Here is a 54,505-nt window from a genome sequence, read left to right as displayed (position 1 = left end):
GTGGTTGGCGTGGACGGTTTCCTGGAGGACTTGGAAGCTTTCCGCGCCCTTTTCCCGCAGCGAATCGCGGCGAAACTGGTCAAGGAGCCCCGACGCGGCCTGGGTGAAGTCGGGCATCACGTCGACGTGGATGACGGCGACGACGGCCTGCGGGGCAGGCGCGGCGGGGGCCGCGGCGTAAAAGGCGGCGAAGAGCGCCGTGGCGAGGAGGAGTGCTTTCATAAAAAGGATTAGTCTTCCGCGCGGCGCGGGTTCTTCCGCAGCTCGGCCCAATAGTCGAGGCGTTCCTGGACGAGCTTTTCGTAGCCCCGGCCCGTCGGCGTGTAGAAGGTGCCGGGCGGCACGCCGAATTCCTGGCCGGAGACGCCCCCCTCGTAGTCATGGCTGTATTGGTAGCCCTGGCCGTGGCCCAGGGCCTCGGCGCCCTTGTAGTGGGCGTCGCGCAGGGCGCGGGGGACCAGAACGGTGGCGTCGCTCTCCACGGCGGCCATCGCCTTGTTGATGCCCATGTAGGAGGCGTTGCTCTTCGGCGCGGTGGCCAGGTAGACGGTGGCTTCCGCCAGGGGGATGCGCCCCTCCGGCAGGCCCAGGAACTCGAAGGCCTGCTGTGCGGCGATGGCCACGGAGAGGCCGCGCGGATCGGCCATGCCGATGTCCTCCGCGGCCAGGATGACGAGCCGCCGGGCGATGAAGCGCGGGTCTTCGCCCGCCTTCAGCATCTTGGCCAGCCAGTAGAGGGCGCTGTCCGGATCGCTGCCGCGGACCGATTTGATGAAGGCGGAGATGGTGTCGTAGTGCTGGTCCTCGTCTTTGTCGTAGACGGGGGCTTTCTTTTGCAGGCAGGCCTCGATGGCGGCGCGGTCGAGGGCGACGGCGCCGTCCGGCCCGGGCGCGGTGGAGAGGACGGCCAGTTCCAGGCCGTTGAGGAGCCGCCGCGCGTCCCCGTCGGCGACGCGCAGGAGGTGGGCGCGCGCGTCGGCGTCGAGGCGGACGGCGTGTTTGCCCAGGCCCCGATCCTTGTCGGCCAGGGCGCGGTCGACGAGGCGGGAAAGGGCCTCTTCCGGGAGCGGTTCCAGCTGGAAGACCTGGGAGCGGGAGACGAGGGGGCCGTTGACGTAGAAGGAGGGGTTGTGGGTGGTGGCGCCGATGAGGCAGACGGCGCCGCTCTCCACGTCGGGCAGGAGGACGTCCTGCTGGGCTTTGTTGAAGCGGTGGATCTCGTCGATGAAGAGGAGGGTGCGCGGGCCGCCGTTTTTAAAGCGCTGCTCGGCGGCGGCCAGGACTTTCCGCAGGGAGGCGACGGTGGCCTCCACCGCGTTGAGCCGCTCGAAGCGGCTGCGCGTGGCGGCGGCGATGACTTCCGCCAGGGAGGTTTTCCCCACGCCCGGCGGGCCGAAGAGGAGGATGGAGGTGAGGCGGTCGGCCTCGATCAGGCGGCGCAGCGGCTTGCCCGGGGCCAGGAGGTGTTCCTGTCCGGCGATCTCGTCCAGCGCGCGGGGGCGCAGCCGCGCGGCCAGCGGGGAGCGGTCGGTCACCGGCGGGGCGGATGCGGCGGGGCTGCCCGGGTCAGGGGAGCCGAAGAGGTCGGGCGCGGAGTCCACGCCGTAGAATACGGGAGGGCGGCGGCTGGGGCAACTCGAGCGTGAGGCTACGCGCGCACGAACGTCTCCACCATGGCGGGGACGTTTTTGAGCTTCTTTTCCCAGAGGTCCAGGAGGAGGTCGGGCCACTTCGGCAGGGCGCCGCGGGCCTGCTTTTTGAAGAAGGCCCACTCCGGCGACTCCTCCGGGTTCCATTCCGTGAGGAAGAAGCTGCCGGACTGGCCGATGCGGAAGAGGTGGGCGATTTGGTCGGCCAGGTTGATCATGGCCGCCTCCTCCACGGAGCCGGGGCTGTAGGCCCAGGAGTGGTGGATGCGGATGGCCTCGTAGAGGGAAGGGGGGAGGCCCTGCTGCTGGAGGTACCAGGCGCCGATGCTGGCGTGGTTGAGGCCGACGAGCTCGATTTCGACCGGGGAGATGTCGCACCGGCGGCGGGCGGTCTCGCGCAGGACGTCCTCGAAGAGTTTCGGGGAGAGGATGGCCAGGGCCAGCTTGCCGATGTCGTGCAGGAGGCCCATGAGGTAGTAGGCCTCCTCCGGCATGCGCAGGGGGCGCATGTATTGGGCCAGGTGCTGGAGGATGACGGCCACGGCGATCTCGTGCAGCCAGAACTGGTGCCAGTCCAGGAGGTCGTCGGGCAGGTCGGAGCTTTTCTCGATCAGCTTGGCCGTCAGGATGGCGCGGCGGATCTGGGTCAGGCCCAGGAAGAGGACGGCCTCGTCGATGTTGAGGATCGGCTCCGCCGGGGCGTAGAAGGCGGAGTTGGCCAGGCGCAGGATCTTGACGGTGAGGCCCTGGTCGGTGCGGATCAGCTCCGTGATCTGGGGGATCGGCGTGTCGGCGGAATTGGTGAGGTGCTCCAGCTGGGTGATGATGGCGCCCAGGGAAGGCAGGACTTGGCTGGCCTTCGGGTCGGAGATCAGCTCGTAAATGGGGGCGTTGGGCGCTACGGTCCCGGCGGGTTCCAGGGGAAAGCCAAAGAAATCGGACGGCATGCGCTACGCCTCTCTTCGGCTTTCGGGCCGATTTCTTAAGTATAAAGTTAAGTAGAATTTCACCTAGCTCCCCTATCGCCGCTTGTAGTAGTACCAAGGAAAGACTTCCCGTGAAAATGGATCAAGCCAAAGGGCGCTTCGTTAAGAAAGATTAACAGTGTGCATCTGATATCGAACTACGGGACGGCGGCGGCGCAGGAGGTCTTCACCAAGATGCTCAACCTGCCGCTGGAGCTGGTCCGCGAATCGGAGGAGCTTTCGGCCCCGATCGAGTTCAACGGCGTGATCGGCACCGTGGGCTTTACGGGGAAGATGACCGGCCTTCTCTACCTGTGCATGAGCGAGCGGCTGGCCAACGAGGCCGCCGCCCGCATCCTGGGCGGCCCGGCCAGCCCGGAGGACGTCAACGACGTCATCGGCGAATTGACCAACATGGTCACCGGCAACCTTAAGTCAAAGATGGTCGACCAAGGCTACAATTCCGTCCTGAGCATCCCCACCGTCCTGCGGGGGGAAAAGATCGCCGTCGCCAGCCTGCAGGCGGCGTTGACCCTCATGATAGAATTGGCGGTACCCTCCGTTTCCGAGAAACTCAACCTCTACGTGTTCGCCCGGCTGGAAGAATAACCCCCCATCATGCCCAACCCCAAAATCCTCAGCGTGGACGACAGCAAGATGATCCACATGGTCATCGGCCGCGCGTTCAAGAACTTCAACGTCGACCTGATCTTCGCCAGCAACGGCGTAGAGGCTCTGGCCGTGGCGACCCGCGAGGATCCCGACATCATCCTCCTGGACGTGACGATGCCCGTGATGGACGGGGTGGAAACCCTCACCAAGCTCAAGTCCGACCCGATCATGAAGGACATCCCCGTCCTCATGCTCACCGCGGAGGCGGGGAAGGAGAACGTGGTGAAGATCGCCCGCATGGGCATCCGCGACTACATCATCAAGCCCTTCACGGAGCAGACCCTCGTCGACCGCGTCAGCCGCATCATTGACCTGCAGACGAAGGGCACCAGCGACACCCAGAACAAGACCCTGGACGACCTGGCCAACATCCTGGTCATCGACGACAAGCCGGCCATCGTGGAGCAGATCCGCAGCGCCTTCTCCCACACGGCGTGGAAGATCCACAGCGCCGCCTCCTCTTCCGAGGCGGTCGACGCCACCTCCAAGGACGTGCCGGACGTCATCCTCATCAACCTGGCCCTGCCGGACAGCGGCGCCTTCAGCTTCTTCCAGATGATGCGCGCCAGCGTGCGGACGAAGGCCATCCCCATCTTCGGCATGAGCGTGAAAACGGCGGCGGAAGAGCAGGGCAAGGCGCAGAGCATCGGCTTCACCGGCATCATGACCAAGCCGCTGGACCTGCCGGAACTCTTCCACCGCGTCTGCCGCGCGATGAACGTCGACACCTCCAACCAATACTTCTCCGTGGAGAACAACATCCAGATCTGCAAGGTGCCGAACAACCCCTCCCAGATCGTCCTCTCCGAGCTGCACGACTACATCACGTCGAAGACGCGGGAGATGGTCGACGCGGGCATCAACCGCCTGCTCCTGGACGTGAGCGAGATCCAGCGGATCGAGATGGGCCTCATCAAGCTGCTGCTGCACGCCGTCCAGTCGTGCCGCGGCCTTTCCATCCGCTTCCGCATCGTCGGCTCCAGCGATTTCACCACCCAGGCCCGCTCCTTCGAGGAGACCAAGGACATGGAGGTGTTTTCCGACCGGGAATCGGCTTTGGCCGAATTCTAGTCGGAATCTGTTATAACCTAAGGAAAGAGTACTAAAGCTCTTTCCCATTATTGCCGATAACGTACCTAGCGCGGAGGAACCGTGCTCCTATGAAAGGTCGGACAGGATGTTTGTCTCGTTGGCGGATGGGGGGGACGGTGGCCATATTGCTGGCAGGCGCTCTCCTGTCGAGTTCTCCCGGGGCCTCCGACATCCCTTACAATCGTGGCAGGTACTTCGCGCAGAACCCTTTAATGGCGGAGGTGACCCTCCCGCCCCTTCCGGATTCCCTGCATCCCATGGGGCCGCCTAAGCCCCTGCCCACCTCCATCGTTTCCCCCCTTCCGCCCGCCGTGGGCCCGAAGAACGGTCCGGACACCACCACCGGCCTTCCCGCCGCCTCCGGCGGGCAGACGAGCGTCAACGGCCAGTCCTCCCCCAATCCGCCTGGGAACAATAGCGATACGACCATCACCACCGCCACCCCCCCGCCCGGAGCGGCCACTTCTCCCTTCATGAACTGGGTGCAGCAGAATCCCGCCGCCGCGGCCGCCGCCGCGCAGGCGGAGCGGAACAGCTATCAGAACGGCTCTTCCCCCGCCGCCGCCCAGGACAACACGATGCTGAACATTCAGTATCCCTATCTCTGGAACCAGGAGCAGCCGCCCGGAGGGGGCTCGGTCATCTACACCATCAAGAAGTAGGAGAGGCGCGCCATGACTTTGCGGCGTCTTTCCCTCGTCCTTTTCGTATTGGCCGCCGCCGGCCTTCCCGCGCGGGCCGACGCGCCCAGCGCCGGCCAAAGCGTCACGCCGAATGAGCTGCTCGTCCAGGCTCACAAGCTCTACGACCGGAGCGATTACGACCTGGCCAAGGCCGTCCTGGACAAGCTCATCACCCGCCCGGGGGTGGAGCGGCCCGTCCTGGCGGAGGCCATTTTCTGGCGCGCCCGCATCGCCCAGCAGACCGACCAGCTGACCGACGCCGTCGTCTGGTACCAGAGGTATCTGACCGAGTTCAGCGACCAGATTGACGCCGCTCCGGCCGCCTTCCAGCTGGGGGAAACCTACAAGCAGCTGGGGGCGTACGACCGGGCGCGCGACGCTTTCTACAAGACCCTCACCTTCGCCATCAACCGGGCTTCCAGCCTGACCCTGGACGATTTCTCCATCTCCGTCCGCATCTCCCAGGCCGCCACGTGGGAACTGGCGGAGACCGAATACCTGGCCTCCAACTGGCAGCGCGCGGACGAGCTTTACGAGCGGTTCAAAAAACAGAATCCCTCCCTGGAAAAGCTGGTCGCCACCGCCTCCTACCGCCAGGGGGACATCTCCTTCCAGCTTCGCCAGCCGAAGGAGGCGATCGCCCGCTACGAGTCGGCGTTGGCCCTGGCTCCCTTCCACCCCTTCGCCACGGAAGCGTGGCTCCGCTTGGTCTCCCTCTACGGCATGACCAATCAGCCTCAGAAGCAAAAGGAGGCTCTTCAGTCCTTCATCTGGCTGGTCGACACCCTGGACAAGGACAACCAGCTTTATTGGCAACGGCGCTGCGCCGACCAGCTCCTCTCCGAGTATAAGGGGCACTTGAAGGACCAGATCCCTCTCTTGGAGACCATTTACAAGAGCCAGAACAATCCCGGCTGGGCCCGGATGCTCGACTTCTACCTCTCCCTCCTGGCCCGCCAGACGAACGATCCCAACGCCGACCAGCCCCAGCCGAGCGCCGAGGCGGCCGACAGCTGGAACGACTGGCTGCGCGGCTTCCGGGAACGTTTGGCCGGTCTGGTGGCAAAAATGGAAGCGATGCGGGACAAAGACAGCGCCGTGCCGGTCACCGCCGTGATCGTTCCGGTCACGCCTGCCGCTCCGGCGGCGAAAACAGCCTCCAATTAGGGCAAAAATTCCGGCTTCGGCCGGCGAGTGAGGGTGGAAAATTCCGCCTCCGCCGTGCGCCTCTCCCGGGCGGCACTTTTTTCCGGGACAATTCTTCCCCTTGAGCTATAAAGGGAGCCGATGCAGTTCGAGCGCGTAATCGTCGTCGACGACGATCCTCTGATCCGGCGGCTGATCGTCGGCCACCTGCAGAAGCAAAATATTCCCGTCCTGGGAGTCGTAAACTGCCAGCAGGCCCTGGAGGCCCAGCAGAAGGAACCGGCCGACCTGATGATCGTCGACCTCCTGTTGCCCGACGGCAACGGCCTGGAAGTCATGCAGGCCGTCAAAAAGATGGGCCCGGTCGAGTGCATCATCGTCACCAGCTTCGGCAGCATCGAGTCGGCGGTCGACGCCATGAAGCTCGGCGCCGCCAACTACCTCCTGAAGCCCTTCACCCTGGCTCAGTTCGACATGGCCTTAAGCCAGCTCATGGAGCAGCGCAAGCTCCGGGAGGAGAACGACTACCTCAAGGAACAGCTGGCCAACGAGGTCGGCGTCAGCGAGCTGCTCTACTCCAGCCCGGAGATGGAGGAGGTGCAGAAGCTCCTCAAGCGCGTCGGCCCCACCAACGCCACCGTCCTCATCGAGGGGGAGAGCGGCACGGGCAAGGAACTCGTCGCCCGCTCGATCCACCAGAACAGCCTCCGGGCCAAGGCCCCCTACATCAAGGTGAACTGCGCTGCCGTGCCGGAGAACCTCCTGGAGAGCGAGTTCTTCGGCCACGAAAAGGGCGCCTTCACCGGCGCCAGCAACCGCCGGGAAGGCCGCTTCGAGCTGGCCAACGGCGGCACCCTCCTCCTGGACGAGGTGACGGAAATCTCCATGGGCCTCCAGGCCAAGCTCCTCCGCGTCCTCCAGGAAAAGGAGTTCGAGCGGGTCGGCGGCAACCGGACCATCCGCGTCGACGTCCGCATCCTGGCCACCACCAACCGGGACATCCATCGGAGCATCGAGGCGGGGCAATTCCGCCAGGACCTTTACTTCCGCCTCAACGTCGTCCCCGTGAAGCTTCCCGCCCTGCGCGAGCGGCGCGGGGAGGTCGAGTTCCTCCTCAAGAGCTTCCTGGAACGCCTGGCCAAGAAATACAATAAGCCCGTCCCCATCGTCAGCCCGGAGGCCATGCAGCAGCTGGCCAACTACGACTGGCCCGGCAACGTCCGCGAGCTGCAAAACTACGCCGAGCGCGCCGTCATCCTGGCGGAGGAAAACCGCGCCCTGGAATTCCACGACTTCGTCTCCCGGCCCGCTTCCGCCGCCCGCCTGGGCGGTTCCGGTCCCACGCCTGCTGCCGGGCCGTCGTTCTTCAGCGCCCCGCCGGAGGAAATCCTGACCGTGGAGGAGATGGAAAAACGCCTCATCCACAACGCCTTGAAAAAGACCCAGGGCAACCGGAACGAGGCGGCCAAGCTCCTGGGCATCAACGTCCGCACCCTGCGCAACAAGCTCAACCTCTACGCGCAGATCGCCGGGGATATCCCCCCCGACGACGAAAAAGAGGCTTAAAGCGGCCTCCCCGGCATGGCCGATGCTTCAGGAAGCATTATGGCCAAGATGAAGGCGCTTCTGGAAAAGGTCCCCGTGGCGGGGGACGTGGCAACCCTGTGGAACATCGGCAAGGGATCCTTGCAGACCGTCAACCACCTCGCCCGCGGGGAAGTCCGCCTGGGCATTCAGCGCGCCGCCGTTGTCGGGGCGCGGGTGGCCCTGGAAGCGGCCGATTTGGAAGTTGTCGGCGAAATGATCCGCCCCGCCGCCGCCACCGCCCTTCAGGCCGCCGATGCCCACCTCGACCGTCGGACCAAGGCCCACCGCCTGGAAAAGGCGCAGATGAAGGAAGCCTCCCGCGTCCTTGTCGCCGACGGCCGCTCCGCCTCTCCGGAAGGCCGCGCCCTCGCCTAAAAAGCGCCTCGCGCCGCCGCTGTTTTGCGGGGATGCTGAAGCGCCGATGGCGCCTTCCCTTTTTCCCAGTCCCCACCTTGCCGCCGATCCGGCGCTCGCCGCCTTTATCCGGGCCATTCCCAAGACGGAGACGCACCTTCACCTGGAAGGGGCGCTTCCCCACGCGCTCCTACGGGAGCTCGATCCTTCCCGCTTCGCCGCGCCGCCCGCTTTTTGGGAGCCGGGCTTCCGTTATGACGATTTCCCCCACTTTGACGGGGTGATGCGGGAGCACGCCGCCGCCTGGTTCCGCTCGGCGGAGGCCTATGGCCGGGCCGCCGCCCTTCTCCTGCCGGCGCTGGCCGCGCAGAACGTCCGCTACGTGGAGGCCAGCGTCCATCTGCCCGCCGTCCACGCCGCCGGAGGAGAGGCCGTCCTGGCCGCTCTCCGCGCCGCCGCCGCGGCGACGCCGCAGGTGGAGCTGCGCCTCTTCGCCGGGATGACGCGCGGGCTGTATGCCACCCACGCGGCGGTGATTGAAGCCGCGCTCGGCTGGAAGGAGGTCGACGGCTTCGACGTCTACGGGCCGGAGGCCGTTCCCTTTGAGCCCTGGACCGCCGACGTCTGGCGGCGCGCGCGGCAGGCGGGGAAGTTCACCAAGGCCCACGCCGGGGAATTCGGCGACGCGGCCGCCGTCCGCCATGCCGTCGAGGCGCTGGGCGTCACGCGGGTGGAGCACGGCCTGGCCGCCGCGGCCGATCCGGCGCTTTGCGCCCTCCTGCGGGAGCGGGGCGTGACGCTCGATATTTGCCCCGTGAGCAACTGGCGGCTGCGCGCCGTGCCCTCCCTGGGGGCGCATCCGATTGCCGCCCTCCACCGCGCGGGCGTCCGCTGCACGGTGAGCACCGACGATCCCTTCTTTTTCGGCACCACGCTGGAGAACGAATACGCCGCCCTGGCGCGGGAGGCGGGCCTCACGCGGACGGAGCTGCTCCAGCTCGCCCGCCACGGCTGGGAGGCGGCGCTCGTTTCCCCCGCCGTGCGGGAAGAGGCGCTGGCGGAGATCGCCGCGTTGCAAGCGGGGCTGGGCTAAGCCAAGCTATCCTGGGTCATGATGCCGAAGCTCAAATCGAGGCCTAAGCCCAAGCCGCCCGCGTTTTCCATTCCGGGCCTTTTGCGTCAGGGATGGGGGCTCCTGTGGAAGCGGCCCCTTTTTTTCTTTTTCGGGGTTGTTCTCTATCTTCTGGCGCAGACCGTTTTCTTTTCCGCGGGGATTGAGGTTCTTCTCCGCTACACCCGCAGCCATCATCAGTGGCCCGGCTGGGCTTGGGCGGCGAAGGCGGTTCTGCCGTTTTTTCTATTGGGCCTTCTGGCCGGGCTTTGCATCCTTGTCGGATGGGTGCGCGGGGGTTTGCGCGCGGTCCGGGGGGAAGACCCCTCCTGGGGAGACTTTGTGAGGGGGCTGCGTTTCGTGCCGCATGGGTTGGCCGCGACGGCGTTGACCGCCCTCGTCGTGGGCGGCGGCCTCCTCTTGGCGCTGGTGCCGGGGGTGTTTTGGCTGCCCCGCTTCGGCCTGGCCTTTTTCGCGTCGGTAGACCGGGGCTTGGCACCCGTCGCCGCGCTGAAGCGGAGCGCCGCGTTGACGCAGGGGGAGCGGCGGCGCTTTCTGGCCCTCCTCCTGGCGCTCGTTGCTCTCAATTCTTTGGGGATAGCCTGTTTCTTTGTCGGCACCTTGGTGACCACGCCCTTGAGCCTGGCCACGCTGCTCTTGGCCTACGACGCCCTGGACCGCCGCCGGAAATGAACCCGATGCGCCGCCTTTCCCTGACTCTCCTCACCGGCTTCCTCGGCAGCGGAAAGACCTCCCTCATGCAGCATGTCCTCTCCCAGCCGGAATTTCCCCGGCAGGAAACCGTCGTGCTGGTGAACGACTTCGGCAAGGTCAACGTCGACGCCGCGCTCCTGGCGGCGAAGGTATCCCGCCTGACGGCGCTGACTGCCGGATGTCTCTGCTGCGCCAGCTATCCCGAATTGGGCCGGAATCTGGAGCGGCTGGCCGCCGATCCTTCCGTGAAGCACGTCTGGATCGAGGCCTCCGGCGTGGCGGAGACCGACGACCTGCTGGACCGCCTCACCGAGGCGCCGCTCTGGAACCGGATGGAGCTGGCGCAGGTCATCCACGTCGTCGACGGGTCCAACTATCCCGGCTGGTGGCTCAACCGCTCCCTGGCGCGGGAGCAGCTCCGCTGGGCCGACCTGGTCGTCGTCAACAAGGCCGACCAGGCCAAGCCCGCCTCCCTGGAGAAGATCGCGGAGGACCTCGCCCGCCACAATCCGCGCGCCGTCCGGGCCGACGTGACGCGCGGGCGGGTCGATCCTGAGCTGGTGCTGGGCGCGCGGCGCAGCGCCGTGCCGCGCCACCGCGCGACCTCCGGCGCCGCGCCCCATCCGGAGAAGACCTCCACCGTCTTCCTTTCCCTGGAGCGGCCCGTGCCGCGCCCCGTCCTGGAGCGGGCGCTGCGCGAGGCGCCGGGGGAAATCTACCGGGCCAAGGGCCTGGTCCGCTTCGACGACGCGCCCGATTCCCCCTGCGTCTTTCAAAAGGCGGGCGACCAGACCGACGCGGTTGCCTGGTCCGCGCCCGCCGAGCTGGCGGAACTCCCCTGCGGCCTGGTCCTGCTGGGGCGCGGGCTGGACGAGGCGGCCTTGGCCGCCCACTTCGCCGGACTGGGGGCCGTCTCCGCGTGACCTCCGCCCGCCGCCTGTTGCCCGGCTTCGGGCTGAGCCTGGGCTACTCGGTCTTTTACTTGAGCTGCATCGTCCTCCTGCCGTTCGCCGCGCTCCTGGCGGAAGGGGCGGGCACCACCTTCCGCCACGCCTGGCACACCGTGGCGGACGCGCGGGTGCTCCACGCGTGCGGCCTGAGCCTGGGGGCTTCCCTGGCCGCCGCGCTTTGCAACGGGCTTTTCGGCTTCGTCACCGCCTGGACGCTGGCGCGCTACGATTTTCCCGGCCGCCGGCTGGCCGACGCCCTCGTCGACCTCCCCTTCGCCCTGCCGACGGCGGTGGCGGGCATCGCGTTGACGACCCTCTACGCGCCGCACGGCCCTTTGGGCGCGCCGCTGGCGCGGCTCGGCGTCCACGTCGCCTTCACGCCGCTGGGGGTGGCGCTGGCCCTCGTCTTCGTGGGCCTGCCCTTCGTCGTCCGCGCGCTCCAGCCGGTCATCGCCGCCCTGCCGGAGGACGTGGAGGAGGCCGCGGCCTGCCTGGGCGCGGACCGCGGGCAGACCTTCCGCCGCGTCGTCTTCCCCGCGCTGCGGCCCGCCCTCCTCACCGGCATGACGCTGGCCTTCGGCCGCGCGCTGGGGGAATACGGCTCCATCGTCTTCATCTCGGCCAATCTCCCGTTCCGCACGGAGATCCTGCCCCTGCTCATCGTGGGCAAGCTGGAGCAGTACGATTATTCCGGGGCGGCGGTCTTGGGCCTCCTCATGCTCTTTTTCTCGGCGGCGATTTTGACCGGGGTCCATTTTCTGCAGCGGAGGCGGGCGTGAGCGGCCTCGTCGCGCTGCCCGCCGCCGCGCCCCGCGCCCGCCGGGCGACGGCCGACGCGCCGCCGGTCCGCGCCCTGCTCCTGGCGGTCACGGCGGCCTTCCTCCTCCTCTTCCTGGTCGTCCCGCTGGGGGAGGTCTTCGCGGAGGCCTTCGCGCAGGGGCCGGGCGTGGCCTGGGCCGCCCTGCGCGATCCCGATTGCCGAGCGGCGATCGGCCTCACGCTGCTGACGGCCGCCATCGCCGTGCCGCTGAACACCGCCTTCGGCATCGCCGCCGCCTGGGCGCTCACCCGCTACCGCTTCCCCGGGCGGCGGGTCCTTTCCGTCCTCATCGACCTGCCGCTCTGGGTCTCCCCGGTCATCGGCGGGCTGGTCTACGTCCTCCTCTTCGGGCGGCACGGGTTCCTCTGGCCGTGGCTCGACGCGCACGGGATCCGCATCGTCTTTGCCCTGCCGGGCATCGTGCTGGGGACCACCTTCGTCACGGTCCCTTTCGTGGCGCGCAGTCTCATCCCGCTCATGGAGAGCCAGGGCGTCACGGAGGAGGAGGCGGCCTATTCCCTGGGGGCCGGCGGCTGGCAGATCCTCCGCCGCATCACCCTGCCGAAGGTGAAGTGGGCGCTCCTCTACGGCGTTATCCTCTGCAACGCGCGGGCGATGGGGGAGTTCGGCGCCGTCTCCGTCCTCTCCGGCCACATCCGGGGATTGACGAACACGCTGCCCCTTCACATCGAGGTCCTCTACAACGATTACCAATACGCCGCCGCCTTCGCCGCGGCCTCGCTTCTCTGCCTGCTAGCGCTGGTCACCCTGGCGCTGAAGACGGCGGTGGAGTGGGGCGCGCGGCGGCAGGAGGAGGCGGCCCGCGCACCGGAGTCCCCGTCATGAACATCGCCATCCGCAACGTGAGCAAGACCTACGCTGCCGGAGGGCCGGGCGCCCTGCGCGGCGTTGACCTGGACGTGCGTCCGGGGGAGCTCTTGGCCCTCCTGGGGCCGAGCGGCTCCGGCAAGACGACGCTCCTGCGCATCGTGGCGGGCCTCGAGTTTCCCGACGCGGGCGGGCGGGTCGAGTTCGGCGGGGAGGACGTGACCGATCGCCCCGCCTCCGCGCGGCGGGCGGGATTCGTTTTCCAGCACTACGCGCTTTTCCAGCATATGACGGTTTTCGAGAACATCGCCTTCGGCCTGCGGGTGCGGCCCCGCGCCGCGCGGCCGCCGAAGGCGGAGATCGCCCGCCGGGTGGGGGAGCTGCTGGCGCTGATCCAGCTGGCCGACTTCGGCGGGCGCTATCCGTCCCAGCTCTCCGGCGGGCAGCGGCAGCGCGTCGCCCTGGCGCGGGCGCTGGCGGTGGAGCCTCGGCTCCTCCTCTTGGACGAGCCCTTCGGCGCGCTCGACGCGAAGGTGCGGCGGGAGCTGTGTCTCTGGCTGCGCCAGTTCCACGACGAGACGAAGCTGGCCACCCTCTTCGTCACCCACGACCAGGAGGAGGCCTTCCGCCTGGCCGACCGCGTGGCGGTGCTGGGGGAGGGGCGGGTCCGGCAGATCGGCACGCCGTCCGAGCTGCGGACGCGCCCGGCGGACGATTTCGTCCGGCACTTCCTCGGCCTCTCCGAGGAAATGCACCCGACGATCTAAGCCGCCCTAGGCGGCCAGCTTCAGGACGCGGTTCGTCCGTTCCCGCACGGTCTGGAGCAGGGCGGCGTCCTGCGCCAGCGACTTCCCGTAGGAGGGGATGATCTCCGCCAGGCGCGCCTGGTGGGCGGGGAAGCATTTCTTCACGATGTCGAGCATGACGGAGACGGCCGTGGAGGCGCCGGGGGAGGCGCCCAGGAGGGCGGCCAGCGTGCCGTCTCCGGCGCAGACCAGCTCCGTGCCGAACTGGAGGACGCCGCCCTTTTTGGCGTCCTTCTTGATGACTTGGACGCGCTGTCCGGCCACCTCCAGCTTCCAGTCCTCCTTCCGCGCGCGCGGGACGAAGCCGCGCAGCGCCTCCAGCCGGTCATCCTGGGACTGGAGCACCTGGCCGATGAGGTATTTGGTCAGGTCGAGGTTGTCGAGGCCCGCGCGGATCATCGGCCAGATGTTGTCCGGCTTGAGCGAGGCGAAGAGGTCGAGGAGGGAGCCGCGCTTGAGGAAGCGGGTGGAGAACCCGGCGTAAGGGCCGAAGAGGAGGGCCCGCTTTCCGTCGATGACGCGGGTGTCCAGGTGGGGGACCGACATCGGCGGCGCGCCGACGGAGGCTTTTCCGTAGACCTTCGCCCCGTGGCGGGAGACGAGGTCCGGGTTGGTGCAGACCAGCCACTGGCCGCTCACCGGGAAGCCGCCGAAGCCCTTCCCCTCCGCGATGCCGGACTTTTGCAGGAGCGGCAGCGCGCCGCCGCCCGCGCCCAGGAAGACGAACTTGGCGTGGATCTTATGCACGGTGTGGTAGTCGAGGTCCTGCACGGCCAGCCGCCAGCCGCCGCGCTGCTTGTCGCGCTTGAGGCCCTTCACGTCGTGCCGGATGTACACCGTCACGCCTTGCTTCTGCAGTCCTTTGAGGAGGGTGCGGGTGAGGGCGCCGAAGTTCACGTCGGTCCCGGCGGCCGTCCGGGTGGCGGCGATCTTTTCCCCCGGATCGCGCCCGTCCAGGATCAGGGGCATCCACTCCGCCAGCTTGGCCGGGTCTTCCGAGTATTCCATGCCGTGGAAAAGGGGATGGGCGGAGAGGGCGGCGTGGCGCTTGCGCAGGTAGGCGGCGTTCTCCTCCCCGCGGACGAAGCTGGAGTGCGGCACCGGATTGATGAAGGCTTCCGGCTTGGGCAGGACGCCCTTTTCCACCAGGTAGGCCCAGAACTGCTTGGAAACCTCGAACGACTCGTTGATCTGGAGCGCCTTGGTGACGTCGATGGAGCCGTCGGCCTTTTCCGGAGTGTAGTTCAGCTCGCAGAGGGCGGCGTGGCCCGTGCCCGCGTTGTTCCAGGCGTCGGAGCTTTCGGAAGCCGGCGTGTCGAACCGCTCGAGGACGGCGATGGAGAGGGTGGGGTCTAGTTCCTTTAGGAGGGCGGCCAGGGTGGCGCTCATCACGCCGGCACCGACCAGGACGGCGTCGTAATGAAATTCGGACATGGGGCCCAGACTTTACCCAAAGGGAGGGGGACCTCCCAAGGCTTTACTTTGTAAACCTCTTCCCTAGCACTGGTTGACATGGCCACCCTCTCTGAACTGCAGGCCCTTTACGCGCTGCCCCTCTTTGAGCTGATCACCCGTTCCCGCGCGGTTTACGCCGCCCATTGGCCGGAGCAGGAGGTGCAGCTCTGCAGCCTCCTGAGTATCAAGACCGGCGGCTGCAGCGAGGACTGTTCCTACTGCGCCCAGAGCGCCCACTACTCCACCGGCGTCGAGTCGGAGAAGCTCCTTTCCCGCGAAAAGGTGATGGAAGCCGCCCGGGACGCCCGCGCGCGCGGGGCCAGCCGCTTTTGCATGGGCGCGGCCTGGAAAGGCCTGAAGGAGAACGACCCCAAGCTCGACGCCGTCTGCGAGATCGTCGACGACGTGTCCAAGCTGGGCATGGAAGTCTGCGTCACCCTGGGCCACCTGGACGCCGGGGCCGCCCGCCGCCTGAAAGAGGCCGGGGTCACCGCCTACAACCACAACCTCGACACCAGCCCGGACTATTATCCCGAGATCGTCACCACCCACACCTACGCCGACCGGCTGGAAACCATCTCCGCCGCGCAGCAGGCGGGCATGTCGGTCTGCTGCGGCGGCATCGTCGGCCTGGGAGAGAGCGCCGACGACCGGCTGAAGATGCTGGAGGTCCTTTCCGGCTTCAACCCGCCGCCGGAGAGCGTCCCCATCAACTGCCTGACCCCCATCGCCGGCACGCCGCTGGCGGAGCAGGACCCGGTCGACATCTTCGAGATCGTCCGCCTCATCGCCGTCACCCGCATCACCTTCCCGCAGGCGAAGGTCCGCCTCTCCGCCGGGCGCACCCGCCTGACCCGGGAGGGCCAGGCCCTCTGCTTCTACGCCGGGGCCAACTCGATCTTCTTCGGCTCCAAGCTCCTGACCGCCCCCAATCCGGAGGCCGACCAGGACCTGAAGCTTCTGAAGGAGCTGGGCTTCCGCATGCCCAGCCAGCTTGCTCCGGCTTCCGCTTGCTAAGGGGAGGGTACCCCTCCTACGGTACGCCCCATGTCGCAGCAAAAAGGATTGGGCCGGGGCCTCGGGGCGCTCATCGGCAGCCAGCTGGCCTCGCCGCAGCCCTCCGCGGAGAAGGGGGAAGTCGTCCAGAAAGTCCCCCTGGGGCAGATCGTCCCCAGCCCGTTCCAGCCGCGCAAGGTTTTCCACCCGGAGCAGCTTTCCGAACTGGTCGAGTCGATCCGGGAGCGGGGCGTCATCCAGCCCCTCATCGTCCGGCTGGTCAACGGCAAGCACGAGCTGATCGCGGGCGAGCGCCGCTGGCGCGCCTCCCAGCAGGTCGGCCTGGCGGAGGTCCCCGTCATCGTCCGCTCCGCCAGCGACCGCGAGGTGCTGGAATTGGCCCTCGTCGAAAACCTCCAGCGGGCCGACCTTAACCCGATCGAGGAGGCCGAGGGCTACGCCCTCCTCATCAACCAATTCCGCCTCACGCAGGAGCAGGTCGCCCAGCGGGTGGGGAAGAGCCGCGTCAACGTGGCCAACGCCGTCCGCCTCCTGGGCCTGGCCGACGAGGTGCGCGGCTGGGTCTCCCAGAACCGCCTCTCCGTGGGCCATGCGAAGGTCATCCTGGGCCTGCCCTCGAAGGACGAGCAGATCCTCGTCGCCCACCGGGTGGTGAAGGACGGCCTGACCGTCCGGCAGACCGAGAAGCTCGTCGACTCCCTGCCCGGCCGCACCCGCAAGCCGAAGGGCGCCAAGGGCCCCGGCGTGAGCGAGGCGGCGTGGACCGACCTGGAAAAGCGCATCCAGCGCGCCCTGGGCACCCGCGTCCGCATGCACGGAAACGGGGAAGTCGGGAAGATCGAGATCGAGTACTTCTCCGCCAGCGAGCTGGAGCAGCTCCTGGCCCGCTTCGGCGTCAGCGAATAACCCTCGGCGGGTTTTACCCCACCCGTTTCTTCACGTCGGCCTCGACCTCCGCCCACCAGGCGTTGAGGAAGGCGCGGGCTTCCTTTTCCGTTTCGGCGGGGGAATGGCCCGGCGCCACGGGGCGCTGGGTGAAGAAGTAGAACTTCACCTTCGGCTCCGTGCCGGAGGCGCGGACCGCCATGCGGTGGCCGCCCTCCACGTGGAAGAGGAGCATCGTCTCCTTCGGGATCGGCGTGCCGTCGACGTCGGCGAAGTCCTGCTTGCCGTAGTCGTCGAGCCGCTCGACGGGGAGGCCGCCGAGCTTTTGCGGCGGCTCCGCCCGGTAGGAGGCCAGGAGGGCCTGGATCTGCGCGGAGCCCTTGGCTCCCTCCATGGTGATGGTGCCCAGGCGCTCGGCGAAGAGGCCGTGCTCCCGGTAGAGGTCGGCCAGGGCCTCCAGGAGGGTCTTCCCCCGGGCCTTATGCCACGCGGCGACCTCCGCCAGCATGAGGGCGGCGGCGTTGCCGTCCTTGTCCCGGACGTAGTCGCCGCCGGAGTAGCCGTAGCTCTCTTCCCCGCCGAAGACGAAGAAGGTCCCCTTTTCCAGCTGCGCGGCGCGGCGCGCGGCGGGGGGCTGGAAGTGGTAGTCGGCCAGGCCGGTCGCCTGCTCGTATTCGCGCAGCTTGGCGCCGATGTATTTGAAGCCGGTGAGGCATTCGACGCATTTGACGCCGTAGCGTGCGGCCAGCTTCTTCTGCAGGTCGGTGGTGACGAAGGTCTTGATGAGCGCGGCGCGGCCCGCGTTCTGCGGCGTCAGCACGCCCTGGGCGAAGAGGCGCTCCAGCCGGTAGGCGGCGATGAGGGAGCCGATCATGTTGCCGGTGAGCAGGGCGTAGTTCCCCGCCCCGTCGCGGACGGCGGCGCCCAGGCGGTCGCAGTCGGGATCGGTGGCGATGACCAGGTCGGCCTGCTCCTCCTTGGCCTGGGCGATGGCCAGCTCCAGCGCGGCGCTCTCCTCCGGGTTGGGGGACTTCACGGTGGGGAAGCGGCCGTCCCCCTCCTGCTGCGCGGCGACGACGGAGAAGGGAACGCCGACTTCCTTGTAGAGGTCGGGGATGATCTGGATGCCGGTGCCGTGCAGGGAGCTGTAGACGATCTTCAGGCCCTTGGCCTCGGCGAGGGCCTGGGGCTCCACGATGAGGGTCTTAAGGGCCTGGCGGTAGACGGCGTCGGCGGAGGCGCCGAGGAGGGTGAGGGTGCCTTTCTCCGCCACGTCGGGGAGGGGGGCGCCCTTCTGCAGGGCCTCCACTTCGGCGATGACGCCGGAGGCGTGGGGCTCGACCAGCTGCGCGCCGTCGTCGAAGTAGGCTTTGAAGCCGTTGTCGTGGGGCGGATTGTGGCTGGCGGAGATGACGATGCCCGCCTGGGCGCGCTCCTGGCGGACGGTGAAGGAGAGCTGCGGGGTGGAGCGCTCCTCGGCGAAGAGGAGGACGTCGTGGCCGAGGGACTGGAGCTTTTCCGCGCACAGCTCGGCGAAGGGGCGGGAGTAGTGGCGGGTGTCGTGGGCGATGACGACCTTGCACTTCTTCCCCGGGAAGGCCTTCCGCAGGTGAAGGCCCAGGCCCAGGGCGGCGCGGGCCAGGTTGGCCCGGTTCATCATGTTGGTGCCCACGGCGGGATGCTCCGGCGCGCCGAGCGGCGTGGGCGTCCCCTTTTCGACGGGGGTGACGACCTTGCCGATGGTCCGGCCGCGGATGCCGCCGGTGCCGAAGGCCAGGGTCTTGAAGAAGCGGTCGTTCAGCTCGTTCCACTCCCCGGCGGCCAAAAGCTCCTCGATGCTGGCGCGGTCGCCGGGGGAGGTGGCGGGCTGGCCGTGGACCTTCAGGATGTTCTCCACCGTGGAGGGGAGGAGGTGGCCGGCCTGCTGCGCGGCTTCCAGCTGGTCGCGGACGGGATCGAGGGTGGGGGCGCTCATGGTTAGTTGGGCAAAGCGTTGAGGAGTTTTTCGTGGATGCCGCCGAAGCCGCCGTTGCTGAAGACGGCGACGACGTCCTGCTGCTGAAGGAGGGGGACCAGGCCGCGGACGATCGCCTCGGCGTCCCGCTCGTAGTGGGCGGGGATGCCGCGCGCGGCGATGTCGGAGACGACCTTTTCCGGGTTGAGCCGCTCTTCCGGGCGGAGCTGGTCGAGCGCGGCCACCTGGGCGACGAAGACGCCGTCGGCCTCCCCCAGGGCGGCGGGGAGCGTCTCCTGGAAGACGGCGCGGCGTGTGGTGTTGCTGCGGGGCTCGAAGACGGCCCAGAGGCGGCGGCCGGGATACTTTTGCCGCAGGCCGCGGATCGTCTCCCGGATGGCGGTGGGGTGGTGGCCGAAGTCGTCGATGACGGTGACGCCGCCCTTTTCCCCGCGCACTTCCTGGCGGCGGCGGATGCCCAGGAAGGAGGCCAGGCCCTTTTCCAGGACGGGAAGGGGGATCTGGTAGAACTGCGCGGCGGCCAGGGCCATGGCCGCGTTGCGGACGTTGAACTCCCCGGCCATCGGCAGGGTGAAGCGGTGGCCGAAGAGGGTGAAGCGGCTCTCCGCCGCGCCGTATTCGGCGTCGGTGATGCGGACCTCCGCGTCCGCGGCGAAGCCGACGCGCTTGACCGGCGCGGGGCTCTCCTGGACGACGGCCAGGGCGTTCGGGTCGTCGGCGTTGACCAGGATGAGGCCGTTGCGCGGGACCAGCTTTACCATCCGGCGGAAGGAGAGCTGGATGGCGGCCAGGTTCTCGTAGATGTCGGCGTGGTCGAACTCGATGTTGTTGATGATCGCCAGCTCCGGGAGGTAGTGGAGGAACTTGCTCCGCTTGTCGAAGTAGGCGGTGTCGTACTCGTCCCCTTCCAGGATCCAGTAGGGGCCGGACTGGCGCTTGCACCCCTCGGCGAAGTTGCGCGGCAGGCCGCCGATCAGGTAGGAGGGCTCCTTCCCCGCGTGCTGGAAGAGCCAGGCCAGGAGGGAGGTGGTCGTCGTCTTTCCGTGGGTGCCGGTGACGACCAGGTTGTGCGTGCGGGAGAGGAAGAAGTATTTGAGGACTTCCGGCAGCGCCAGGCAGAGGCGTTTTTGTTCCAGGGCGGTTTCCAGCTCCTCGTTGCCGCGGCTGATGGCGTTGCCGACGACGACGATCGTCTCCGGGTCCTGCGGCAGGTGCGCGGGGGAGAAGCCCTGGCCGGCGGGGATCCCCTTGCCCTCCAGGAAGGTGGACATGGGGGGGTAGACGTTCTGGTCGGAGCCGGTGACGTGGTGGCCCTGGTCCTTCAGCATGGCCGCCACGGCGCCCATGGCGGTGCCGCAGATGCCGATGAAGTGGAAGCGCAGGGGGACGGAGGCGCCGGTGGGGGAGAAAAGGCCGCTCATCCCTCGATCCAAGCCCTTACTTGCGGGAGCGGGAAGCGGTTTTTTTTGCGGCAGGGGCCGCCTTGGCCTTGGGTTTGGCCTTGGCCGGGGCCTTCGGCGCGGGCTGGGGGCGGAGGTAGGCGCCCAGGTCCAGGTCCCGCATTTTCAGGTCCGGCAGGGAGAAGGTGTTCTCCCAGTGCTGGATGACGGTCTTCAGCCCGGAGCTGACCAGGTTGAAGCGCCAGCGGATCGACTGCACCAGGTAGGGGCAGAAGCTGTAGAAGCCGACGAACTTCTTCCCTTCCGGCGAGGCGGCGGAGGAGCCGGCGCCCACCTGCTTGCAGACGAGGACGGCGTGGTCGTTCTGGCTCTCGAAGAGGACGAGCCAGTAGCGCATCATCTTCTCGTTGTCGGAGCGGATGAAGTCGATGCCCGGGCACCCCTTCGGCGCGGTGCCGCTGCCCCAGACGCGCACGGCGTCGAGGTCGCGCGCCAGGCTCTGGTAGCGCTTCTTGTGCGGCAGGAAATTGTCGAAGGTCTGGAAGGTGGCGATCAGCTCCCCCTCGCGCACCTCGGAGGCGAGGTCCTCGATGGCGTGGCTGACGGCCAGCAGCGTGTCGTGGTCGAAGACGTGGATGATGTCCCGCTCCGGGATGAAGACGGCCTCCCCCAGGGTCTTCTGGGTGTCCGGGCATTTCCCGCGGATGCGGAGGAGACGCGGCACCCCGTCGTTCTCCGGCAGGTGGAGATCGAGCTTCTTCTTAAACTTCTTCGCCGTTTTGGCCTCGGCGGGGGTGGGGGCAAACATGGATGGAGCGGGATCGGATGAAATTACGTTGGAACTCCCTAATAAACCCCGTTTTCCAGCGCCCGGCAAATCGATTTTATTCGGCCCGGCGGGCCTGGAAGAACTCCCGCAGGAGGTCCAGGGAGGGCTGGGCTGCCACCCCGGGGGTCAGCAGGCAGGTGTGATTGAGCCCTTTGAGGTCCAGCAGGTTGAAGGCCCCCCCCAGGGCTCCCGCCTTCGGGTCCCCCACGCCGAAGACGACCCGGTAGAGCCGGGTGTGGACGATGGCCCCGGCGCACATGGGGCAGGGCTCCTTGGTGACGTAGAGGGTGCAGTCGGTCAGCCGCCAGTCCCCCACCGCCTCCTGGGCCTGGGTGAGGGCCAGCATCTCCGCGTGGGCGGTGGCGTCCTTCAGCAGCTCCACCTGGTTGTGGGCGCGGCCGATGACCCGCCCCTCCCGGACGATGACGGCCCCGACGGGGACCTCCCCCGCCTGGGCGGCCTTGCGGGCCTGGCGGAGGGCCTCGGCCATGAAGGCTTCGTCACTGGCGCTTTCGTCGGCGAAGGGGTCGGGGCTTTTCATGGGGGGCAAAGAAGCGTATCTCCAAAATCATGTTTGTTGAGGAGATTCTGGGCGGCCTGCCCCTGCCGGACCGCGCCCTGTGGAAAGTCACCGGGGAGGACCGCGTCCGTTACCTAAACGGCCAGGTGACGAACGATCTTTCCCTCCTTACCCCCGGCCGCTCCCTCTACGGGGCGGTGCTGACCGGCAAGGGGCGGATGGAGGGGGAGGGCTTCTTCGCCGCCACGGAGGACGCCGTGTGGATCGACGCGCCGCTCCCCGTCCGGGAAAGCCTCCGCGCCCGGCTGGAAAAGTTCCTCATCGCCGACGACGCCATGATCGAGGACGTCACCGATTCCTACCGCCTCTCCCATTGGTTTGGCGAAGAGGCGCCCCCCGCCGCGCCGGGCCGGGTCGTGAGCCGCTCCGCCCGCTTCGGCCCGCCGGGCTGGGATGTGTGGGAGCCGGGCGCCGCGCCCTGCCTGCCCGCCCGCCTGGCCGCGCCGGAGGCGGTGGATCGGGCGCGCATCGAGCACGCCCTGGGCGCCTGGGGACGGGAGCTGGGGCCGGAGACGCTGCCCCAGGAGGCGCGGCTGGAAGAGGGCGGGCGGGGCCTTTCCTACGAGAAGGGGTGCTACGTCGGCCAGGAGACGGTGGCGCGGGTGCGGAGCATCGGCCACGTCAACCGGCGGCTCGTCCTCCTGCGCCAGGCCTCGGGCCCGGCGGGGGTGCCGGAAACGCCGCAGCCGCTCGCCTTCGGGGAGAAGGAGGTGGGAAAGCTGACCAGCGCGGCGGAGGGCATCGCCTTGGGCTACGTGCCCCGGACGCTGCTGGAGGAGGCGGGGGAATTCCGGGCGGGGGAGCGGGCCTACCGCATCGCCCCGCCTAAGGCCGGCTAGTCGACCTTGCCGGTATAGACGTACTTCTTGCCCGACTTCTTGAGGCCGGAAACCTTGCGGCCCGTCGTATAGAACCAGCTATAGAGATTGTTGCTCGGGGTCTTGAGCTTGTCGGAAAGCTCCTGGATGGTGAGCCCCTCGCTGCCCGCGGCGTGCAGGGTCTTGAGGAGGGTTTCCTTCAGGCGGCCGGGCTTGGAGCCCTTGCGCGGGCCGCGGCGGCCTTTGCTGCCGGGCTTGCGGCCGCGCGTCTTGGGCGCGGGGGAAAAGCCGGCGAGGGCTTCGATCTTCTCCTCGATCTCCTGCAGCTTGGCCGCCGCCTTTTCCTTGAGGGAGATGAGCTTGGCGAGGGACTTGAACTGGGCGCTGGTGAGATCGGAGAGTTTCATGAGCGAGTCACTCTAACCTCGATTCTATAAATAGTAAATATAGAATATATACTTACTCAAACTGGACCTTGCCGCCCCAGGAGATGACTTTGGCCTTGGCTCCGGCGGCTTCCGCCTCCGGGATCTGGTCGTTCTTCATGTAGGCCAGGGAGAGGCCGGTCCAGACCATGCCGTCGTTCGGCTCGATCTGGGCGGCGCGGCGGCCCGCCTCGATGGCGGCGGGGTAGTTCCCCTGCTTGTAGGCGGTCATGGCCAGGGCGTGCCACAGCTCGGCGTCCTGGGGGTCGAGTTCCAGGGCGGCGCGGTTGGCCGCCTCGGCGGCGGCCAGGTCGCCGGTAGCCAGCGCGGCGTGGGCGGCGTCGATCCACTCTTCCTTCGTCTTCATGAAAGGTTTTCCAAAAGGGTGTCCACCAGGCCCGCGAGGGTCTGCTCCTTGGCCTCGAGGACCGGCTCCCCTTCCAGCGCCCGCGTGGTGACGGGGCCGATGCTCAGGGCGCGCGGGGTGGGGCCGGCGGCGGGCGTCAGGCCCAGCCGTTTCCAGTTTTCCACCGTGCTGCCGCTGGTGAAGGCGATCCAATGGGCCCCTTCCTCGACGAAGCGCGTGCGCGCGGCGGCGGAGGCCGGGTCGGTCCCCTCGGCGGGGAGGGTCTGGTAGAGGGAAAGCTCCGTCACTTCCGCTCCGGCGGCGCGGAGGGCGGCGGGCAACTCCGGATTGGCCTGGCCGCCCCGGGCCAGGACGAAGCGCTTCCCCCGCGTCTCCTCCGGGGAGAAGGAGGCGACGAGCGCGTCGACGGTGAAGGCGGAGGGCTGGCGGTCGACGGCCAGGGCGCGGGCCCGGACGCGGGCGGCGGTGGCGGGGCCGACGGCGCCGATCCGCGCCGCGCCCAGCTTGCGCACGTCGCCGTGGCGGGCCAGGAAGGCGTCGAAGAAGAAGTCGGCCCCGTTCGGGCTGGTGAAGAGGAGCCAGTCGCAGGAGAAGTCGAGGGCGCCTTCCGGCAGCGGGGCGGGCTCGACGCGGATGGTCGGGATTTCCAGCACGTCGGCGCCGAGTTCCCGCAGCCGCGCGGTGAGGCCGCCCGCCTGCCGCCGCGTGCGGGGGACGACGACGCGCTGGCCGAAGAGGGGCTTCTTTTGGAACCAGGCCAGTTTGTCCGCCAGGGTGACGACGTCCCCCAGGATGGCGACGGCGGGGGGCTGGAAGGCCTGCGCCTCCGCCAGGTCGGCGATGGTTTCCAGGGTGCCGGTCAGGGTCTGCTGGCGCGTCCAGGTGCCCCAGCGGACGAGGGCGATGGGCAGGTCCGGCCGCGCCCCGGCCAGGACGAGGCGCTCGGCCAGAGCGCGGAGCCGCTCGACGCCCATGAGGAGGACCTTGGTGCCGGGGAGCTTTGCCAGCGTCTCCCAGTCGAGGGAGGAGTCTTTCTTCCCCGGCTCCTCGTGGCCGGTGAGGACGGTGAAGCTGGAGGCGAGGGAGCGGTGGGTGACGGGGATGCCCGCGTAGGCGGCGGCGGCGATGGAGGAGGAGACGCCGGGGACGATCTCGAAGGAAAGGCCCGCGTCGGCCAGGGCTTCCGCCTCTTCCCCGCCGCGGCCGAAGACGAAGGGATCGCCCCCCTTCAGCCGGACGACGACGCGCCCGGCGGCGACCTTGGCGACGAGGAGGGCGTTGATCTCCGCCTGGGTCAGGGTGTGATGGCCCGCGCTCTTTCCGGCGTAGACCAGCTCCGCGCCGTCCGGGGCGTGGCGGAGGAGCTCCGGGTTGCAAAGGTAGTCGTAGACGACGACGTCGGCCCGCTCCAGCAGCTCCCGCCCGCGCAGGGTGAGGAGGCCGGGGTCGCCCGGGCCCGCGCCGACGAGGTAGGCGACGCCCGCCTTCACCCTAGGATCTCCTCCGCCAGCGCCGCGCCCAGCGCGGCGGCGCTTTCCAGGGGGCCGCTCACCGCGCCGGAGCGGGGCGCGGGATCGTCGCCGATCCAGGCGATGCCGCGCAGGGTCAGGCCGTCGCCCTCCGGCGCGGCGTGCGCGCCGACGGGGGTGCGGCAGCCGCCGCCCAGGCCCTGGAGGAAGGCCCGCTCCGCGGTGACGGCGGCGCGGGTCGGCACGTGGTCCAGGGCGGCGGCGCGGAAGCGGTTGTCCCGGTCGTCCTCCCGGAGCTGGAGGGCCAGCGCCCCTTGGCCGGGCGCGGGGAGCATGAGGCTGTAGTCGAGGGGGACGACGGCGAGGCCGGAGACGTCCGGCCGGAGCCGTTCCAGGCCCGCGGCGGCCAGGACGGTGGCGGCCCAGCCGGGATTCTCCCGCAGCTTGCGCAGGCGGGTGTCGATGTTGCCCCGGATGGGGACGGTCCGCAGGTCGGGCCGCAGGGCCCGGAGCTGGGAGGCGCGGCGGCTGCTGCCGGTGGCGACGGTGGCGTCCGGGGGCAGGTCGGCGTGGGAGAGGCCCGCGCGCAGGACCAGGACGTCGCGCGCGTCGGCCCGCCGCGGGATGGCGGCCAGAACCAGGCCGGGCGTTTCCTCCGTGGGGAGGTCCTTGAGGCTGTGGACGGCCAGGTCGATCGTCCCGGCGCGGAGGGCTTCCTCGAACTCGCGGGTGAAGAAGCCCTTGTCCGGCGGCGGGCCGGGATCGCCGGGCCGGGCGGACCAGGCATCCCCCTGCGTCTTGAGGATTTCCAGGACGAAGTCGTGCGCGGGCCATTTGGCCGCCAAGGCGTCGCGCACCATGCCCGCCTGGGCCAGGGCCAGGGCGCTGCCGCGCGTGCCGATGCGGACGGGAGCGGCGCTCATGCCGTTTGGTTCTGGTAGCCGGGCTTTTCCAGCCAGGCCAGGAACTCTTCGACGTGGGGGAGGAGGATCGACTCGCACTGGGTCACTTCCGTCGCGCGGTCGCGCCGGGCGTTGCGGGCCAGGGATTCGAGGTCGTCGATATCGTAGAGGTAGACGTCCTCCAGGTGCTGGACGGAGGGGTCGATGTCGCGCGGCACCGCCAGGTCGATGAGGAACAGGGGGCGGCCCCGGCGGCGGGCCCGTTCCAGGCGGTCGCGGGAGAGGACGTAGGTGGGAGCGGAGGTGGAGCTGATGACGATGTCGACCTCTCCCAGGCGGGCGGGAAAGGCGTTCCAGGGAACGACCTCGCCGCCGAGGGCCTCGGCCAGCGCGCGGGCGTTTTCTTCCGTCCGGTTGGCGACGAGGAGGCGCCGCGCGCCGCGGCTTTGCAGGGAACGGGCGGTGCGCTCGCTCGTCGCGCCCGCGCCCAGCACCATCACGGTGCAATTGCCCAAGTCGCCGAAGAGCTTGCCCGCCAAATCGACCGCCACGGAGCCGACGGAGACCGCCCCGCGGGTGATGGAGGTCTGGGAGCGGACGGCCTTGGCGGCGGCGAAGGAGGCCTGGAAGAGGCGGTGGAGGCGCTTGCCGGTCAGGCCGCGGTCGGTCGCCAGGCGGTAGGCGTCCTTCACCTGGCCCAGGATCTCGGTCTCCCCCAGCACCATCGACTCGAGCCCGGCGGCGAGGCGGAAGAGGTGCTCCACGCAGTCGCGCCCGCGCAGGTGGAAGGAGTGGGCGGCGAAGGCGGCGGCGTCGGCCCCCTCCGTGCCGGGGAGGACGCTTAGGAAAAGAGGCCACTCGTCGGCGAGGGCCTGCGGGTGCGCGGTGAGGCCGAAATACTCGACGCGGTTGCAGGTGGAGATGAGGACCGCCTCCTCTAGCCCCAGGGAGTCGCGGACCTGCTCCAGCGCGGAGGGGAGGGCGGCCAGGCCGATCGCCGCGCGTTCGCGGACTTCCACCGGGGTCTTCTCAAAGGAAAGGCCGCCGCAGACGAGGGTAGGGCGGCGGCTCATACGGCGAAGCGGTGGGCGTGGGAAAGGGAGTTGATCCCCCAGAAGGTGAGGAGGACGAAGAGGTAGCCGCCCAGCGCGCACCAGGCGCCGCGCCGCGCGCTCAGGCCCAGGACGGCGGGGGCCAGGAGGAGAAAGAGGTAGAAGGCCCAGACGGCGGCCGACCAGACCAGCTTCACCCAGTCCATGGAAAGGGCCCGCGCCCAGTCGAAGCCCAGGCCGACGCCCAGCCCCAGGGTGAGGAGGACGAAGCCGACGACGAGGAGGCGCCGCTGGACGTGGGCCAGGTCCCCCATGGCGGGCAGGCGGAAGAACCAGCGGCCCAGGTGGTGCTCCCGCAGCTGGCGCTCCTGCACCAGGTAGAGGAAGGCCGCCACCGCCCCCAGGCCCAGCGCCCCGTAGGCCAGGACGGTGAGGGAGGCGTGCAGTTCCAGCGGCCAGCCCGTCGCGTAATGGGGGACGGGATTGGGCCGGTCGATGGGGGAGACGAGGGCGAAGAAATTGATGAGGGAGACGACCGGGGCGGTGAAGAAGCCCAGCAGGGAAAGCCGGTAGCCGCTGCCGACGACCAGGTGGAAGAACAGCAGCCCCCAGGTGAGGAAGGCGACCGTCTCAAAGAGGTTGGTGAGCGGGCAGTGGCCGATCATCCGGCCCCGCTGTTCCAGAAAGAGGGATTGGCAGGCCCAGGCGGCGGCCAGCAGGACATTGTTCCAGCGGGTGCTCTGCGGGCGGCCCGCGCCTAGGGCGAATGCGCCCCAGCCCGCGCTCAGCAGCGTCAGCCCGGTGGCGATGGCCAGCCAGTTCCGTTCGTCGATCATCCCGTCTACGCCAAAAGCTTCTGCACCAGGCCGCTGAGGGCCTTGCCGTCGGCGCGGCCGGCGGCCTTCGCCTGGGCGATCTTCATCACCGCGCCCATCTGCGCCTTCCCGGTGGCTCCGGCCTCGGCGATCGCCTCGCGGACCAGCTTCTCCAGCTCCGCCTCGGAAAGGGCGGCGGGCAGGTAGCCCTGGAGAACCTGGATCTCCGCCTCCTCCTTGGCGGCCAGCTCGGGGCGGTTGCCCGCCTGGAAGCTGGCGATCGAGTCCTGCCGCTTCTTGACCTCCTTGCGGATGACGGCGACGACGTCGATGTCGGCGGGGACGGAATCGGCGCCGCCCTTCTCGATCGCGGCGTTCTTCACCGCCGCCTTGAGCATGCGCAGGACGCCGAGGCGGTCGGCCTGGCGGGCGAGCATGGCTTCCTTGATATGCTGGTCGATCTGGGCGGAAAGGCTCATAGGGGGGCCGATTATGGCCCCCCCTGGGCCTAAGAGGAAGCGCTTTTGTAGGAGCGCAGGCCGTAGTGGAAAAAGGCGATGGAAACGGCGACGAAGGCCGCGGAAAGGGCGACCAGAGCCGCCGCCTCCCTCCAGGCCAGGGTGCCGAAGAGGGCGCGGGAGGGCAGGTTGGCCACCAGGAGGAGCGGCACGATCCAGGTGAAGACGAAGCGCAGGCCGCCCCGGAAGACCTCCCGGGGCTGGCGCATCAGGCTGCAGCACTGGTAGTAGGCGGTGACCAGGCCCTGGGAGCGGGTCATCCAGAAGGAGAGCGTGGTGAAGAGGAGGAGGAGCCCGTAGTGGATCGCCACGCCCGCCCCGACCAGGAGGAGCGCGGCGAGGAGGGAGAGCGGCGTGAAGGGCACGCCCGCGTGCGCCGCGCCGAAGGCGGTCACCCCGGCGGCCAGGAAGGCGTTGAGGGTCGAGCCGATGTCCCACCGCCGCGTGGTGACCTGGAAGAGGACCGGCGCGGGTTGGGCCAGGAAGAAGTCGAGCTTGCCCGTGCGCACCAGCTCCGGGAAGTCGATGAAGTTGACCAGGAAGAAGAGCTGGCAGACCTGCTGGATCACCTGCCCCATGCCGATGAGGGTGACCATCTGCCACTTCGTCCATCCGGCGACGGCGTCGACCTGGAGGTAGAGCACCTCGATAAAGGCCAGCTGGAGGGCGAACCAGGAGATCTCCACCAATACCCACAGGATGAAGTTGCCCCGGAACATCAGCTCCCGGGTCAGGGAGTAGCGCCCGGCGGCGAGCCAGATTTTAAGGAGGCGCATGGCTTAGCTCCCCACCGCGGTGTAGCGGCGCAGCCCCCGGCCCCAGGCCCAGGCGGCGAAGAGGAGGAGCGCCAGCGTCCAGGCCATCTGCCCCAGGAAGCCGTGCCAGACCGCCGCGCCGTGGATGCGGCCCACGAGGACGCCGGCGGGAAAAAAATACTCGTAGGCGAAGGGGGTGGAGAGGGCCGCCGACCGCCAGGGCTCCGGCAGGAGGTCGAGGGGGAAGGTGTTTCCCCCGGCCAGGAACTCGAGCGCGTAGAGCATGAAGGCGATGCTGCTGATCTCCAAAACCCAGAAGCCGAGGATGCCGACGAGGAAGGCGACGACGAACTGGAGCAGCCCCGATCCGGCGAAGGCCAGCAGCGCGGGCAGCCACGTTTCCGAGAGGGGCACGTTCGCGAAGAAATGGCGGAAGCAGTAGAGAAGGAAGGCCAGCGGCAGGAAGGTGACGGCGATGTAGACCAGCCGCCCGGAGACGAAGAGGATGAAGCGGTAGAGGAAGTAGTTCACCGGGCGGAGGAGGAACTGGTTGAGCTGGCCGTCGCGGATGTCGGCGGCGATTTGGAATTCCTCGTCCGTGGGGGCCACCGTGTTCGTCAGCACCACCAGCGCCAGGTAGTAGGCGATCATCAGCGGGTAGGAATAGCCGTCGATCGGCGCCTGCTTTTTGGCGAAGACCGCCTGCCAGATGAAGTAGGTGGTGAGGAGCGGGATCAGGTTGTAGGCCGCCCGCAGGAGGAAGTTCCAGCGGTAGACGAGGGTGTTCTGGATCCCCAGGGAAAAGACCTGGCCGTAGCGGGAGAACATGAGCCTTACTTCTTCCTCTTCCGCCGGATGCGGACGGCGACGGACTGCGCGTTGGGCAGGACGAATTTTTCCGCCACCAGCTTCACCGCGCGCACGCCCTCGAAGCGGAGCGCCTCGGCGGCGAGGTCCTCCGCCAGCGTTTCCAGGAGCTTGCGCGGGCGGTGGGCGGCCACGCGGGCCAGGGTGCGGGCCACGTCGCCGTAGTTCACAGTCAGGGCGATGTCGTCCCGGGCGGCGGCGGCTGCGGTGCCGCGGACTTCCAGCTCCACCGTCACCTCGACGAATTGCGGGTTGGCCCGCTCCGCGTCAGGGACGCCCAAATGAGTCTCAAGCCGCAAAGCCGAGATGAGGATGCGATCGGACATGCTCCAGGAGGGTGCGGCTGGGGCCGTTCAAAGGCAAGCCGAGGGCCTCGTCCGGCCGGATCCAGCGGAAGCAGTCGGCCTCCTCGTTGAGGCGGACGGAGGGGTCCTCCCCCGCCACGCGGGCCGTGTAGGTGAGGAGGATGAAGTGGGCCGGGTGGTAGAATTCCGGCGGATTGATGCAGTCGTGAATGCGGGCGAAGCGGACTTTCTCCAGTTCCAGGCCGGTTTCCTCCCGCACCTCCCGGATGACGGCGGCCTCCGCCGTCTCCCCGCCCTGGATCTTGCCGCCGGGGATGCCCCAGTGGTGGCTCCATTTGAAGGTCTGGATCATGAGGACCTCCCCGCGCCCGTTATAGAGCAGTGCGCCGACGGCGGGCAGGGGCGGCGGGGGCGTGGGCCGGTGGCCCAGGTGGACGAGGAGCTGGTCCAGGTCGCGGAAGAGGAGGTCGGGCGCGGCTTCCTTGAGTTGTTCCAGGGGCTCGGCGCCGGTGAGAAGGGCGCAGCTGGTGACGCCGCCGTGGCGGGCGGCCTCGATGGCGCGCCGCGTGTCGCCGACGAGGAGGGTTTCCGCCGGGTCCAGCCCCCGCTCGGAAAGGAGGCGCGGGACGGCTTCCCGCGGGTCGGCGCCGTCCAAAAGGGAGAGAATGAGGCCCCGCTCCCGGCAGGCCGCCCCAAAGCCCTGCCCGTCATGGAGCAGGCCGGATCCGGCCAGGATGAGGTGCTTGAAGGGGCCCTGGTTCACCCGACGATTTCGACTTCCGTGCCGACCTCGACCCGCTCGAAGAGGGCGGCGATGTCGGCATTGCGCAGGCGGATGCAGCCGTGGGAGGCGGCCTGGCCGATGCGGTCTTCCCGGTTGGTGCCGTGGAAGTAGACGTAGCGGTCCTTGCTATTGGCGTTGCGCGGTTCCAGCCCTTCCAGCCACAGGATGCGGGTGAGGACCAGGTCGTCCTCCGTCTCCGGGGCCTCGGGAGTCCAGACTTCCCCCGTGGCAACGCGGCCGACGAAGCGGGCGCCCAGGGCGGCCCCGTCGCCGATCTTGGCGGCGATGCGGTGTTTCCCGCGCGGCGTCTTCCAGCTGCCCGGCTCCTCGCCCAGGCCGAAGGAGGAGGTGCTGACCGGCGCCTGCCAGATGGTGACGCCGCCGTTGCGCAGTTCCACGAGCTGCCGCGCCGTGTCGACGCGGAGGTGGAGGCCGGCTCCGTTCGTGCTCATGGAAACGGCTTAGAACTCGTTGAGCCGGTCGATCAGCTGGCGCAGGCGGCCGTAGCCCTTCTGGTTGAAGGGCAGGCGCAGGCGGTGCAGGTGGGCCAGGTCGGGCTCGTTGGCCTCCTGCGGCAGCGGCTTGGAGAGGCGCATGGCGGCGGGGTCGGCCAGGATGTCGGCGAAGTCGTGCCGCAGCCGCTCCAGGGCCCCGTCCGGGATCGGGCGCTGAAGGCGGATGACCAGCTCCTTGTCGACGAAGCGGTAGGAATGGAAGTTGTAGTAGAAGGCCAGGATCTCCTTCTCCGCCAGCCGCAGGTCGTCGGTGAACTTGAAGAGGTGGAAGTCGTAGTCGGAGATGAGGCCGTCACGCAGCAGGTGCTCCCGCAGGTAGCGCTCAAAGGTCAGCCAGAAGTTGCCGCCCGGGGCGTCGATGAAGAGGACGGGCTGCACGGGGGTCTTGCCCGTCTGCATGAGGGTGATCGCCTCGAAGCCCTCGTCCATCGTGCCGAAGCCGCCGGGGAAGCAGACGATGGCGTGGGACTCCTTCACGAAGTTGAGCTTCCGGGTGAAGAAGTAGCGGAAGTGGATCAGCTTCGAGTCGCCGTCGATCGTCGGGTTGGCCCGCTGCTCGAAGGGGAGGTTGATGTTCAGGCCGAAGCTGTTTTCCCGGCCCGCGCCTTCCTGGGCGGCGCCCATGATGCCGTCGCCGCCGCCGGTGATGACCATGTAGCCCGCCTTCACCATCAGCTCGGCGAAGTCGCGCGCGGCCTGGTATTCCCGGTTCTTCGCCGGGGTGCGGGCGGAGCCGAAGATGCAGATCTTTTTCCGGTCGCGGTAGGGGGTGAAGATCTTGTTGGCGTAGCGCAGCTCCTTAAGGGCCTGGTTGTAGAGCTTGCGGTCGGCGCGGGTGGGCTTCTGCCCGGCCAGCTTGAGCACGGAGACCATCATCTCGTAATACTCGCGGCTGCTCGGGTCGATGCCCGCCTCCTTGAGGAGGTCGCGGATCTTCTGGTCTAAAACGGGGTTGTCGGTGGTGTAGGGGGCCGCAGGAACGGCTTTACTTTCTATGGCAGAGGGCATGATGGGGGAGAGACGCGGCCGGGATTCACGATGGCCGGTGTTGACAAGGAAAAGAAAAGCAGAAACGGCCCCAGATGGCAAACCTATTGGACGAACTGGAAGAGCGGGTGCTGATCGGCGACGGCGCCACGGGCACCTACCTCTATTCCCTGGGCATCCCCCAGGGGCGCTGCCTGGAGGAGGCCAACCTGGTCCGGCCGGAGCTGGTCACCCGCGTCTATGAGGAATATATCGCCGCCGGAGCCCGCGTGGTGGAGACGAACAGCTTCGGCGCCAACCGCCTGCGCCTGGCCAATTACGGCCTGGAGGAAAAGGTGGCGGAGATCAACTGGAAGGCCGCCCGTCTCTTAAAAGAGGCGGCCAAGGGGAGGGACGTCTACGTCGGCGGCTCCGTCGGCCCCCTTCAGCGGCGGCTGAGCGACCTCCCCATCTCCAACGCCGACCGCGCCCTCATCTACCGGGAGCAGATCGGCGCGCTGCTGGACGGCGGCTGCGACCTCATCTTCCTGGAGACCTTCACCGACCTGGCCGACCTCCTCATCGCCCTGGACGCCTTCCAGAACCTTTCCAACATCCCCGTCGTCGCCTCCCTGGGCGTCGCGGAGGAGGGGCGGTTGGGGAGCGGGGAGGACTTCCCCACCGCCTTCCGCCGCCTGCGGGAGGCGGGGGCCGACCTGGTCGGCATCAACGGTACCTGCGGCGTGCAGGCCTCCCTCCATCTCCTGCGCCAATTGGAGCTGGGCCCGGACGACCGCCCCGCCGTCTACCCCAACGCGGGCAAGCCGGAGTTCTACGAGGGCCGCTTCAACTACGCCGCCAGCCCGGAATACTTCGCCGCCAGCCTGCCCGCCTTCGTCGCGGAAGGGGCGCGGCTGATCGGCGGCGACTACGGCACGGAGCCCCGGCATACCGCCGCCCTGGCGGAGGCGGCCCGCGCCCTCCAGCCCGTTCCCCGCCGGGGCAAGCCCGGCCTCCGCCGCGCCGCCTCCGCACGCGTGGAGGCCGTTCCGGCGCCCGCCCCGGCGGAGCCCTCCCTCCTGGACCGGCTGAAAGAAAAGCCGCGCGGCCAGGCCACCATCGTCGAGCTCGATTCGCCGAAGAACCTCTCCATGGAAAAGTTCATGGAGGGCGTCCGCGCGCTCGACCGCGCGGGGGCCGACGCCGTCACCCTGGCGGACAACTCCCTGGCCATCCTGCGGGTGAGCAACGTGGCCGCCGCCGTCATGATCCGGCGGGAGCTTTCCATCCTGCCGCTCCTCCACATCGCCTGCCGGGACCGGAACCTCCTGGGCCTCCAGTCCGACCTCATGGGCCTGGGCGCCCTGGGCTTCCGGCACATCCTGGCCCTGACCGGCGACCCGGCCAAGGCGGGGGACCACCCCGGCGCCACCTCCGTCTACGACCTCAACTCCCTGGGTCTTATCAAGCTGCTGGCCGGGATGAACCGGGGCGTCAACGCCGTGGGGCGCGACCTGCGGGGCCGCTCCGACTTCGTCATCGGCTGCGCCTTCAACCCCAACGCGCGCAACTTCGACTCCCAGCTGCGGAAGCTCGAATCGAAGGTCGCCGCCGGGGCCGCCTACGTCATGACCCAGCCGGTCTTCGATCCCGCGCTGGTGGAAAAGACGGCCAAGGCCATCGCCCCCCTGGGCGTGCCGGTCTTCATCGGCGTCATGCCCGTCCTCAACGCCCGCAACGCCGAATTCCTCCACAACGAGGTCCCCGGCATCGTCATCCCGGAGGCGGTGCGGGAGCGCCTCCGCCACGCGGAGGGGGACGCGGCGGCGGAAGTCGGCCTGGCCTTCGCCAAGGAACTGCGGGACGAGGTGCGGGCCCACGCGCCCGGCCTCTACCTCATCACCCCCTTCCTCCGCTACGACCTGAGCGTGCGGCTCATGGAGAAATGAGCGGCGCCGCCCTTTTGGGGCGCGTCCTCCGGCGCGCCGGGCGGGAAGCGGCCTGCTTCCCCCTCCTCCACCTCCGTCCCCGGCTGGAAGCGGCCCGCCGCGCCCGGCATTGGGCGGGGAAGGGCGCCGCCGCCGTGCCGCGCCAGATCCTCGTCGCGCAATTGGCCGACATCGGCGACATGGTCCTGACCGGCCCTTTCCTGCGCCGCTTGCGCGGCCTTTATCCGGGGGCCCGCATCGTCCTGGCCGCCGCGCCCCATGTGGCCGAGTTCGCGCGGGGCTGCCGCCACGTCGACGCCGTCGCCCCGTTCGATTTTCAGGCGCTGGCCGGTCCCGCGTGGCGGCAGGCCACCGCGGGGTGCCCCGCCTGGTGGCGGGAGGCTGCCGCGCTGCGGGAGCGGGAATTCCCCGGCCTGCCGCCCGACCTGGGCCTCTCCGTGCGGACGAACCAGGACGTCGTCCAGGCGGCGGCGCAGGTCGTCCTGGCGGGCAGCCACGGGCGGCGTCTTTTGGGCATGCCGGTGAAGCCCCTGCTGGGCTACTTCCGTTCCGGCCTGGTCCTGGACCGGGTGGTCCCCGTCCCCCGGGCCGGGCACGAGGTGGAGCGGCAGGCCGCCCTCTTCGAGGCCCTGGGCCAGCCCGCCGCCGCGCCCGGCCCGCTGGAGCCGTGGATCACGCCGAACACCGCGCGGGAGGCCGCCGACGTCTGGCGCTCCCTTGGCTGGGCGGAGGACCGTCCGGTCGTCGGCCTCGGCATCGGCGCGGGCCATATGGGAAAGGTTTGGCCCGCCGCGCGCTTCGCCTCCCTGGCGCGCCGGTTCCGCCGCGTCCATATCGCCGTCATCGGTTCCGCCGCCGACCGGGAGGCGGGGGAGGAAATCGCCCGCGCCTGCGGGGCCAACGCGGCGAACCTGGCGGGCCGGATGCCGCTGGAGGTGACGGCGGCTTTCCTGGCCCGCTGCGGCCTTTTCGTCGGGAACGACTCCGGCCCCCTCCACCTGGCCGCCGCCGCGGGCGTGCCGGTCGTCGGCCTCTACAGCCGGGAAGATCCCGCCCGCTGGGCTCCCTGGACGGAGCGGCGGGAGGTGCTGCGGGAGGCGGAGATCGGCCGTCTGGAGCCGGAGGCGGTGCTTGCCGCTGCCCGGCGGCTTCTGCCAGTTTGAGGCCATGCGGCTGCTCCTTCTCTTTCTTCTCCTTGCCCTGCCGCTCCACGCCGCGCCGGTTGAGGGGACCGACGTCGACAACCGGAAGACCGTTCTCAACGCGTCCGGGCGGGTCGGCGTCGTCTTAAGCTCCTCTCCCGCCACCCAGAAGGCGACGCGGGAGGCCGGGCGGGTCCTGGACGCGTATCGCGGGCGGCCGGACTTCCAGCTTTTCATCGTCGTCGACCTGCGCGGCTCGATCGCCGGGGCGCTGCCTCCGATCGTGCGCGGGGAGATGCGGGAAAACCTGAACGGCGAGGCCAAGCGCCTGGCCCCCTTCTACGCGGCCAACGGAAACGCGGAGAATCCGCGCGGGAGCCTGGAAGCCTTCTCCGATTTCGACGGGAAATTGAGCCGCTCCCTGGGCTGGGCGGAGACGCCGGAGAAGCTCCGCTGCGTCGTCTACGGGAAGGACGGGCAGGAGGCCGCCCGCTGGGACGACCTGAGGGACTACGCCGCCTTGCAGGCGGCGGTGAAAAAGGCGCTGGGCCTTTAGCGCTCGAAACGCTGGCGGACCTTTTCCGCAAGCGCGCCGAGGCGCGTTTGCTCCCGTACCGGCGGCCGCTTGAAACCGGCGTCGGCCAGGGCTTTCACGATCTCCTCCGCAGATTCGGTGGAGCGGGTCCGGTATTTCCCCTTCTCGCCGTGGTCGCGCGTCGTCGTGGTCACCACCGTCCGGGCCTGGTCGGGCCCCTTTTCCCGCAAGGTGACGATCTTGGAGACCTCGTTGTGGTAGTTAATGGGGCCGTGGAGCCAGAGTTCCGGCAGCCGGAAGCCTTTGAAGGCGACCGGGGCCGCCTCGCCGTCCGGAGTCTGCACGCTCACGCTTTTGCCGCTGGTGCCGTAGCCGGAGTTATGGAGGGAGTGACGTTGGATTTCAGGCATGGGTTAGCGGTGAAAGTGTTGCTGAAGCTGTTCTACGAAAGCGCCAAGGGGGCCCTGTTGCACAACGGGCGGCCGCTTGAAACCGGCTTCCTGCAGGGCTTGCAGGATCGCCTCCGCCGATTCGGTGGAGCGGATGCGGGATTTTGTCGGCTTGGGATAACCGTTTTCGAGGCGCGTGACCACGGTTTTGGCGTGGTCCGGCCCTTCTTCGCGGAGCTGAAGGATTTTCGAAACCTCGGAATGGGTGTGTCCGTTTCTAATTCCCGCGATCCACATGTCGTGGGCCACCGACTTGGCGTATCCGGCCGGGGTTTCGACGCTGACAAAAGTGCTGTGTCCGGCGCCCACTCTGGAGATGAGGCCCCAGCCTTCGTATGTGCTGCGATCGATGTGGGCCATATGAGTGGGTGGGCTAGCGGCGGAAGGCGTCGACGATCTCGTCCTTTACGGCGCCGAGGAACGATTGGGTTTTCACGGGCGGGCGCCGAAATCCGGCCTCGACCAGCGCCTGCACGATGGACTCCGCCGATTCGGTGGAGCGGATGCGGGACTTTTCCGGTTTGTTGTAGTGGAAGTCGCTGGAGTCGGTGGAGAAGACCACTGTCTTGGCGTGGTCCGGGCCTTCTTCCCGCAGCTTTACCACCTGCGAAACCTCCTGGGAATAGCGCCAACCGGAACGCATCATGAGGCTGTCCGTCACGTAGCGGCTGTCGCGGGCGATCGAGGCCTCCCCGGAAGGGGTGGCTACGGCCACGGACTTGCCCGATTCGCCGCAGTGATAACTGTCGAGATGGTGATGGATAACGTGCGCCATATAGGATGGGGCGGTTTTATTCCCTCACGCCGAAGGTGCGGTCCATCCAGGCGCTGAAGGCGCTCTGGGTCTTTATCTTGGGCCGCTCGAAGCCGACCCGCGACACGGTGCCGGCGATCTCCGCGGCCGACTCGGAGGAGCGGATGCTGGAAAAGCTCCACTGTGAGGAATGATAGACCTGGGGATAGAAATCGGCATGGACTCCTTTCACGATCGTCTTGGCGCCATCGGGAGCTCCCGGCCGCAGCTCGGTGATGCTGGCCACCGGTCCCCATCCCAAGTGCTTGAGGGATTCGCCGGTGTGGTTCTGAATGTCGGTCACGAGCCGTTCGTCGCCGGAGGCGGCTTTGACGTACAACTTCGTGCCCTGAGGGGTGTGAAGGAGGGATGCCATAAGGTTTTGATTTCTGGGATGTGTACCCGTAATTCGGCTATTTCCCTCCCCACGGCCCCTTTTTCTTCCCCAAAAGGGCCCTAGCCCGCCGGGTTATAGGAGCTTTCGACCCGGGCGGCGACGTCCCGGTAGGTCAGGTCGACCTCGTAGATCTGCTTGAAGGTCTCGATGGCGGCCTCCTTCTTCCCCCCCGCCTCCTGGACGGAGCCCAGGTTGTAGAGGATCTCCTTCTTCGTCTCGTTGAGGGTGGAGATCTCGGCGGCGGCGGCGGAAAGCTCCTTTTCCGCCAGGTCGAACATGTTCGACTTCCAGAAGCAGATGCCCAGGAGGTTGGAGGCCTGGGCGCGGACGCTCGGCTGGCGCTTGCCCTCCTGCAGGGCGGGGCGGGCCTCCTTGTACATCCCCAGCTCCACGTAGGCCTTGCCCAGCTCGTAGTGGAACTGCTTGTCGTTGGGATAGCGCTGGACCATGGCCTGCGCGGTTTGGAGGTGGAGCTGGCGGCGGTAGACCTCGAGGTCCTCGACGTATTTGGCCAGGTCGGCGCGGCCGGGCTCCGCCGCCAGGGCGGCGCGGGCGGCGGCCATGTCATGGTCGACTTTCTTAAGCCGCAGGCCGGAGATTTTCTTTTCCAAGGCCGCGTCGGTCTGTCCGCCCTGGTTGTAGGTGTATTCGTACCAGGCGATGGCGCTCTCGTAATCCTCCCGCTGCAGGAGGAGGTCGGCGATTTGGCGGGGGTGGTTGAGGTTGTTCGGCTCGGCGGCGCGCAGCTGGTCGAGGCGGGCGATCTGCTCGGCGATCGCGTCGGCCGACTTGGCGACCTTCGATTCCTGTTCCAGGGCGGCGGCCTGTTCCTTGTCCCGCAGGGACTCGCGGAAGTCGCCCTGCCGCTCCCAGCCGCCGCTGGAGGAGGCCAGACGGGCGGAGGCGTTTTTGAGGCCCGCCTGGGCCTCCCCGTCGCGGGGATCGACGCGGAGGGCCCGCTCGTAGGCGTCGATGGCCAGCTGGAAGTTTCCCTGCTTCATGTGCAGGTCGGCCAGGCGGTGGAGGTTCGCGGTAGCCTGGGGGGTGGCGTCGGCCAGGGTTTCGTAGGCCAGGACGGCGATCTGCGGCAGTTCCAGCGCCAGGGCGGCGGCGGCCAGCGTCTCGTTGGCCTTGGTGTGGAAGGGGTCGTGGACCAGGGCGTCCTCCGCCAGGGACAGGGCCTCGGCGGGGTTTTTCTTCAGCGTGCCGGCGGCTTTCAGGCCGGCGGCGGCGGCCTTCACGGCCTGTAGCTGCTTGGCCAGAGAGGAGGCGCCCCGGTGGCGGGTGATCTCCATGTCCCGCAGGGCGCGGCGGCCGTCCAGGAAGGAGGGCTCCAGCTTGACCAGGCTTTGCAGGAGGGGGATGGCGTATTCGGGGTCGGACGCGGCGCGCGCGCGCGTCCAGAGGTCGGAAGCTCCGCCGGAAAGGTCCCGTTCGGTTTTCACCGTTGCCATCATTGCAAATTAAGATGACGAGGGGGCCGGGTCAACGTTCATAAACGCCGACGATGCCGCCGCCGAGTTTCCGCGTGCGCCGCAGGGTGAAGAGGGCGCGGGGCGCGCCGGGCGGGACCAGGGTGCGGCGCTGGCCCGCCGGAAGCTCCGGCCGCCACCACAGGAGGAGGCGCAGGGGGCCTTCCCGTTCCAGGAGGGCGGCGGCCAGGGCGGGGCTGGGCAGGAGGCGCAGGGGCTCTTGCTGGGCGCGGCGCGCCAGCTCCCGGCGGGAGGCGGCGCGCAGGCCGGGGCGGGGGGAGAGGTCGGTCCAGACGGGGCCTTTGCCCGCCAGGCGGAGGAAGGCGGCCAGCTCGGGCGCGGCGAGCCGGGGGGTGACCCAGCCGCCGTCCAGGGAAAGCGCGGCCAGGAGGGTTGTCTTCACCCGCCCAGGATGGTGCCCAGGGCCAGGTTGAAGCCGCGGGCGAACTCGGCGGCGTGCATCCGCTTCTTGCCCTCCAGCTGCACCTCGCGCAGGAGGAGGCCCCCGCCGCCGCCCGTGGCGACGAGGACGCCGTGGCGGTCGATGGCGACGACCTCGCCCGGCTTCCCCTTGGCGCGGCGGGAGAAGATGGTGGAGAAGACCTTGAGCATTTTGTGGTCGGGGGAGTCTTTCCGGCCGTCCGGCACCCAGGTGTAGGCGGAGGGCCAGGGGGTCATGGCGCGGATGTGGGCGTCGATGTCCCGCTTCGTCTTCGACCAGTCGATCTTGCCGCTTTCCTTGGTGAGCTTCGGCGCGTAGGTCGCCTTTTCGGCGTCCTGCTTCACGCGGGCGGCCTTGCCTCCCTTCACGTCGTCCAGGGCCTTGAGGAGGGCCTTTGCGGCCAGCTGGCCCAGGCGGTCGTGGACGGTCTGGGCGGTGTCGGCGGCGCGGATGGAGGTCTTTTCCGTCCGCATCATGTCGCCGGTGTCGAGGCCCTCGTCCATCCACATGATGGTGACGCCGGTCTCCTTCTCCCGGCCCAGGATGGCGCTCTGGATGGGGGAGGCGCCGCGGTACTTCGGCAGGAGGGAGGCGTGGAGGTTCAGGCAGCCGTATTGCGGCAGGTCGAGGACGGCCTTCGGCAGGATCTGGCCGTAGGCGGCGACGACGATGACGTCCGGCTCCAGGTATTCGATCTGCTTCACCACGCTGGCGGCCTTGATCTTCTCCGGCTGGAAGATCTTCAGGTGCAGGCGGAAGGCGGCCTCCTTGACGGGGGAGGGGGCGGGTTTCTGCTGGCGGCCCGCCGGGCGGTCCGGCTGGGTGATGACGCCGGTGATCGTGTGCTCCTTGCTCCCTGCTAGGGCGGTGAGCGCCGGAACGCCGAATTCCGAGGTGCCGATGAAGACGATTTTCATGCGTGGAGGGAGGGCCTTCTATAAAACTCCATTTCCTTGCGTGCGCAAGTCGATATGTCGATATAATGGGGCCGTGGAAATTGAAAAGGCGGTCGGGCTGTTGCGCGCGGGTGAAGTCGTCGGGATGCCGACGGAGACGGTCTACGGCCTGGCCGGGGACGCGTTTTCCGCGCCCGCCCTGGCCCGCATCTTCGCGGTGAAGAAGCGCCCCTTCTTCGATCCCCTGATCCTGCACGTGGCCGACCGGGCCGCCGCCGACCGCTGCGTGGCGGAGTGGACCCCGCTGGCCGAGCAGCTGGCGGAAAAGTTCTGGCCCGGCCCGCTCACCCTCATTTTGCCAAAGCGGCCGGAGGTCCCCGACCTGGCCACCAGCGGCCTGCCCCTGGTCGGCGTCCGTGCGCCGCGCCATCCGGCGGCGCAGCGGCTCCTGCGCGCCTTCGGCGGCCCGCTGGCCGCGCCGAGCGCCAACCGCTTCGGCCGCATCAGCCCCACCACCGCCGCCGCCGTGCGGGAGGAGCTGGGGGCGGCCGTGCCGCTGGTCCTGGACGGCGGGCCGTGCGAGATCGGCGTGGAGTCGAGCATCGTGGCTTTCATCGACGGGGAGCCGGTCCTCCTGCGCGCGGGCGGCGTCCCCTTGGAGGCGCTGGAGGCGGTGGCGGGAAAGATCGGCCGGGAGGGCGGGCGCCTTTCCGCCGCCGCGCCCGGCCAGCTGCCGCAGCACTACGCGCCGCGCACCCGGGTGCGGATCGTCACGCCGGAGCAGGCGGAGGAGCTGGACTGGGTGGCGCGGGCCCAGGCGGGCCTCATCGGCTGGGGCGCGCTGCCGGAGGGGTACAAGGCCGTGTGCAATCTTTCCCCGGCAAAGAACTTCGCGGAGGCGGCGGCCCGCCTCTTCGGCGCGCTGCGGGAGCTGGACGCGGCCGGGGTGGAGGAGATCTGGGCCCTCCCGCTGCCGGAGGAAGACCTGGGCCGGGCGGTCAACGACCGGCTGCGCCGCGCGGCGGTCTAGGGCCAAACTACATTCAGCTTTAGAACGCCCCGGCGGGGCGGCGCCCCTTGCCCCCGCGTCCCCGGCCGGCGGAGACTTCCCGGCTGGCCACGATCTCGTAACGGGGGCCGCCCAGGAGCGCCTCCACCCCTTCCATGAAGGGGCGGCTGGGGGTGATGGTGAAGAGGTCGCTCGGCTCCAGGGTCCATTTCTTGCCTCCCGCGCCGTGGCAGCGGAAGTAGAGGCGGGCCTCGCCCGGGTGGGCCAGCACCAGCTCGTGCAGGGCTTCCCACTTGGCGGTGTTCCAGGAGGAAAGGTCGATGTCGAGGATGAGCCCCTTGAGGAGCTTCACCTTGGCCTCCAGCAGGGATTCGTACGCCTGGACGCGGAGGCTGCGGCGCTCGCCGCGCAGGTTGAAGGTGCCGGAGACTACCGCGATGTCCCCCGCCGCCGGGGGCTTTTCCATGCTGGTGTACATGTCGCTGTAGAGCATGAACTCCATCGTGCCGGTGCCGTCGTCGAAGGTGACGATGGGCATCGTCCGCTTGTCCCGCTTGCTGATCTTCACCTCGAACTTTTCCACGATGCCGACGAGGCGGACCGGCGTCCCTTCCTCCATCTCGCCGAGCTGGGATACGGTGGCGGTGCGGATGGCCTTGGCGTCGCCGGCGACCTCGTCCAGGGGGTGCCCGGAGAAGTAGAAGCCGAGGAGCTCTTTTTCAAATTGGAGCTTTTCCCGGTCCGGGAACTCGGGCTTGGCCGGACCGGAGCCCTGGGCGGCGGCGGCCCGGGTCAGGGCGGGCGCGTCGTCCAGCATGTCGAGGAGGGAGATCTGGCCGCTGGCCTTTTCCTTGGCCGCGCTGTTGGCGGAGGAGAGGGCGCCGTCGATCTCCTCGCAGAGCTGGGCGCGGGTGGCGCCGAAGCAGTCGCCGCCGCCGGCCTTGACCAGGCTTTCCAGGAGCCGCTTGTTCAGGGCGTGCGGGTCGACGCGGTGGCAGAGGTCGGAAAGGGACTCGAAGGGGCCGTCCTTCTCCCGCGCGGCGACGATGAGGTCGACGGCGGCGGAGCCGACGTTCTTCACGGCGGCCAGGCCGTAGCGGATGGCCGTGCGGCCGTCCTGCTTCTCCATCTCAAACTGGTTGCGGCTCTTGTTCACGTCGGGCTTGAGGACCTCGATGCGGAGCCGCTTGGCCTCGGCGACGAACTCGGCGATCTTGTCGTTCTTCCCCAGTTCGTTGGACATGAGGGAGCAGAGGAAGGCCTCCGGGTAGTGGGCCTTGAGGTAGGCGGTCTGGTAGGCCAGGAGGGCGTAGCAGGCGGCGTGGGCTTTGTTGAAGCCGTAGCCGGCGAACTTTTCCAGGATGTCGAAGAGGTCGTTGGCGGTCTTCTCCGGGATCTTGTTCTTTTCCAGGCAGCCTTGGACGAAGAGGGCGCGCTGCTTGGCCATTTCCTCCGGCTTTTTCTTGCCCATGGCGCGGCGCAGGAGGTCCGCCTGGCCCAGGCTGTAGCCGGCCAGGATGTTGGCCGCCTGCATCACCTGCTCCTGGTAGATGATGATGCCGTAGGTCTCCTTGAGGATCGGCTCGACGAGGGGGTGGGGATACTCGACCGGGGCCTTGCCCAGCTTGCGCTCCCCGTAGGTGGGGATGTTCTCCATCGGCCCCGGGCGGTAGAGGGAGACGAGGGCGATGATGTCCTCCAGGCACTGCGGGCGGATGCGGCGGCAGGCGTCGCCCATGCCCGCCGATTCCAGCTGGAAGACGCCGACGTTCTCCGCGCGGGCGATCATCTCGTAGGTCTTCCGGTCGTCCAGGGGGATGTCGCCGGGGATCAGCGCGGGCCCGCCCGCGGCGGCGACGCGCTTGAGGCAGTCGTCGATGACGGTCAGGGTTTTGAGGCCCAGGAAGTCCATCTTGAGGATGCCGACTTCCGAGAGGTAGTCCATCGACCACTGGGTGACGACGCCGCCGGAATCGTCCCGCGTCAGCGGCACGTTGTCGGTCAATTCCCCGTCGGCGATGACGACGCCCGCGGCGTGGACGCCCGCCTGGCGGGAGAGGCCCTCCAGGGAGCGGGCGGTGTCCAGGACCTGCCGGGCCGTCTCGTCCTGCTCCGTGGCCGCGCGCAGGTCGGCGCTCTGCTTGAGGGCGTCCTCCAGCGTGATGTTGAGGTCGTTGGGGATCATCTTCGCCAGGCGGTCGGCCTCCCCGTAGGAGAGGCCCATCACGCGGGCGACGTCGCGCACGGCCATCTTCGCCCCCAGGGTGCCGAAGGTGATGATCTGGGCCACGGACCGCTCCCCGTATTTCTTGCGGACGTACTCGATGACCTCCGGGCGGCGGTTGTAGCAGAAGTCGACGTCGATGTCGGGCGGGGAGACGCGTTCCGGGTTGAGGAAGCGCTCGAAGAAGAGGCCGTAGCGCAGGGGGTCCAGGTCGGTGATTCCCAGGGCGTAGGCGATGAGGCTGCCCGCCGCGCTGCCGCGGCCCGGGCCCACGGGGATGCCCTGGCGCTTGGCGTAGTCGATGAAGTCCCAGGTGATGAGGAAGTAGCTGACGAAGCCGGTCTTCTCCAGGACCTGCAGCTCGAATTCCAGGCGGTCGGCGATCTCCGGCGTGGCGGCGCGCGCGCCGTAGCGGCGCTCCACGCCCTCCCGGCAGAGGCGGCGCAGGTAGGCCTCCCGCGTCTCCCCCTCCGGCGGCGGGTAGGCGGGGAACTTGTTCTTCCCCAGCTCGATCTTCAGGTCGCACTTGGCGGCGATTTCCAGGGTGTTGGCGCAGGCCTCCGGCACGTCGGCGAAGAGTTCCGCCATCTCCTCCGGCGTCTTGAAGTAGAATTCCTGGACCGGGTAGCGCATCCGCTTCTCGTCGGCCAGCTGCGCGCCGGTGCCGATGCAGAGCAGCGCGTCGTGCGCGGCGGCGTCTTCCTTGGCCAGGTAGTGGACGTCGTTGGCGGCGACGAGGGGCAGCCCCAGCTTCTTGCCGGAGGCGACGAGCTGCTTGAGCACCGTCTCCTGTCCCGGGATGCCGTGGCGGTGGATTTCCAGGTAGAAGTCCCCGGGGGCGAACATGGAGGCGAATTCCTTCATCGAGGCCTCCGCGTGTTCGACCTGCTCCTGCAGGATGTATTGGGCCACCTCCCCCTTCAGGCAGGCGCTGGTGCCGATGAGGCCCGCGCCGTATTTCCGCAGCAGTTCCTTGTCGACGCGCGGCTTGTAGTAGTAGCCCTCCAGGTGGGCGGCGGTGACCAGCTGGATCAGGTTGTGGTAGCCCTCCTGGTTCTTGGCGATCAGGAGGAAATGGGTGGAGGCTTCCCGGGCGGAGTTGGCCTTCCGTTCCAGGCGGCTGCCGGGGGCCAGGTAGACCTCGCAGCCGATGAGGGGTTTTACCCCGGCGTCGGTGCAGGCTTTATAGAACTCAATGGCGCCGAAGAGGTTGCCGTGGTCGGTGAGGGCCACGGCGGGCATGCCCAGTTCCTTGGCCCGCGCGGCCAGGTCGGCAGTGCGGCAGGCCCCGTCCAGGAGGCTGTACTCCGAGTGGACGTGGAGATGGACGAACGAGGAAGAGGCCACCCTCCTAACTTAGAGATTTTTCCAGGGGTGTCGAGCGGGAGGGTGGAAGGGGAAGTTCCCGGGACCGGACGGCGGAGAATCCCTTCAGGGCGGCGGCGTTTTGGGCCTCGGCGGCCAGGGCGCGGAGGTGGGGGACGGTTTCCGGCTCGGCCCGGCGGAGGGCTTTTTCCCACTGCCGGGGGCTCCAGTGGCGGCCGGTGACGTGGTGGGCCTCGAAGAGGAGCTGCCGCGCCATTTCGCGGCCCCGGGGGACGCCCGCTTCCAGGCCGAAGCGGCGCGCCGCCTCCGGCTCCCCGCACCGCTGGAGGAGCCCGGCGGCGAAGGCGGGGACCGCTTCCGCGAAAAAGGCCCGGCGCTGGGCGGGAGAGAGCTTGGCGACGACTTCCCGCTCCAGCTCGTCGCAGGCCTTGGCGGCTTCCGGGGAGAGGGCGGCCTTGTCCAGGGTGAAGGCCGCGGGGGCGGAGGTGGCGCGGGTGCCGTCCAGGAGGGCGGCGAAGCCCTGGGCCTCTTCCCGGTTCTGCGGCAGGCGGGGCCAGGCGCCCCGGCGCACGGCGTCGAAGGCGATCTCGCCGAAGCGGGCCTCGATCTCGGCCGCGTGGAGGTAGTAGAGCGTCGCGTCGCGCAGGTGGGGGATGCGGATGAATTCGCTGAGGGAGTTGTGGGAAACCCGGTCCAGCAGCCGGTGGCGGAGGGCGGTTTCTTCCGGCGTCTCCTCCGCGGCCAGGATCTTTTCCAGCGCCGGGCCGTGGCCGAAGCGGAACGCGGCGCCGATGTTCGGGGCGCGCCGGTGGGGCGCGGCGAGGTTCTCCGCCAGCTCGTCCTCGAACTGGAGGGCGTGGAGCGCCTCGTGCCCCAGGGTGGAGATCTGGCGGGCGGCGGGGCGGCTGCGGAAATCGGGGGGGAAGAGGATGCGGGTCGGCTCCGGCGTGTGGACGACGAAGTGGCGGACGGCCGGATCGGCCTCCGTCCCCAGGAAGAGGGACATGGCTTCCGTCTTGGGAGAGGGGTCGGCGGAGGGGGAGAGGGCGACGGTTTCCTGCCCCCGGAAGGAGAGCCCGGGCACGTCCCCGCCGAAGGCCAGGCGCAGCAGCGCGCCGGGGGTGGCGCGGCCTTGGTCCAGGAGGGTGTTCAGATCGGGCAGCGGGGTCATGGGTCAGCGGGTGCGGCCGGCGGCGGCCGCGGGGGTGGCTGGGGCGGAACGCCGGGCCTCGCGCAGGAGGGAGCGGCTTTCGGCGGAAAGGAGGCGCTCGCCGAAGCGGATCGGCAGGGTGCGGAGGGCGTCGGGGGAGAACTCGGGCCGCTGCCGGTAGGCGTCCAGGACGGGCGCCAGGGCGGTGCGGTGTTCCGTTTCCACGGCCAGGGAAACCAGGCCGGGGAGGGTCTCCGGCTCGGCCAGGGCGGCGGCTTGCCGCCACTGGTCCCCGGTCCAGCGGGGGAAGCGCCGGGGGGCCAGCGTCCCCTCATAGATCATCCGTTCCGCCGCGCGGCGGCCCTGGGGGATGCCGGGGGAGAGGCCCATCTTTTCACGGGCCTGCCCGTCGCCGCACCGTTCCAGGAAGTCGGCGTAGAAGGCGGGCAGGGCTTGGGAAAAGAAGGCTTCCCGCTGGGCGGGGGAAAGGCGGGCGGCCACCTCGTCCCGCAGCTCTTCCGCCGCCTGAAGGGAGATGGGGTCGGCGGGCAGGCGCGCCGCCGCGTTGCCGGGACGGAGGCGGTCGAAGAGAGGGGCGGCTTCCGCCCGGCTTTGGGGCAGCCGCGTCCAACCCTCCTCCTGCGCCAGGGAGAAGACGAGCTGCGCCAGCCGGGCCTCCACCTCAATGCCTTTGAAGTAATAGGGCTGCGCCTGGGCCAGGTGGGGCAGGCGCAGGCGGGCGTTGTCCACCCCGCCGCGGAGCATGCGGCGGCGGCGCCAGGTTTCCAGGGGAGTCTCTTCCGAGGCCAGGATGGGGTCGAGCGGTCCGCAGCCCTGGTGGAGGGAGGCCCCCACGTGCGGCGCCCGGCGGTGGGGGGCGACGAGGTTGGTGATCTCGATATCGTGGGCCTGGAGGATGTGGACGGCTTCGTGGCCGATCAGGCTGGGGTTCTCCTGGCTATAGGTCAGAAGCGGCCCGAGCGGCCCCAGGGCGGAAAGCCGGGTGACGAGGTTCCGCTCCTTGCCGTAGGGCATCACGCGGACATGGGCGGCACCCCCCAGGACTTCGGTCCCATTGGGACGCCTGACGGGGGCGATCTTGTTAATGGCCAGGGGGATGGGGCAGGGGTCGGGATCGGGCGCGATCCCCGGCACCGGCCCGCCGAAGCCGATTCGGAGCAGCTCCTCCCGGGTGGTCCATCCCCGGGAGCGGATGGCGTCGAGAGGGGCTAGCATCTTAATAATTCGGCTATTGACCCCACCCGGGGTACCCGGAATAATGTCCGGCCCGGCTTAAAAACCGGATTACGAAAAGCGAGGTGAACTGTTCATGACCGAAATTCGACTCAAAAAAGGAGAATCCATCGATAAGGCGCTCCGCCGCCTGAAGAAGAAGCTCGACCGCGAGGGTACCCTGCGTGAGGCGCGCAATCGCCGCACCTTCGAGAACCCCGTGGAGAAGAAGCGCCGCAAGCAGCGTGAGGCGCGCCTCAACTTCTGGGGCACCTTCAACTTGAACCGTCCTTCCGTGCCTTAATTTTTTAAGACGCTCTAACGGTTTTCTAAAACCCGGCTTGGGATTCCCAGGCCGGGTTTTTCTTTGCCCGCGTCCCGGCGGAAGGGGAGGTGGGCGGGGAGCTTCGGCGCCGCCGCGGCGTTCAGGAGCGCCCGGTTGCGCGGGGAGAGCAGGGGCGCGGCCTCCGTCAAAAGCGGGTCGCGCAGCGCGGCGGGGTCGAAGGCGGGGTGGCGCCGGCAGGCGTCCAGGAGGATGGGGAAGGCGCGGTCGTTCTGGCTCTCCGCCGCCAGCCGGAGCAGGCCGGGGAGGGCGCCGCCCTCCGCCCGGGCCGCGTTGCGGGCCCACTGGGCCTCGGTCCACCGGCGGTCGTCCGGGGCCACGACCTCGTAGCGGAGCTGGCGGCCCGCCTTCCGCCCGTGGGGCGTGCCGGGGTCCAGGCCCAGCTTTGCGCGGATGCCGTAATCGCCGCACCGCTCGGCGAAGGAGGCGTAGGCCTCCGTCAGCACCGTCTCGAAGAAGGCCCCGCGCGCCGCGCCCGCCGGGAAGGCCCGGCTGGCTTCCTGAAGATCGTGCGCCGCGTTGCGGGCGACGCCCGCGGCGGGGTCCATCCAGTTGTGAAAACGCTTCCGGGAGAAATCGGCGTGCCAGTGGGAAAGGCTCTTCGGATCGCTGGGCAGGCGGACGACCTGGAAGACCTGCTCCAGTTCCTCCCGGCTCTCCGGCAGCCGGGGCCAGGCGCCGCCGTGGGACATGCCGCAGACCAGCTCCCCCACGCGGGCTTCCAGCTCGACGCCCAGGAGGAGGTAGAGGTGGGTATCGGCCAGATAGGGCAGGCGGGGGACGGCGAGGTTCTGCGTTTCCTCCATCTGGAGGCGCTGCAGGATGTGGTGCCGGGCGGCGAGCTGGGCAAAGGTTTCCCGGTCCTGGATGAGCCGCTCCAACGCCGGGCCGTGGCCCCAGAACGGGTTTTCCCCGATCGAGGTCAGGGCGGCGGACCGGGGGGCGATGAGGAGGTCGGTCAGGGCGTCCTCGAACTGGCAGACGTGGATCCCCTCGTGCCCCATGAGGGGGATGACGAAGGAGGCGTCATCCGTCTCGAAATGGGGGTCGTAGGAAATGCGGTGGGCGTCCCGCCCCCAATTCCACACCTGGGCGGCGCGGGCGGCGGCGTCCCACTCCTCTCCGGGCTTCAGGTGGGGGCCGAAGGCTTCCGCCATGGCGCGGAGGCCGTTTTCGGCGGCCTCGAATTTCGTGCGCGCGAAGAAAAGGCGCAGGGGCGGCTCCTCCGGGTCGGGGGCGATGCCGGGGATGGGCCCGCCAAAGGCGGCTTCCAAAAGAGAGCGCCGGTCGACCCACATCGGCCCGCGGGCGGCCAGGCCGTCCCAATCGGGCGGGGAGAGGGAGGGGGTGCTCGGGAACGTGGGCATGGCGCGGTACCCATAATTCGGCTATTACAACGGCAGCGCATGGCCCTTGCCCTCTCCACTTCCTGGAACTCGACCCGCCACCGGGATGGGGAGGCGATGCTGGCGGAGATCCGGGAACTCGGCTTCGAGCGGGCGGAGCTAAGCCACATGATCGGCTATGAGCTGGGGCCCGGCATCCTCAAGGCGGTGGCGGGGGGCGTGGTCCGCGTCGCCTCCGTCCATAATTTCTGCCCCGTGCCGGTCGGCGCGCCCTACGCGGGGCCCAATTGCTTCGAGTTTTCCGACGAGAGGGCCTCCGTCCGGGAGCGGGCGGTGCGGGCCACCCTCGACACCCTCGACTTCGCCGCCCGGGTCGGCGCGCCGGTCGTCGTCCTCCACCTGGGGACGGCGGGGCCGCGCGGCGTGGGCCGGGCCCTGGAGGACCTGTGGCGGAAGGGCCGGGTCCTGACGAAGGACGCGGGCCGCCTGAAGGTGGAGGCGGTGCGGGAGCGCCGCGGCCTTTTTGAAACCATTTACGGACGCGTCCGTCCCTGCCTGGAGAAGATCGCCCCCGCGGCGCAGGAGCGGAAGCTGCGCCTGGGCTTCGAGATCCGGGAGGATTACGCCGAGTTCCCGGACGAGGTGGAGATGGAGCGGTTCCTGGCCGACTTCCCGGCGGAGGTGGCGGGCTACTGGCACGACTTCGGCCACGGGGCGCGGAAGGAGTTCCTGGGCTGGCACGACCACGCCGCCACCCTGCGCGCCCGGCGGGAGCGCCTCATCGGCTGCCACATCCACGACGCCGCCCCGCCCGACCGGGACCACCTGCCCCTGGGCAAGGGCCTGATCCCCTTCGGCGCGCTGGCGCCGCTCCTCCCGGCGGAGGCCGTCCGGGTGCTCGAATTAAGTCCTCGCGTCCCCCGGGAGGAAGTGATTAACAGTAGGGAATCATGGACCGCCTCCGCCGCAATCTAGGGCTCGCCCTGCGGCTTTTCATTTCCGGCGGCATCCTCTGGTGGCTGTCCCGGCGGATCGACTGGGCGCAGATGGGGGAGGAGTTCGCCCGCGCCGGGCACCGGCCCGGCTGGATTCTCCTGGCCGCCCTGGCGATGGGCCTGGTCCTGGCCCTCACGGCCTGGCGCTGGCAGCGCCTCCTGCGCATCCACCACATCGAGCCCGGCTTCTCCCACGTCTTTCAGGTGACGATGATCGGCCAGTTCTTCAACGCCTTCCTTTTGGGGACGACCGGCGGGGACGTGGTGAAGATCCTCTACATCGTCCGCAGCGCGCCCCGGAAAAAGGGGGCGGCGGGCCTCTCCGTCGTCGTCGACCGGGTCATCGGCCTCGTCGCCCTGGTCCTCATCACCCTGGCGCTGGCCTTCGTCTACCATCGCTACCTGACGGCCACGCCCGCCGCCGTCCGGGCGCTGGCCACTTTCTGCGCCATCGCCGCCGGGATCGGCGGCGTCCTGGCGGGCGCGGCCCTGCTGCCGTGGCTCATGCACTTCACCAACTTCGCCGCCTGGGAGCGGCGCCTTCCCTTTCACGAGCGGATCGAGCGCCTGGGCGAAACGCTGCGCCACCAGTCCCGCGCCCGCCGGGTCAACGCGCAGGCCTTCCTCCTTTCCATCGCCTCGCACGGGCTGACCCTTTTCGCGCAATACGCGGTGACGCGCGCCCTGGGGATCGAGCTTTCGCTGGGCGTGGTGGCGGCGGTGGCCGGGGTGGTCAACGTCCTCATCGCCGTGCCGGTCAGCGTGGCCGGGCTGGGCGTGCGGGAGAGCCTCTTCGTCCTCTTCCTGGGCCTGGGCGGCGTCTCGGACGAGGCGGCGGTGGCCGCCTCCCTCATCGGCTTTGCCCTGACCCTGTTCTGGAGCGTCGTCGGCGGGCTCTTCTACCTGCGCTACCGCCACCCGCTTCATTTGGAAGAGGTCGCGGCGTGAGCGACGCCGCCCTCATGGAGCGCGCGGCCGCCGGGGTCGTCCGCCGCCTGCAGGAGGCCGGGCACGCCGCCTACTTCGCCGGGGGCTGCGTGCGGGACCGGCTCCTGGGCCGCGCGCCGCACGACTTTGACGTGGCCACGGACGCCGTGCCGGACCAGGTCATCGCCCTCTTCCCCCGCACCACGGGGCTGATCGGCAAAAGCTTCGGCGTCGTCGGCGTGATGACGGAGGCGGGCGCGATCGAGGTGGCCACCTTCCGCCAGGACCTCGAGTACAGGGACGGACGCCGCCCGGAGGGGGTCCGCTTCGTCACCGCGCAGGAGGACGCCCAGCGGCGGGACTTCACCGTCAACGGCCTCTTCTACGATCCGGTGGCGGGGAAGGTGATCGACTTCGTCGGCGGGCAGGCGGACCTGGAAAGGAAAGTCCTGCGCGCCATCGGCGATCCGGCCGCCCGCTTCCGGGAGGACCGGCTGCGGCTCCTGCGCGCGGTCCGCTTCGCCACCACGCTCGGCTTCGCGATCGATCCGGCCACCTGGGAGGCCGTCCGCGCCGCCGCCCCGGCCGTGGCGGCGGAGGGCGGCGTCAGCCCGGAGCGGATCCGGGAGGAGCTGGACAAGATCTGGACCGGCCCCGACCCGGCGCGCGGCCTCGACCTGCTGGACCAAAGCGGCCTGCTCCAGGCGGTGCTGCCGGAGGTCGTCGCCCTGCACGGCGTCGAGCAGCCGCCGCAGTTCCACCCGGAAGGGGACGTCTACAAGCACACCCGGCTCATGCTCTCCAAGCTGCCGCCGCAGCCTTCCCGCGTCCTGGCTCTCTCCGTCCTCTTCCACGACATCGGCAAGCCCGCCACCTTCCAGGTCGACCCCACGGGCCGCATCCGCTTCAACGGGCATGAGACGGTCGGCGCGCGGATGACGGAGGAGATCCTGGGGCGGCTGCGCTACAGCAACGAGGTGATCGGCCAGGTCGTCGCCTGCGTGGAGAACCACATGTCGTTCAAGGACGCGCCGCAGATGCGCCTTTCCACCCTCAAGCGGTTCCTGGCCCGCCCGACCTTCCCGGAGGAGCTGGAGCTGCACCGGATCGACTGCTCTTCCAGCCACGGGCTGCTCGATATCTACGAGTTTTTAAAGGAGAAGCTGGCGACGATGCCGCCGGAGGAGGTCGATCCCGAGCCGCTCCTCACCGGCCACGACGTGATGGCGGAGCTGGGACTCAAGCCGGGCAAGGAGCTGGGCGCCCTCCTCAAGCAGCTGCGGGAAGCGCAGCTGGAGGGGGCGGTGGCCGACCGCGAGGGGGCGCTGGCTTTCCTGCGCGGGCTCCGTCAGTAGCTGCGCCGGTCCAGCTTCACCTTCCCCCGGAAGACCCAGTAGATGCAGGCCGTGTAGGTCAGCACCAGCGGCACGCCGATGACGGCGATGACCAGCATGATCCCCATGGTCTTTTGGGAGGAGGCCCCGTTGTAGATGTCCAGGCTGTGGGAGGGGTCCGGGTTGCTGAAGAGAAGGTAGGGATAGCGTCCGATGCCGAAGAGGGTCATGAGGAGCACGATGGAGGCGCAGGAGGAGAGGAAGGCGCGGAAATCGTTCCGGCGCTGGATTTCCCGCGGGATGTTGGCGATGGCCAGCATGTTGGCCATCGCGATGAGGAAGAAGGCGGGCCGCTCCTTGATGGCGCGGACCAGCGGCTCCACGTAGAGGAGGGAGGCCATCGTCACCAGCCCGTAACAGATGATGAAGAAGATGATGCTGCGGTTGATCCAGCGGCGGACCCGCTCGTGGATCTCCCCCTCCGTCTTCATGACCAGGTAGATGGAGCCGTGCATCATGAAGAGGGCCACCGTGGTGATCCCCATGAGCAGCGCGTAGGGGTGGAGGAGGCCCAGGAAGGTCCCGGCGAACTCGTGCTCCGCGTCGAGCGGCACGCCCCAGGCCACGTTCCCCATGGCCACGCCGATGAGGAAGGCGGAGAGGAGGCTGCCCGCGGAAAAGCCGATGTCCCACATCCGCCGCCACCAGAGCATCGGCTGCTTGCTGCGGAACTCGATGGCCACCGCGCGGAAGATGAGGGCCACCAGGAGGAGCATGAAGGCCAGGTAGAAGCCGGAGAAGGTGGTGGCGTAGACTTCCGGGAAGGCGGCGAAGAGCGCGCCGCCGCCCGTGACCAGCCAGACCTCGTTCCCGTCCCAGACGGGGCCGATGGCGTTGAGGCAGATGCGCCGTTCCTCGTCCGTGCGGGTGAAGAGGTGGACCGCGCCGACGCCCAGGTCGAAGCCGTCCAGGATGGCGTAGCCGGCGAAGAGGACGCCCACCAGGACGTACCAGACGGTGTTCAGGTCAGCGTGCATCGTCTTCGTCCTCCAGGGTGCGCGGCGCGTCGAACTGGGCGGCGGAGACGCCGGCCAGCTTGTCGGCGGGGTGCAGGTCGGCCTCGCTCGGGCCGTCGTGGATCTTGTGGTTGAGCAGGTAGACGAAGACGGAGAAGAGGAGCGCGTAGACCAGGGAGAAGAGGATGAGGGAGGAGATCACCGCGCCGGCCTGCACGCTTTTCGAGAGCGCGTCGGAGGTCCGCAGCAGGCCGTAGACGATCCACGGCTGGCGGCCCACCTCCGCGGTGAACCAGCCCAGCTGGTTGGCCAGCTGCGGGCCGAAGACGGAGAAGACCAACAGCCAGAGCAGCCACCGCTTTTCGAAGAGGGTCCCCCGCCACAGGAGATAGGCGCTCAAGAGGGAGAGGCCGATGAGGGCCATGCCGATGCCGACCATGGCGTGATAGGTCTGGAAGACGAATTGGACGGGGGGACGGTCCTCCGGCTTGAAGGCGTTCAGGCCGGTGACGGGGGCGTCCCACTTGCCGGTGATCAGGTAGCTAAGGCCGCCGGGGATGGCCAGGCCGAAGCGGACCCGCTCTCCCTTCTCGTCGACCCAGCCGAAGAGGTTCAGCGGCGCGGCCTCCGATTTCGGGAAGTGCCCCTCGAAGGCGGCGAGCTTCGCCGGCTGGTTGCGGCTGACGCCGTCGGCGCTCTCGTGCCCGGTGTAGAGCTGGAAGAGGGAGGCGAAGACCGCCACGCCCAGGCCCACTTTCATCGTCCGCCGGGCGAAGTCGGTGTGCTTCCCCTTCAGCAGGTACCAGGCGGCCACGCTCACCGCCAGCCACGCCCCGGCCTGCCAGGCGCCGCAGACGGTGTGGGTGAGGCGCTCGACGGAGGAGGGATTGAAGACCATGGCCCAGAAGTCGGTCACCTGGGCGCGGGCCTGCAGCCCCTCGCCGACGATGTGGTAGCCCGCCGGGGTCTGCTGCCAGGAATTGGCCACCACGATCCAGACGGCGCTGAAATGGGCCCCCAGGCAGACCATGCAGGTGGCGAAGAAGTGGAGACGGGGCCCCACCTTGTCCCAGCCGAAGAGGAGGAGGGCCAAAAAGCCCGACTCCAGGAAGAAGGCGAAGATCCCCTCCGCCGCCAGCGCGCTGCCGAAGATGTCCCCCACGTAGCGGGAGTAGGTGGCCCAATTGGTGCCGAACTCGAATTCCATGACGATCCCCGTGGCCACCCCGATGGAGAAGGTGAGGGCGAAGATCTTCGTCCAGAAGTGGGCCATCTGGTGGTAGACCGGCTTCTTCGTGGCCAGCCAAAGGCCCTCCATGAGGACCAGGAGCACCCCCAGCCCGATGCTCAGGGGCGGGTAGATGTAGTGGAAGGCGATGGTGAAGGCGAACTGGATGCGGGAGAGGACGAGGACGCTCACCGGCACATCCTGCGCAAAAAACCCTATTTTT

At 68.9% G+C, this 54,505-nt stretch carries 57 protein-coding genes (1 of these 57 only partly in view); 23 read left to right on the top strand and 34 right to left on the bottom strand.

Going from position 1 to position 54,505, the window contains the following annotated elements; all coding sequences use genetic code 11:
- The 3 genes in view from PW734_01900 to PW734_01890 are tightly spaced (at most 47 nt apart) and all read right to left on the bottom strand, a layout consistent with a single transcriptional unit that may run on beyond the window.
- A protein-coding gene (locus PW734_01900) for an antibiotic biosynthesis monooxygenase (protein ID MDE1169957.1) crosses the window boundary here: on the bottom strand, nucleotides 1-222 show its 5' portion. The gene continues 141 nt to the left of window position 1, outside the view; 222 of the gene's 363 nt are visible here — the first part of the coding sequence; the start codon lies at nucleotides 220-222; the stop codon falls past the left edge of the window.
- A gap of 8 nt (nucleotides 223-230) precedes the next feature.
- A complete protein-coding gene (locus tag PW734_01895) occupies nucleotides 231-1,601 on the bottom strand; it encodes a replication-associated recombination protein A (GenBank protein ID MDE1169956.1) in 1,371 nt (456 codons plus the stop codon).
- 47 nt (nucleotides 1,602-1,648) lie between these two features.
- Nucleotides 1,649-2,596, bottom strand: a complete 948-nt coding sequence (locus PW734_01890) for an HDOD domain-containing protein (protein ID MDE1169955.1) — start codon at nucleotides 2,594-2,596, stop codon at nucleotides 1,649-1,651.
- Nucleotides 2,597-2,755: 159 nt separating this feature from the next.
- Here PW734_01890 and PW734_01885 point away from each other — a divergent pair, with 159 nt between their 5' ends.
- From PW734_01885 to PW734_01830, 12 genes are all read left to right on the top strand, one after another.
- Nucleotides 2,756-3,223 (top strand): chemotaxis protein CheX, encoded by a 468-nt coding sequence (locus tag PW734_01885; GenBank protein ID MDE1169954.1) that lies wholly within the window; start codon nucleotides 2,756-2,758, stop codon nucleotides 3,221-3,223.
- 9 nt (nucleotides 3,224-3,232) lie between these two features.
- Nucleotides 3,233-4,357, top strand: a complete 1,125-nt coding sequence (locus PW734_01880) for a response regulator (GenBank protein MDE1169953.1) — start codon at nucleotides 3,233-3,235, stop codon at nucleotides 4,355-4,357.
- A gap of 278 nt (nucleotides 4,358-4,635) precedes the next feature.
- On the top strand, nucleotides 4,636-5,040 hold the full coding sequence (locus PW734_01875; GenBank protein ID MDE1169952.1) for a hypothetical protein: 405 nt from the start codon (nucleotides 4,636-4,638) through the stop codon (nucleotides 5,038-5,040).
- A gap of 12 nt (nucleotides 5,041-5,052) precedes the next feature.
- Nucleotides 5,053-6,228 (top strand): tetratricopeptide repeat protein, encoded by a 1,176-nt coding sequence (locus tag PW734_01870; GenBank protein ID MDE1169951.1) that lies wholly within the window; start codon nucleotides 5,053-5,055, stop codon nucleotides 6,226-6,228.
- A gap of 120 nt (nucleotides 6,229-6,348) precedes the next feature.
- Complete coding sequence (locus PW734_01865; GenBank protein MDE1169950.1) at nucleotides 6,349-7,773, top strand: sigma-54 dependent transcriptional regulator; 1,425 nt, start codon at nucleotides 6,349-6,351, stop codon at nucleotides 7,771-7,773.
- Nucleotides 7,774-7,812: 39 nt separating this feature from the next.
- The gene (locus PW734_01860) at nucleotides 7,813-8,169 is read left to right on the top strand and encodes a hypothetical protein (GenBank protein MDE1169949.1); all 357 of its coding nucleotides are present in this window, start codon (nucleotides 7,813-7,815) and stop codon (nucleotides 8,167-8,169) included.
- 46 nt (nucleotides 8,170-8,215) lie between these two features.
- Nucleotides 8,216-9,241, top strand: coding sequence for a hypothetical protein (locus tag PW734_01855; protein ID MDE1169948.1), 1,026 nt, complete (start codon nucleotides 8,216-8,218; stop codon nucleotides 9,239-9,241).
- A 360-nt stretch (nucleotides 9,242-9,601) separates the two neighbouring features.
- Nucleotides 9,602-9,952, top strand: coding sequence for a hypothetical protein (locus PW734_01850; protein MDE1169947.1), 351 nt, complete (start codon nucleotides 9,602-9,604; stop codon nucleotides 9,950-9,952).
- Nucleotides 9,949-10,896: a GTP-binding protein gene (locus PW734_01845; protein MDE1169946.1), complete on the top strand. Its 948-nt coding sequence runs from the start codon at nucleotides 9,949-9,951 to the stop codon at nucleotides 10,894-10,896. The genes PW734_01850 and PW734_01845 overlap by 4 nt, the downstream gene beginning before the upstream one ends.
- Nucleotides 10,893-11,702, top strand: a complete 810-nt coding sequence (cysT, locus tag PW734_01840; GenBank protein ID MDE1169945.1) for a sulfate ABC transporter permease subunit CysT — start codon at nucleotides 10,893-10,895, stop codon at nucleotides 11,700-11,702. Before PW734_01845 ends, cysT begins: the two co-directional genes overlap by 4 nt.
- Nucleotides 11,699-12,589 carry a sulfate ABC transporter permease subunit CysW gene (gene cysW / locus PW734_01835; GenBank protein MDE1169944.1) on the top strand — a complete coding sequence of 297 codons (891 nt, stop codon included), beginning with the start codon at nucleotides 11,699-11,701 and terminating at the stop codon, nucleotides 12,587-12,589. The genes cysT and cysW overlap by 4 nt, the downstream gene beginning before the upstream one ends.
- Nucleotides 12,586-13,338 (top strand): ATP-binding cassette domain-containing protein, encoded by a 753-nt coding sequence (locus tag PW734_01830; GenBank protein MDE1169943.1) that lies wholly within the window; start codon nucleotides 12,586-12,588, stop codon nucleotides 13,336-13,338. The genes cysW and PW734_01830 overlap by 4 nt, the downstream gene beginning before the upstream one ends.
- Nucleotides 13,339-13,344: 6 nt before the next feature.
- Here the strand turns inward: PW734_01830 and PW734_01825 are convergent, their stop codons facing one another.
- Entirely contained in the window at nucleotides 13,345-14,811 is a 1,467-nt protein-coding gene (locus tag PW734_01825; protein ID MDE1169942.1) for a malate:quinone oxidoreductase, read from the bottom strand.
- Between the two features lie 78 nt (nucleotides 14,812-14,889).
- Here PW734_01825 and bioB point away from each other — a divergent pair, with 78 nt between their 5' ends.
- Nucleotides 14,890-15,849 carry a biotin synthase BioB gene (gene bioB, locus PW734_01820; protein MDE1169941.1) on the top strand — a complete coding sequence of 320 codons (960 nt, stop codon included), beginning with the start codon at nucleotides 14,890-14,892 and terminating at the stop codon, nucleotides 15,847-15,849.
- A gap of 30 nt (nucleotides 15,850-15,879) precedes the next feature.
- The gene (locus PW734_01815) at nucleotides 15,880-16,755 is read left to right on the top strand and encodes a ParB/RepB/Spo0J family partition protein (GenBank protein ID MDE1169940.1); all 876 of its coding nucleotides are present in this window, start codon (nucleotides 15,880-15,882) and stop codon (nucleotides 16,753-16,755) included.
- Between the two features lie 13 nt (nucleotides 16,756-16,768).
- On the opposite strand, the gene PW734_01810 is transcribed toward PW734_01815, so the two are convergent.
- From PW734_01810 to tadA, 4 genes are all read right to left on the bottom strand, one after another.
- Nucleotides 16,769-18,709 (bottom strand): phospho-sugar mutase, encoded by a 1,941-nt coding sequence (locus PW734_01810; GenBank protein MDE1169939.1) that lies wholly within the window; start codon nucleotides 18,707-18,709, stop codon nucleotides 16,769-16,771.
- A gap of 2 nt (nucleotides 18,710-18,711) precedes the next feature.
- The gene (mpl, locus tag PW734_01805) at nucleotides 18,712-20,130 is read right to left on the bottom strand and encodes a UDP-N-acetylmuramate:L-alanyl-gamma-D-glutamyl-meso-diaminopimelate ligase (GenBank protein MDE1169938.1); all 1,419 of its coding nucleotides are present in this window, start codon (nucleotides 20,128-20,130) and stop codon (nucleotides 18,712-18,714) included.
- Between the two features lie 16 nt (nucleotides 20,131-20,146).
- Complete coding sequence (locus PW734_01800) at nucleotides 20,147-20,917, bottom strand: DICT sensory domain-containing protein (GenBank protein MDE1169937.1); 771 nt, start codon at nucleotides 20,915-20,917, stop codon at nucleotides 20,147-20,149.
- A 76-nt stretch (nucleotides 20,918-20,993) separates the two neighbouring features.
- Nucleotides 20,994-21,479 carry a tRNA adenosine(34) deaminase TadA gene (tadA, locus tag PW734_01795; protein MDE1169936.1) on the bottom strand — a complete coding sequence of 162 codons (486 nt, stop codon included), beginning with the start codon at nucleotides 21,477-21,479 and terminating at the stop codon, nucleotides 20,994-20,996.
- Between the two features lie 29 nt (nucleotides 21,480-21,508).
- Between tadA and PW734_01790 the strand changes: the two genes are divergently transcribed.
- Nucleotides 21,509-22,357 carry a hypothetical protein gene (locus PW734_01790; GenBank protein ID MDE1169935.1) on the top strand — a complete coding sequence of 283 codons (849 nt, stop codon included), beginning with the start codon at nucleotides 21,509-21,511 and terminating at the stop codon, nucleotides 22,355-22,357.
- Here PW734_01790 and PW734_01785 read toward each other — a convergent pair.
- The 13 genes from PW734_01785 to PW734_01725 are packed head-to-tail and all read right to left on the bottom strand — an operon-like array spanning nucleotide 22,354 to nucleotide 32,118.
- A complete protein-coding gene (locus PW734_01785; protein ID MDE1169934.1) occupies nucleotides 22,354-22,743 on the bottom strand; it encodes a hypothetical protein in 390 nt (129 codons plus the stop codon). The genes PW734_01790 and PW734_01785 overlap by 4 nt on opposite strands.
- Before the next feature lie 52 nt (nucleotides 22,744-22,795).
- A complete protein-coding gene (locus PW734_01780; GenBank protein MDE1169933.1) occupies nucleotides 22,796-23,128 on the bottom strand; it encodes a tetratricopeptide repeat protein in 333 nt (110 codons plus the stop codon).
- The gene (gene cobA, locus PW734_01775; GenBank protein MDE1169932.1) at nucleotides 23,125-24,618 is read right to left on the bottom strand and encodes a uroporphyrinogen-III C-methyltransferase; all 1,494 of its coding nucleotides are present in this window, start codon (nucleotides 24,616-24,618) and stop codon (nucleotides 23,125-23,127) included. Before cobA ends, PW734_01780 begins: the two co-directional genes overlap by 4 nt.
- Nucleotides 24,615-25,520 carry a hydroxymethylbilane synthase gene (gene hemC, locus PW734_01770; GenBank protein ID MDE1169931.1) on the bottom strand — a complete coding sequence of 302 codons (906 nt, stop codon included), beginning with the start codon at nucleotides 25,518-25,520 and terminating at the stop codon, nucleotides 24,615-24,617. Before hemC ends, cobA begins: the two co-directional genes overlap by 4 nt.
- The gene (gene hemA / locus PW734_01765; GenBank protein MDE1169930.1) at nucleotides 25,517-26,572 is read right to left on the bottom strand and encodes a glutamyl-tRNA reductase; all 1,056 of its coding nucleotides are present in this window, start codon (nucleotides 26,570-26,572) and stop codon (nucleotides 25,517-25,519) included. Before hemA ends, hemC begins: the two co-directional genes overlap by 4 nt.
- Nucleotides 26,569-27,387, bottom strand: coding sequence for a cytochrome c biogenesis protein CcsA (ccsA, locus tag PW734_01760; protein MDE1169929.1), 819 nt, complete (start codon nucleotides 27,385-27,387; stop codon nucleotides 26,569-26,571). The genes hemA and ccsA overlap by 4 nt, the downstream gene beginning before the upstream one ends.
- A 5-nt stretch (nucleotides 27,388-27,392) precedes the next feature.
- Complete coding sequence (locus PW734_01755) at nucleotides 27,393-27,845, bottom strand: GatB/YqeY domain-containing protein (GenBank protein MDE1169928.1); 453 nt, start codon at nucleotides 27,843-27,845, stop codon at nucleotides 27,393-27,395.
- Between the two features lie 29 nt (nucleotides 27,846-27,874).
- A complete protein-coding gene (locus PW734_01750) occupies nucleotides 27,875-28,660 on the bottom strand; it encodes an ABC-2 family transporter protein (protein MDE1169927.1) in 786 nt (261 codons plus the stop codon).
- 3 nt (nucleotides 28,661-28,663) lie between these two features.
- Nucleotides 28,664-29,467, bottom strand: a complete 804-nt coding sequence (locus PW734_01745) for an ABC-2 family transporter protein (GenBank protein ID MDE1169926.1) — start codon at nucleotides 29,465-29,467, stop codon at nucleotides 28,664-28,666.
- 5 nt (nucleotides 29,468-29,472) lie between these two features.
- Nucleotides 29,473-29,832: a dihydroneopterin aldolase gene (locus tag PW734_01740; GenBank protein ID MDE1169925.1), complete on the bottom strand. Its 360-nt coding sequence runs from the start codon at nucleotides 29,830-29,832 to the stop codon at nucleotides 29,473-29,475.
- Complete coding sequence (locus PW734_01735; protein MDE1169924.1) at nucleotides 29,795-30,574, bottom strand: NUDIX domain-containing protein; 780 nt, start codon at nucleotides 30,572-30,574, stop codon at nucleotides 29,795-29,797. Before PW734_01735 ends, PW734_01740 begins: the two co-directional genes overlap by 38 nt.
- Nucleotides 30,571-31,047, bottom strand: a complete 477-nt coding sequence (locus PW734_01730) for a L,D-transpeptidase (protein ID MDE1169923.1) — start codon at nucleotides 31,045-31,047, stop codon at nucleotides 30,571-30,573. The genes PW734_01735 and PW734_01730 overlap by 4 nt, the downstream gene beginning before the upstream one ends.
- Nucleotides 31,048-31,056: 9 nt before the next feature.
- Nucleotides 31,057-32,118 carry a TIGR00730 family Rossman fold protein gene (locus PW734_01725; GenBank protein ID MDE1169922.1) on the bottom strand — a complete coding sequence of 354 codons (1,062 nt, stop codon included), beginning with the start codon at nucleotides 32,116-32,118 and terminating at the stop codon, nucleotides 31,057-31,059.
- A gap of 74 nt (nucleotides 32,119-32,192) precedes the next feature.
- Between PW734_01725 and PW734_01720 the strand changes: the two genes are divergently transcribed.
- The 3 genes from PW734_01720 to PW734_01710 are packed head-to-tail and all read left to right on the top strand — an operon-like array spanning nucleotide 32,193 to nucleotide 35,723.
- On the top strand, nucleotides 32,193-34,025 hold the full coding sequence (locus tag PW734_01720) for a bifunctional homocysteine S-methyltransferase/methylenetetrahydrofolate reductase (GenBank protein MDE1169921.1): 1,833 nt from the start codon (nucleotides 32,193-32,195) through the stop codon (nucleotides 34,023-34,025).
- On the top strand, nucleotides 34,022-35,188 hold the full coding sequence (locus PW734_01715; GenBank protein MDE1169920.1) for a glycosyltransferase family 9 protein: 1,167 nt from the start codon (nucleotides 34,022-34,024) through the stop codon (nucleotides 35,186-35,188). The genes PW734_01720 and PW734_01715 overlap by 4 nt, the downstream gene beginning before the upstream one ends.
- A complete protein-coding gene (locus tag PW734_01710; protein ID MDE1169919.1) occupies nucleotides 35,157-35,723 on the top strand; it encodes a hypothetical protein in 567 nt (188 codons plus the stop codon). The genes PW734_01715 and PW734_01710 overlap by 32 nt, the downstream gene beginning before the upstream one ends.
- Here PW734_01710 and PW734_01705 read toward each other — a convergent pair.
- From PW734_01705 to fmt, 7 genes are all read right to left on the bottom strand, one after another.
- A complete protein-coding gene (locus PW734_01705; GenBank protein ID MDE1169918.1) occupies nucleotides 35,720-36,112 on the bottom strand; it encodes a hypothetical protein in 393 nt (130 codons plus the stop codon). The two genes, PW734_01710 and PW734_01705, sit on opposite strands and share 4 nt — an antisense overlap.
- Nucleotides 36,113-36,115: 3 nt before the next feature.
- Nucleotides 36,116-36,511 (bottom strand): hypothetical protein, encoded by a 396-nt coding sequence (locus PW734_01700; protein ID MDE1169917.1) that lies wholly within the window; start codon nucleotides 36,509-36,511, stop codon nucleotides 36,116-36,118.
- A 13-nt stretch (nucleotides 36,512-36,524) separates the two neighbouring features.
- Nucleotides 36,525-36,926: a hypothetical protein gene (locus PW734_01695; protein ID MDE1169916.1), complete on the bottom strand. Its 402-nt coding sequence runs from the start codon at nucleotides 36,924-36,926 to the stop codon at nucleotides 36,525-36,527.
- A 16-nt stretch (nucleotides 36,927-36,942) separates the two neighbouring features.
- A complete protein-coding gene (locus tag PW734_01690; GenBank protein MDE1169915.1) occupies nucleotides 36,943-37,320 on the bottom strand; it encodes a hypothetical protein in 378 nt (125 codons plus the stop codon).
- A gap of 80 nt (nucleotides 37,321-37,400) precedes the next feature.
- Complete coding sequence (locus tag PW734_01685) at nucleotides 37,401-38,786, bottom strand: tetratricopeptide repeat protein (protein ID MDE1169914.1); 1,386 nt, start codon at nucleotides 38,784-38,786, stop codon at nucleotides 37,401-37,403.
- Nucleotides 38,787-38,826: 40 nt separating this feature from the next.
- Nucleotides 38,827-39,216 carry a hypothetical protein gene (locus tag PW734_01680; protein MDE1169913.1) on the bottom strand — a complete coding sequence of 130 codons (390 nt, stop codon included), beginning with the start codon at nucleotides 39,214-39,216 and terminating at the stop codon, nucleotides 38,827-38,829.
- Entirely contained in the window at nucleotides 39,213-40,172 is a 960-nt protein-coding gene (gene fmt, locus PW734_01675) for a methionyl-tRNA formyltransferase (GenBank protein MDE1169912.1), read from the bottom strand. Before fmt ends, PW734_01680 begins: the two co-directional genes overlap by 4 nt.
- Before the next feature lie 73 nt (nucleotides 40,173-40,245).
- On the opposite strand from fmt, the gene PW734_01670 reads away from it, so the two are divergent.
- Entirely contained in the window at nucleotides 40,246-41,181 is a 936-nt protein-coding gene (locus PW734_01670) for an L-threonylcarbamoyladenylate synthase (GenBank protein MDE1169911.1), read from the top strand.
- Between the two features lie 19 nt (nucleotides 41,182-41,200).
- Here the strand turns inward: PW734_01670 and dnaE are convergent, their stop codons facing one another.
- From dnaE to PW734_01655, 3 genes are read right to left on the bottom strand one after another with little or no spacing between them, the layout of a single operon-like run.
- Nucleotides 41,201-44,731, bottom strand: coding sequence for a DNA polymerase III subunit alpha (gene dnaE, locus PW734_01665; protein ID MDE1169910.1), 3,531 nt, complete (start codon nucleotides 44,729-44,731; stop codon nucleotides 41,201-41,203).
- Between the two features lie 4 nt (nucleotides 44,732-44,735).
- Nucleotides 44,736-45,881, bottom strand: a complete 1,146-nt coding sequence (locus PW734_01660; protein ID MDE1169909.1) for a hypothetical protein — start codon at nucleotides 45,879-45,881, stop codon at nucleotides 44,736-44,738.
- A 3-nt stretch (nucleotides 45,882-45,884) separates the two neighbouring features.
- The gene (locus PW734_01655) at nucleotides 45,885-47,096 is read right to left on the bottom strand and encodes a hypothetical protein (protein ID MDE1169908.1); all 1,212 of its coding nucleotides are present in this window, start codon (nucleotides 47,094-47,096) and stop codon (nucleotides 45,885-45,887) included.
- 94 nt (nucleotides 47,097-47,190) lie between these two features.
- On the opposite strand from PW734_01655, the gene rpsU reads away from it, so the two are divergent.
- A complete protein-coding gene (gene rpsU, locus PW734_01650) occupies nucleotides 47,191-47,397 on the top strand; it encodes a 30S ribosomal protein S21 (protein MDE1169907.1) in 207 nt (68 codons plus the stop codon).
- A gap of 14 nt (nucleotides 47,398-47,411) precedes the next feature.
- Here rpsU and PW734_01645 read toward each other — a convergent pair whose 3' ends face one another.
- Entirely contained in the window at nucleotides 47,412-48,803 is a 1,392-nt protein-coding gene (locus tag PW734_01645) for a hypothetical protein (protein ID MDE1169906.1), read from the bottom strand.
- Between the two features lie 39 nt (nucleotides 48,804-48,842).
- Between PW734_01645 and PW734_01640 the strand changes: the two genes are divergently transcribed.
- Genes PW734_01640 through PW734_01630 form a run of 3 tightly spaced genes read left to right on the top strand, consistent with a single transcriptional unit; the run spans nucleotide 48,843 to nucleotide 52,059 of the window.
- Nucleotides 48,843-49,757, top strand: coding sequence for a TIM barrel protein (locus tag PW734_01640; GenBank protein MDE1169905.1), 915 nt, complete (start codon nucleotides 48,843-48,845; stop codon nucleotides 49,755-49,757).
- Nucleotides 49,733-50,725, top strand: a complete 993-nt coding sequence (locus PW734_01635) for a lysylphosphatidylglycerol synthase transmembrane domain-containing protein (GenBank protein MDE1169904.1) — start codon at nucleotides 49,733-49,735, stop codon at nucleotides 50,723-50,725. The genes PW734_01640 and PW734_01635 overlap by 25 nt, the downstream gene beginning before the upstream one ends.
- Nucleotides 50,722-52,059 carry a CCA tRNA nucleotidyltransferase gene (locus PW734_01630; GenBank protein ID MDE1169903.1) on the top strand — a complete coding sequence of 446 codons (1,338 nt, stop codon included), beginning with the start codon at nucleotides 50,722-50,724 and terminating at the stop codon, nucleotides 52,057-52,059. Before PW734_01635 ends, PW734_01630 begins: the two co-directional genes overlap by 4 nt.
- On the opposite strand, the gene cydB is transcribed toward PW734_01630, so the two are convergent.
- Nucleotides 52,053-53,075: a cytochrome d ubiquinol oxidase subunit II gene (gene cydB / locus PW734_01625; protein MDE1169902.1), complete on the bottom strand. Its 1,023-nt coding sequence runs from the start codon at nucleotides 53,073-53,075 to the stop codon at nucleotides 52,053-52,055. The genes PW734_01630 and cydB overlap by 7 nt on opposite strands.
- Nucleotides 53,065-54,474, bottom strand: a complete 1,410-nt coding sequence (locus PW734_01620; GenBank protein MDE1169901.1) for a cytochrome ubiquinol oxidase subunit I — start codon at nucleotides 54,472-54,474, stop codon at nucleotides 53,065-53,067. Before PW734_01620 ends, cydB begins: the two co-directional genes overlap by 11 nt.
- Nucleotides 54,475-54,505 lie beyond the last annotated feature (31 nt).

Source organism: Verrucomicrobium sp. (assembly GCA_028283855.1).
Classification (GTDB): domain Bacteria; phylum Verrucomicrobiota; class Verrucomicrobiia; order Methylacidiphilales; family GAS474; genus GAS474.
The sequence above is the reverse complement of the archived record's forward strand: the minus strand, read 5'-3'. Positions and strand labels throughout refer to the sequence as shown.

Bases quoted from the DNA above. Each gene is read 5' to 3' on its own strand.
- PW734_01890 (MDE1169955.1), bottom strand. From the start codon at position 2,596: ATGCCGTCCGATTTCTTTGGCTTTCCCCTGGAACCCGCCGGGACCGTA.
- PW734_01880 (MDE1169953.1), top strand. From the start codon at position 3,233: ATGCCCAACCCCAAAATCCTCAGCGTGGACGACAGCAAGATGATCCAC.
- PW734_01875 (MDE1169952.1), top strand. From the start codon at position 4,636: ATGGGGCCGCCTAAGCCCCTGCCCACCTCCATCGTTTCCCCCCTTCCG.
- PW734_01870 (MDE1169951.1), top strand. From the start codon at position 5,053: ATGACTTTGCGGCGTCTTTCCCTCGTCCTTTTCGTATTGGCCGCCGCC.
- PW734_01865 (MDE1169950.1), top strand. From the start codon at position 6,349: ATGCAGTTCGAGCGCGTAATCGTCGTCGACGACGATCCTCTGATCCGG.
- PW734_01860 (MDE1169949.1), top strand. From the start codon at position 7,813: ATGGCCAAGATGAAGGCGCTTCTGGAAAAGGTCCCCGTGGCGGGGGAC.
- PW734_01855 (MDE1169948.1), top strand. From the start codon at position 8,216: ATGGCGCCTTCCCTTTTTCCCAGTCCCCACCTTGCCGCCGATCCGGCG.
- PW734_01845 (MDE1169946.1), top strand. From the start codon at position 9,949: ATGAACCCGATGCGCCGCCTTTCCCTGACTCTCCTCACCGGCTTCCTC.
- PW734_01830 (MDE1169943.1), top strand. From the start codon at position 12,586: ATGAACATCGCCATCCGCAACGTGAGCAAGACCTACGCTGCCGGAGGG.
- PW734_01825 (MDE1169942.1), bottom strand. From the start codon at position 14,811: ATGTCCGAATTTCATTACGACGCCGTCCTGGTCGGTGCCGGCGTGATG.
- bioB (MDE1169941.1), top strand. From the start codon at position 14,890: ATGGCCACCCTCTCTGAACTGCAGGCCCTTTACGCGCTGCCCCTCTTT.
- PW734_01815 (MDE1169940.1), top strand. From the start codon at position 15,880: ATGTCGCAGCAAAAAGGATTGGGCCGGGGCCTCGGGGCGCTCATCGGC.
- PW734_01810 (MDE1169939.1), bottom strand. From the start codon at position 18,709: ATGAGCGCCCCCACCCTCGATCCCGTCCGCGACCAGCTGGAAGCCGCG.
- mpl (MDE1169938.1), bottom strand. From the start codon at position 20,130: ATGAGCGGCCTTTTCTCCCCCACCGGCGCCTCCGTCCCCCTGCGCTTC.
- PW734_01800 (MDE1169937.1), bottom strand. From the start codon at position 20,917: ATGTTTGCCCCCACCCCCGCCGAGGCCAAAACGGCGAAGAAGTTTAAG.
- tadA (MDE1169936.1), bottom strand. From the start codon at position 21,479: ATGAAAAGCCCCGACCCCTTCGCCGACGAAAGCGCCAGTGACGAAGCC.
- PW734_01790 (MDE1169935.1), top strand. From the start codon at position 21,509: ATGTTTGTTGAGGAGATTCTGGGCGGCCTGCCCCTGCCGGACCGCGCC.
- PW734_01785 (MDE1169934.1), bottom strand. From the start codon at position 22,743: ATGAAACTCTCCGATCTCACCAGCGCCCAGTTCAAGTCCCTCGCCAAG.
- PW734_01780 (MDE1169933.1), bottom strand. From the start codon at position 23,128: ATGAAGACGAAGGAAGAGTGGATCGACGCCGCCCACGCCGCGCTGGCT.
- hemC (MDE1169931.1), bottom strand. From the start codon at position 25,520: ATGAGCGCCGCTCCCGTCCGCATCGGCACGCGCGGCAGCGCCCTGGCC.
- hemA (MDE1169930.1), bottom strand. From the start codon at position 26,572: ATGAGCCGCCGCCCTACCCTCGTCTGCGGCGGCCTTTCCTTTGAGAAG.
- ccsA (MDE1169929.1), bottom strand. From the start codon at position 27,387: ATGATCGACGAACGGAACTGGCTGGCCATCGCCACCGGGCTGACGCTG.
- PW734_01755 (MDE1169928.1), bottom strand. From the start codon at position 27,845: ATGAGCCTTTCCGCCCAGATCGACCAGCATATCAAGGAAGCCATGCTC.
- PW734_01750 (MDE1169927.1), bottom strand. From the start codon at position 28,660: ATGCGCCTCCTTAAAATCTGGCTCGCCGCCGGGCGCTACTCCCTGACC.
- PW734_01745 (MDE1169926.1), bottom strand. From the start codon at position 29,467: ATGTTCTCCCGCTACGGCCAGGTCTTTTCCCTGGGGATCCAGAACACC.
- PW734_01740 (MDE1169925.1), bottom strand. From the start codon at position 29,832: ATGTCCGATCGCATCCTCATCTCGGCTTTGCGGCTTGAGACTCATTTG.
- PW734_01730 (MDE1169923.1), bottom strand. From the start codon at position 31,047: ATGAGCACGAACGGAGCCGGCCTCCACCTCCGCGTCGACACGGCGCGG.
- PW734_01725 (MDE1169922.1), bottom strand. From the start codon at position 32,118: ATGCCCTCTGCCATAGAAAGTAAAGCCGTTCCTGCGGCCCCCTACACC.
- PW734_01720 (MDE1169921.1), top strand. From the start codon at position 32,193: ATGGCAAACCTATTGGACGAACTGGAAGAGCGGGTGCTGATCGGCGAC.
- PW734_01715 (MDE1169920.1), top strand. From the start codon at position 34,022: ATGAGCGGCGCCGCCCTTTTGGGGCGCGTCCTCCGGCGCGCCGGGCGG.
- PW734_01705 (MDE1169918.1), bottom strand. From the start codon at position 36,112: ATGCCTGAAATCCAACGTCACTCCCTCCATAACTCCGGCTACGGCACC.
- PW734_01700 (MDE1169917.1), bottom strand. From the start codon at position 36,511: ATGGCCCACATCGATCGCAGCACATACGAAGGCTGGGGCCTCATCTCC.
- PW734_01695 (MDE1169916.1), bottom strand. From the start codon at position 36,926: ATGGCGCACGTTATCCATCACCATCTCGACAGTTATCACTGCGGCGAA.
- PW734_01690 (MDE1169915.1), bottom strand. From the start codon at position 37,320: ATGGCATCCCTCCTTCACACCCCTCAGGGCACGAAGTTGTACGTCAAA.
- fmt (MDE1169912.1), bottom strand. From the start codon at position 40,172: ATGAAAATCGTCTTCATCGGCACCTCGGAATTCGGCGTTCCGGCGCTC.
- PW734_01660 (MDE1169909.1), bottom strand. From the start codon at position 45,881: ATGACCCCGCTGCCCGATCTGAACACCCTCCTGGACCAAGGCCGCGCC.
- PW734_01655 (MDE1169908.1), bottom strand. From the start codon at position 47,096: ATGCTAGCCCCTCTCGACGCCATCCGCTCCCGGGGATGGACCACCCGG.
- rpsU (MDE1169907.1), top strand. From the start codon at position 47,191: ATGACCGAAATTCGACTCAAAAAAGGAGAATCCATCGATAAGGCGCTC.
- PW734_01645 (MDE1169906.1), bottom strand. From the start codon at position 48,803: ATGCCCACGTTCCCGAGCACCCCCTCCCTCTCCCCGCCCGATTGGGAC.
- PW734_01640 (MDE1169905.1), top strand. From the start codon at position 48,843: ATGGCCCTTGCCCTCTCCACTTCCTGGAACTCGACCCGCCACCGGGAT.
- PW734_01635 (MDE1169904.1), top strand. From the start codon at position 49,733: ATGGACCGCCTCCGCCGCAATCTAGGGCTCGCCCTGCGGCTTTTCATT.
- cydB (MDE1169902.1), bottom strand. From the start codon at position 53,075: ATGCACGCTGACCTGAACACCGTCTGGTACGTCCTGGTGGGCGTCCTC.